Genomic DNA, 55,280 nt, shown 5'->3' with positions numbered 1-55,280 from the left:
CTGGCTCTTCCACCGCAAGGGCCTCAAGTTCAAGGGCCTCTCCGGCCTCAAGGGGCGCAGGATCGCCGTGGGGGCCGACGGCAGCGGCACCGCCCACCTGGTGCGTACCCTGCTCGAGGAAAACGGCGTCACCGATGAAACCGCCACGCTCTTGCCCGAAGGGGCCGGGAGCGCGTCCGAAAAACTGCTCAAGGGCGAAATCGACGTCCTGTTCACCATTGCGGGCATCAACTCCGCCGTGGTCCAGAAGCTCGCTGCGGAGACCGGAAAAGTCACCCTCCATTCCTTTGACCGGGCCGAGACATACGCCCGCACCCACCACTACCTGACCAAGCTCACCCTGCCGCCCGGCGGCCTCGACCTGATCAACGACCTGCCCGCCGAGGAGGTCACCCTCATCGCGCCCGCCGCCAACCTCGTCGTGCGCGAGGACCTGCACGCGGCCATCAAGTATCTCTTCCTGCTCGCCGCAGACGAGGCGCACGGCAAGGGGGACATGTTCGCCCGGCCCGGACAGTTCCCCAACTCCGACGCCGCGCTCTTCCCCCTGGGCGACGAGGCCAAGAGCTTCCACAAGAACGGCCCGCCGTTCCTCATGCGCTACCTGCCCTTCCAGATCGCCATCACGGTCGAGCGGCTGAAGATTCTGCTCATCCCCCTGCTGACCCTGCTCTTCCCCCTGTTCAAGATCACGCCGCCCGCCTATCGCTGGCAGATCCGGCGGCGCATCTTCAAGTGGTACAAGCAGCTCAAGCGCCTCGACACCAAGGCCTACGAACTGACCGACAAGAAAGAGGCGCGCAAGATGCTCCGCCAGCTCGTCGCCATGGACAAGATGGTCCTGGAGACCTCGGTGCCCCTGTCCTACACCGACTACATCTACTCCCTCAGGCTGCACATCCGCATGATCCAGCAACGCATGGAAAGGATGGTCGGCAATGACGCGGACGGGGACGACAACCCGGTCGCATAGGGGCGTCTCCGACGGGCAGGGCGCTGCCCTGCACCCGCCTACGGGCGAGCCCCTTTGGAACCCCATGTCGCCTGCGGCGAGGGACGTGCGGGCTTCGCACGCCGTGCCGTTGAGCGATTTGCGCAAGGAAAACGAGAAACGCCGCACCATGATTGATTCATGGTGCGGCGTTTTCCTTGCGCAAATCGCAGGTTGATTTTTTGGGATTCAGTTGAAAGCGGCCAGCCCGGCATTCCGGGCTGGCAGTTTTGTTTCGTTAACGCTTATTCCACCCTGGTGAGGCTTGGGAGAGTGGGTCAGCTGTGCATTTATAGTGAATTGTAGGCGAGTCCCTCGAGCCGTACAAGATCTAATGCCCTTGGGTATCTCGGGCCGATTTGACCGCAGGCGTAGCAGCGCTACGTTGAGGATCAAATCGAGCCCGAAAAATGTGCAGATGGCCCGCTATCGCAAGCCGCCCGGCTGCTAAATCAATCGCTCAGCGATTGTTTTAGCAGCCCGCCTCCCCGCGCCCATGGCCGAAATGACCGTGGCCGCACCGGTGACGATGTCACCGCCGGCAAAGACGTTGGGGATGGAGGTCTCGCCTGTTTCCGGGTCGGCCTCGATGTAGCCCCACTTGTTGAGGGTCAGGTCCGGGGTGGCTTCCAGGAGCACGGGGTTGGGCCGGGTGCCCACGGCGATGATGGCCATGTCGCACTGGAGCTGTTCGGTCTCGCCCTCGATGCAGACCGGGGAGCAGCGGCCTGACTCGTCTGGGTCGCCCAGGGCCATCTTCTGCACGGTCATGGCCTTGAGGCGGCCCTGGTTGTCGCCGTGGAAGGAGGCGGGGCCGCACAGGCAGCGCAGCCTGACGCCCTCCTCGACGGCGTGTTCGATCTCTTCCCAGCGGGCGGGCATTTCTTCCTCGGACCGGCGGTAGACGATGGACACCTCGTCCGCGCCCATGCGCAGGGCGGTGCGGGCGGCGTCCATGGCCACGTTGCCCGCGCCGAGCACGGCCACGCGGCGGGCCTTGTAGGCCGGGGTGTCGTAGTTGGGGAATTCATAGGCCCGGCCCAGGTTGACGCGGGTCAGGTACTCGTTGGCCGAGAACACGCCGACCAGGTTTTCGCCGGGCACGCCCAGGAAACGGGGCAGTCCCGCGCCCACGCCGATGAACACGGCGTTGTAGCCCTGGTCCAGCAGGTCCTGGATGGTGATGGTCTTGCCGCCCACCCAGTTGGTGTGGAAGGTCACGCCCAACGCCTTGAGACCGTCCAGCTCGCGGGCGACCACGGCCTTGGGCAGACGGAATTCCGGGATGCCGTAGACGAGTACGCCGCCCGGCTCGTGCAGAGCTTCGAACACGTCCACCTTGATGCCGCGCCCGGCCAGGTACCCGGCCACGGTCAGCGACGACGGGCCCGCGCCGATGCAGGCCACCTTGAGGTCTTCGCGTTCCAGGGCGCAGGTGGACAGGTCGGTCACGTCCTCGCACGCGGACTGGGCGGCGAAGGTGTCGGCCACATAGCGTTCCAGCCGACCGATGGCCACGGGCTCGTGCTTCTTGCCGAGGATGCACTGGCCCTCGCACTGGGTCTCCTGCGGGCAGACCCGGCCGCAGACCGCAGGCAGGGAGTTGGTCTGGCGGATGGTGTCGTAGGCGCCCTTGAGGTCGTCGTCCACGAGGCAGGCGATGAACCCCTTGATGTCGATGTTGACCGGGCAGCCCTGCTGGCACAGCGGCTTCTTGCACTGCAGGCAACGCTCGGCCTCTATGAGGGCCTGTTCCCTGGAATAGCCCAGGGCGACCTCGTTGAAATTGGTGCCGCGCTCGATGGGGTCCTGATGGGGCATGGGCGTCCGGGCACGGACTTTCCTTTTCTTATCAGCCATTGCACCGACACTCCTTGCTGAACAATTCCATGGACTCTTCTTCCTGCTTCTTGAACTGCCAGAGACGGGACTTCAGCTCGCCGAAGTCCACCTGATGACCGTCGAACTCCGGGCCGTCCACGCAGGCGAACAGGGTCTTGCCGCCCACGGTGCAGCGGCAGGCGCCGCACATGCCGATGCCGTCGACCATGATGGAGTTGAGCGACACGGTGGTCTTGGTGCCGAAGGGCAGGGTCACGCGGCACACGGCCTCCATCATGGGCACCGGGCCGATGGCGACCACTTCGGCCACTTCGTCCTCGGTCTCCAGGATATCCTTTAAAATCTCGGTGACGAACCCCTTGTGGCCCTCGCTCCCGTCGTCGGTGGCGATGCGCACCTCGGGGCAGAAGGAGGACAGTTCGGTACAGAACAGGAGGAGGTTCTTGCTCCGCGCGCCGATGATGGCGATGACGCGGTTGCCCGCTTCCACGTGGCCCTTGGCGATGTGGTGCATGGCCGCGATGCCGGTGCCGCCGCCCACGCAGACCACGGTGCCGGATTTCTCGATATGGGTGGCCTTGCCCAGCGGGCCGCACACGTCCATGAACTGATCGCCCTGCTTGAGGGTGTTCATCTCGGCCGTGGTCTTGCCCACCACCAGGTAGACGATGGTGACGGTGCCCTGTTCGGCATCGCAGTCGGCGATGGTCAGGGGGATGCGCTCGCCGTGCTCGCTGACGCGGAGCATGACGAAGTTGCCGGGCTTGGCCTTCTTGGCGATCTGGGGCGCTTCAATGACCATCATGGTGGTCTGGCCCGGGATCAACTCCTCTTTGACTCGAATCGTGTAACCCATCTCGGAACCTCCGGTTGCCGACAGCCGTGCCCGTGCGCAGCCGCATGCCGGGCGTTTCCCGGCGCACGTCGCCGCGCGCAAGGAAAAGACCCGGTATGCGCCCTGTGCGCGAACCGTTCTCGTCAACCCTGATTGATATGAAACAACTCTCTCTCCTCTCACGGAACCTGAAAGAAAATTCTGCGAAAGGTGTTAGTCAGTAGCTCCAAACGCCGGGACTTGTCAAAAAAAGGGTGAGTGGCTATAGTATAGTCCGAGTTGACTGATTCGGATTTGCCAATTCCCACGGACGGGAAGCGGAAAACCACGGGTCCCTCTGGATAGAGCGAAGCGAAAGCTTCAGGGACGGCCGGGCTGCAATGTGATGCGCCACGGCCCTTTTTTATGGAAAGGGTCGTACACCATGTTTGCAGGAGTCTGCCGTGAAGATTTCTTCCCAGGCATCGGAACAATACCGCAGGACTTCGGAGCTTGTCGAAAGGACGGGCGAGAAGGCGTCGGTACAGCCGCAGGCCAGGACGACCACCACGTCGTTCGGTTTCCGCCTGGGCAAGTTCGGCCTGGACTACCGGCAGGAACGAACGGTCCTCGACCCCTCCCTCTCAAAAGACGTCCGCGAGAAAAAGGAAAAGGCCCGGGCCTTCAGGACCGAGGCCGAGGTGGAATCCCTGCGCGCCCGGGTGGGCCGCGAAGGCGCGAGCTACCGCGACCTGCGCGCCGAGGCCTTTGACGGCAACAAGCCCTCCCTGCACCGCATGCGCTCAGCCCTTACCGCCTATGCCAAGTCCTCCGAGGATGCCCTCCCCCTGCCCGGCAACATGCTGGCCGGGGTGGTGTAGCACGTCTGCACTGAATATTTCGGGCAGTACCGATTTATAACCTCTCTCCGGTGATCCACCGTTTACCCCCTCAAGGTCTTGGTGCTATGCTCCCAATCGCTCCTTTTCCCTTTAACGATGGAGAAACCATGCGTACATGCCGCTTTCTTGCCTTGATTCTTGTCATCGCCCTGCCCACACTCGGTCAGGCAGGTTGGCTCGACACCCTCAAAAAGGCCGGGGAAGAACACCTGCAGAACGACACGGCGGAGACCTCCGGGACACGCTCCATCACGACCGACGAGGCAATCAGCGGGCTCAAGGCCGCTCTGGACAAGGCCGTGGGAATATCCATCGATGCTCTGGGTCAAACCGACGGGTTCCTGGGCAACGACAAGGTCAAAATCCCCATGCCCGATTCCCTAAGCAAGGTGGAGACCACGCTGCGGCTTGTGGGCCAGGACCAATTGGCCGACGACTTCGTGACCAGCATGAACCGCGCGGCTGAACAGGCGGTGCCCTTCACAAGGGACGCCTTCATGACGGCCATCCGGCAGATGACCTTCCAGGACGCCATGGACATCCTCAAGGGGAGCGACACGGCGGCCACCGAATATTTTCAGCGCGTCATGTCCCCGGACCTCAAGGTCAAGGTCGAACCCATCGTCAGCGAGGCCATGGACAGCGTCGATGTCACCCAATACTACAAGACAATGACCAACGCCGCCCGGCTCGCAGGCATAAAGAGCGCTGCCACCGACCTGGACGGCTATGTGACGGACATGGCGCTTGAGGGCCTCTTTTACATCATGGGGCAGGAAGAAAAGAACATCCGCGAGAATCCCGTGGCCCGCACCTCGGACATCCTGCAAAAGGTTTTCGGGAGTATCTAGGAGGTCTGGCCGGGGTGGCGCAGGGCTGTCAGTCACGCAATTTGTACTTGTCCTTGATGGCGATCCATTTGGGATTCGCCGGAAGCTCCCTGACAAATTGCACGATGAATTCGGAAAGCGCGGGCGACGCATCTGAGATGAGAATGTGTCTGGTGTATTGGAAAAGCGGGGTTGGGGAAAAATAGATTTGGCCATCAATACAGAGACTTGCCACCAGCGGCCGCAGCATGGTCTCCGGGCCTGTCGTGAAATCAATGCGTTTCTCGCAGAGCTTCAGCAGGTTTGACTTTTCACTGGTTGTGTCGTCTCTCTTGATCAAACCTGCGTCGACCAGTTCATCCAGGGCCTCGTATTTACGCCCGATAATCCCTCCCAACGTCAGTCCGACAAGAGACTCCGGCCCGGTGAAATCAACCTTCCTGGATACATTCGAGACGATAACGTTCCTGTCCGAGAAGAGCGAAGGGGTCCATTCGTATTTTTGCAGATTCCTGAGCCCCATCCATGACGGATTAACAAAGAGAACGAGGCCCGTAATGCCGTCCGAGAGGAGCAAATCGATTCGCTTTCTGGGCAGCAGCCGCAGCTCGAACCTGAACCGGCCCTGACCTCTTGCGTTCAGCAATTCAATCAACTCATGAGACAAGCCCTGGTTCTTTGATGTGACGAAAGGAGGGAAGCAGTAGTAGGACCAGACGGAAACGAATTGTTCTTCGGCGCGAGAGGGAAGAGGGCAGGCCATCATCAAAAAGGCGCAACCAAGAGCGCACACCGACAAGGCCAGTCGCGCTTTGAATTTCAGGCAAGGTCCCATGCCAAAAAGCATACCCGCGCCGGAAAACTTTACAAGATATATTTGTGGGACGGGCCGACAGGTACAGGCGCCGAGTGCGATCCCTGCAAGCCATTTTCGTGGGCCGGTGCATGCAAACCAATCAAACCACAATCCAGTAAACGGGATGCGGTTGAGTAATCTCGTGATCGGATTGCGTGGTGAAATTAAGGCCACACTTCCTACTGAAGTTGGCTCCGAGTTGCCCCGGAGCCATTGAGGGTTACTCGTTGTTTACGCTGTTGCTTTCAGTATAGTCGGGGTTTGCTCTAACGTAGGTCTCGCCATTGCGAGTGTATGTCCCAAAGTCTGGGTGTTTGCCTGCCTCAACTTCACGAACAAGCGTGTCTCGGTCGATGGAAGAACTTCTGCCGGGGATTCGGTAGGATTCGTTTCGTCCATTTTCGCCGTCGCGATTGCCTTTGATGTGATTAGCCATGATAAAGTCCTTTCTTTGAGGTTCAAGAGAGGGAAGGGCAGGCCTTATGCCCTTCCCATTTGTCACGAAGAAGTTATTTCGACTTCTTCACTTTGATCGGGAAAACCTTCCCTTTCCGGGGATAAATTTTTTCCCCCGTCTTGGGATGGCGAATCCAAGGTCTGAAGATAATGGTATAATCTTCGGTCACTTAGACCTCCATGCTAGGCGCTATTTTCTCTTGTATCGACTTTTCTGGCGTGGTAGTGTGAGGATGTACATACACATTCAAGGCCTACGCCAGTAGGGGTTGATCGTGTAGGTGGACCCACCTAGCATAGAAAGTCCACCCAGAGGGCCATGGAGTTGCAGCTTCATGGCCTTTTTCTTTTACCAAGCGAAATTTCTTTTGTACAGGGGGATGTCAGAAAAAAAATGCCTACGATGTTCATATTTATGGATTTTTCAGGATTATAAGCAAATATTCGAATTGTGGAAAATTTATCCACATGTATAAAAATACTATCATCGTGTTTTCTTTAAAATTTTGCTAGATAAAGTTGAGAAAAAAATATGGGGCTGTACCAGATAACTAGCCCATATGCTTCTTAACCCACTGTTTCAACTGTTTAAGTTGCCTTCGCGGATTGCTGTTGTTAAAGCGCCACTCGCATTCCTTCAAAAAGAGATGGAAATGCTTGGTAGGAATGCCGTTGAATTTTCTCATGTGGCGTTTGGCTTGGTTCCAAAAGTTCTCAATCCCATTGATGTGATTCTGGCTGTCGGCGAACAACTTGGAGTGGTTGATCCTGAAGTGCTTGAATTCGGACACATCGAGGACATTGTAGCCGTACCAGCAATCTGAGTAAACAACGCTGTCGGGCTGGATCTTCTCCTGGATAATCGGCATCAGCGTTTTGCCTTTGGCGTCGGGAATCACCTGTGTGTGTACCTTCCCGCCCCTTTTAAGGATCCCGAACACGGGCACTTTCCCTGCGGCCCCACGACCTCGTTTGCCCTTTCGCCTGCCGCCGAAATAGCTTTCATCGACTTCAAATTCGCCGAAAGCCATTCCTTCGTTGGCCTCTTCTTCGGCTATAATTTCACGAATCCGGTGAAAGTAATACGCAGCCGTTTTGAAGTTCACGCCGACCAGATCAGCGGCACATCGTGCTGTTGTCCCGGCTACAAAATGCTCAATCAAACGGAGCTGCTTCTCGCGACCTAAACGGCTCTTTCGCATTGCCATACCGATACCCCAACGGAGTTATCTGGTACAGCCCCAAAAATATTATGTATATCAGTTGGGTTAGTTTTCGACATAAAAGTCGTGTGGAGGCTTTCAATAAAATCAATGAGTTCTGAAAATCGCCAGTTTAAACAGCGAGTTCCATAATGAAACAAACTATCGCACGTATTCCACAGATAAATACCCATTAAAATTGTGATTTTTCCCCGGCCTCCTACAACCCCTTTACTGTGTTAGGTTAACTGGTTGTCAAGCCCAATAGTCGCATTTTCGTTGGTATGTCTGATGCATACTCAGTTTTTCGATTTAGAAATCCTCTGATTGTAGCTCTGGCCTTTTTAGAGCCTGAGTCGAGTTTGTTTCTATCACACGTAAGGTCCACCTAGAGTACACCCCAAATACACACCACTCCTTTGCACAAAAGCGTCCATCTGAGATACGAAAGGGAGTTGATCGACAAACTGTCAATGCCGCGCACCCCAAAGCGACACTCACCATTGCCTTCCCCGGTCCTTTGCCATACCCTCGCTCTCCATGTCCTCAGCCACACCCTCGCCTCGCGAAATCCTTTCTTCCGTGTTCGGGTTCACCGACTTTATCGGGCTGCAGGAGCCGATCATCGATCAGGTCATGTCCGGGGGCGACGCCCTTGTGCTCATGCCCACGGGCGGGGGCAAGTCCCTGTGCTACCAGATTCCCTCCATGCTGCGCCGTGGGGTGGGCGTGTGCGTGTCGCCGCTCATCGCGCTGATGCAGGACCAGGTGCAGGGGCTGACCCAGATGGGCGTGCGCGCGGCCTGCCTGAACTCCGCGCTCGACCCGAACACGGCCTACGACATCGAGCGCATGCTGGAAAACGGGCAGCTCGACCTGCTGTACGTGGCCCCGGAGCGGCTGTGCAAACCCGGCTTCCTCGACTTCCTGGCCAAGTGCAACCCGGCCCTGTTCGCCATTGACGAGGCGCACTGCGTGTCCCAGTGGGGGCACGATTTCCGGCCTGAATACACGCAGCTTTCCATCCTCAAGGAGCGGTTCCCCGACGTGCCGCGCCTGGCGCTCACGGCCACGGCGGACAAGCCCACCCAGGCGGACATCGTGCGCAACCTGCAACTGGAGAACGCGCAGACGTTCGCCACCGGGTTCGACCGGCCCAACATCACCTACTCCGTGGTGCCCAAGAAGAACGCCAACTCCATGTTGAAGCGGTTCATCCGGGACAACCATCCCCAGGACGCGGGCATCGTCTACCGGCTCTCGCGCAAGAAGGTGGAGCAGACAGCGGAATTTCTGTGCAGGGAAGGATACAACGCCCTGCCCTATCACGCGGGCATGTCAGCCGCAGACCGCGCCCGGAACCAGGACCGGTTCATGCGCGAGGAGGGCGTGATCATGGTGGCCACCATCGCCTTCGGCATGGGCGTGGACAAGCCCAACGTGCGCTTTGTCTGCCACCTGGAGCCGCCCAAGTCCCTTGAGGCCTACCACCAGGAGACCGGGCGCGGGGGCCGCGACGGACTGCCCGCCTCGGCCTGGATGTGTTTCGGCATGCAGGACATCGCGGTCATGCGGGCCATGATCGACGCGGGCGAGGCCAATGAGACGCGAAAGCGGGTGGAGCACTCCAAGCTCGCCTCCCTGTTCGCCTTCCTGGAAACCGCGTCCTGCCGCCGCCAGGCCCTGCTCGGCTATTTCGGCGAACACATCGAGCCGTGCGGCAACTGCGACAACTGTTTGAGCCCGGTGGAGACCTGGGACGGTACCGAGGCCGCGCAAAAGGCGCTGTCCAACATCTTCCGCACCGAGCAGCGGTTCGGCGTCAACTACCTGGCACAGGTGCTGGCGGGCGCGGACAACGACCGCATCCGGCGGTTCGGCCACGACCAGGTGTCCACCTTCGGCATCGGCACGGAGATGAGTCAGGATCAATGGAAGTCGGTCTACCGGCAGCTTCTGGCCGCAGGGCTGTGCTCCGTGGACCTCGACCGGTTCAACGCCCTGACCCTGAACGAGCGGTCCTGGCCCGTGCTCAAGGGCGAGCAGACCGTCCGGCTGCGCACGGACCCGGTCCTGCCCAAGGCGTCCAAAAAGAAAAAACGGCGCGTCCCGGCCATGGCCGAGGACGTGCTCACGAGTTGGGAGGCCGAAGCCCTGTTCGAAGCCCTGCGCGACCTGCGGCTCAATGTGGCCGAGGAGCAGGGGGTGCCGCCCTATGCCATCTTCGCGGACAAGACCCTGCTGGAGCTGGTCCGATACAGGCCGGCCAACCTCGAAGACTTCGGCTGCATTCCCGGCGTGGGCCTGAACAAGCTCAACCACTACGGCGAGACCTTTCTGGACTGCATGAAGACCCATGAGGCGGAACACGGCAGGCCCGCCGGGGTCCCGGAAATACCCGAGGAACTGCGGGAAAAGCTGGAAAAGAAAAAGACGAAAAAATTCGAGCTGTCCGCCACGGAAGAAAAGACCCTGGAACTCTTCAACAGGCACGGCGACGTGGACCGGGTGGCCGAGGTGCGGGGATTGAAGCCGCCGTCCATCTGGAAACATCTGGCTCAGGCCGCGACCCTCGGCAGGTTGGACTACCGCGCCGTGGTGGACCTGACCGACGGCGAAATCGACCTGATCCTGTCCTCCATCAAATCCTTCGAAGCTAAGGGCATCGTGTCCATGACCCCGGTCTACGAGACCCTGAACAAGCAATACTCCTACGAGATGCTGCGGTTCCTCAAGGCGTCGGCCTGAGGGACAGGACGAATTTCTGCTCCGTTATGACCGGCCCCCAGCCGTCGCCCACGGCCTCCTCGACCAGCCGGAAGCCGCCGCGCTCATACAGTGCGCGGGCCGCGTCCAGCCCGGCGAACGTCCACAGATGCACGGTGTGCAATCCCCGCTCGCGGCAGAAATCCATGGCCGCGTCGAACAGGCGTGAACCGATCCCCTTGCCCTGAAACGATTCGGGCACGATGAACCACCGCAACCGGGCACACCCATGGCCCGACCGCGACCCGTCCACGGCCACGCCCCCGGCAAACTTCCCGTCGCATTCGGCCCGCCAGAACCCGTCGCGGGCCGCGTCGAATTCTCGGATGAACTCCCCAAGCTCGCGCGACACCTGGGCCTCGAACCGGGCGTCGAAATCCCAGCGAAGACCATAGTAGGCCGCGTGGGCCCGGACCACCTCGCCAACGGTTCCCGGCGAGTAGGGATGAATGGCTGTCTCGCTCATGGCTGGGACTGTTGCCAATATAGTTGACTTTGTCAACCACATTTGCCACATTCCACCCATGAAATCCCGAACGCAGATCGACCGGTTCCGTCATTTCAACAGGTTTTACACCAACTATCTCGGCCTGCTGGCCGACTCGCTCTACGATCATCCCATCAGCCTGACCGAGGCGCGCATCCTCTACGAGCTGGACGCGCACCCCGGCTCACCGGCCCGCGAGCTGCGGGAGCGGCTGGGGTTGGACAAGGGGTATGTCAGCCGGATCGTGAAGCGGTTCCACAAGCAGGGGTGGGTCGGGACAACCCCGTCCGGGACCGACGCCCGGATCAAGGAACTCTCCCTGACGCCGGAAGGGCAGGCCCTCATGGCCGACCTCCACGCAAAGGCCGCGGATCAGGCGCGCGCAGTGCTGTCCGGGCTCGACCCTGACCGGCGCAAGCGGCTGCTGGCCGCCATGGCCGACATCGAATCCATCCTTTCCCGTTGAGCCCGCGCCGTACCCTGACTGCGCCGCTTTTCCTATTGATCACAGGCGCATGCCCGGCCCCGAAGCATCGATAAAAAATCCCCCCTTGCCAACGGCCCAAATCATGCGCACTATGGGCCCATACCAATTGAGAAGGATTTTCAATGAGCAAGACCATACAGGCACAGATAAAAGGCATGCATTGCGCGGCCTGCTCCGGGCGCATCGAGCGCGTGGTCGGGGGGATGGACGGCGTGGACGAAATCTCCGTGAACCTGGCCGCCGAGACCATATCCATGACGTACGACCCCGAGACCGTCACCCCGGACCAGGTGGGCGACCGCATCAAGGACCTCGGCTTCGAAGCCGCCTTCATCAATGAAGACGGACCGGAGAAGCTCGACCTGGCCATCGGCGGCATGCATTGCGCCTCCTGCTCCTCGCGCATCGAGCGCGTGGTGGGCAACCTGCCGGGCGTGGATGCGGCCTCGGTCAACCTGGCCGCCAACACCGGCTCCTTCTCCTTTGACCCGTCCCAAGTCTCGCGCCGGGCCATCCGCCAGGCCATCGCCGACGCCGGGTTCACCTCCGAGGTCCAGTCCGAGACCGCCAACCTGTTCGAGGACCGCCGCCGCGAGGCCGAGGAGCGGCTGGCCGCACAGAAACGGGAACTCGTCCCGGCCTTCCTGTTCGCCCTGCCCCTGCTCATCCTGTCCATGGGCCACATGTGGGGCATGCCCCTGCCCGTCTTTCTCGACCCGGCCCATTCCCCCGTGGCCTTCGGGCTGGCCCAGCTCCTGCTGACCCTGCCCGTGGTCTGGTCCGGACGGAACTTCTATCTCCAGGGCATCCCGGCGCTTTTGCGCGGCGGACCGAACATGGACTCCCTGGTGGCCATGGGCACGGGCGCGGCCTTCCTCTATTCCCTGTGGAACACGCTCCTCATGGGGTTGGGCGGGGACGCGCACATGCTGGCCATGGACCTTTATTATGAATCCGCCGCCGTGCTCATCGCCATGATCTCCCTAGGCAAGTATTTCGAGGCCCGCAGCAAGCTCAAGACCTCGGACGCCATCCGCTCGCTCATGCAGCTCGCCCCGGACACGGCCACCCTCCTGAAGGACGGCGAGCAGGTGACCATCCCCATCGACGAGGTGGAACCCGGCGACCTTCTCCTGGTCAAGCCCGGCGAGCGCATCCCGGTGGACGGCTCCGTTGTGGACGGACGCTCGTCGGTGGACGAGTCCATGCTCACCGGCGAGCCCATGCCCGTGGGCAAGAGCGTGGGCGACCCCGTGGCGGGCGGCACGCTCAACACCCACGGCGCATTGACCGTCAAGGCCGAGCGCGTGGGCGCGGACACCATGCTCTCGCGCATCGTCCGGCTGGTCCAGGAAGCACAGGGGTCCAAGGCCCCCATCGCCAACCTGGCCGACCGCATCAGCTACTATTTCGTGCCCTCGGTCATGGCCCTCGCCCTCATGGCCGGGCTGGCCTGGTACTTCGTCGGCGGAGCGGGCTTCCCGTTCAGCCTGCGCATCTTCGTGGCCGTCATGGTCATCGCCTGCCCCTGCGCCATGGGGCTGGCAACGCCGGTCTCCATCATGGTCGGCACCGGACGCGGCGCGCAGCTCGGCGTGCTCATCAAGTCCGGCCGCACCCTGCAGGAGGCGGGCGAGATCGACACCGTGGTCTTCGACAAGACCGGCACCCTGACCCACGGACGCCCCGAGGTGGCCGAGGTGGTCATGCTCCGGGGCACCATGGCCCAGACCGAGGCAATCTATCTGGCCGCCGCCGCAGAGAGCCAGTCCGAGCACCCCCTGGCCCAGGCCATGGTCCGGTTGGCAAAGGACAAGAACCTGGATATCCCCGCGGCGGAGTCCTTCGAGGCCATTCCGGGCAAGGGCATCAAGGCCAAGGTCGGCTACCGCGAGGTGGTCATCGGCAACTGGGCGCTCATGGAGGAACACGGCTTCGACTTCGGCGAGGACACCCTGGGCCGACAGGCCGTGCCCCACTTCGAGAGCCAGGGAGCCACGGTGGTCTATTTCGCTTCGGACAACAAACTCAACGCCCTGTTCGCCATCGCCGACGAGATGCGCGACGAGACCCCCGCGGTCGTGGCCCGGCTCAGGAAGGCGGGGTTGACCCCGATCATGCTCACCGGCGACGTGGAGGCCAACGCCCGCGTGGTGGCGGACAAGGCGGGCATCGACACGGTCATCGCCGGGGTCCTGCCCGACCGCAAGGCCGAGGAAGTGGAGAAGCTCCAGGCGGAGGGGCGCAAGGTGGCCATGGTGGGCGACGGCATCAACGACGCCCCGGCCCTGGCCCGCGCCGACATCGGCATCGCCATGGGTTCGGGCATCGACGTGGCCGTGGAATCCGGCGACATGGTGCTCATGCAGTCGGACCTGCACGCCCTGCTCACGGGGCTGAACCTGTCCAAGGCCGTCATGCGCAACATCAAGGAGAACCTGTTCTGGGCGTTCGCCTTCAACGTCATCGGCATCCCTGTGGCCGCAGGCCTGCTGCACGTGTTCGGCGGGCCGACCCTGAACCCGATGATCGCGGGCACGGCCATGGCCATGAGCTCGGTGACCGTGGTCTCCAACGCGCTCAGGCTGCGTTTCTTCAAGCCTGCGGGCGCGTAATTCGCAGTTGCGGTTTAAGCGGTATTCTGATTCAACATGGTTTCGCTTCCACACACCGCTTACTCACACAGGAGTTGATATGAAGAAAACCGTACTCGCCCTCACGCTGCTCTGCACCCTCGGCCTCGCGGCCACGGCCCTCGCCGGTTCATTCAACCTGGCCGCACTGGAAGCCCAGGCCGCCAAGGGCGTGCCCCAAGGGCAGAAGATCGCATCCGGCGCGGACGATCTCAGCGCCTTCGTCAGCCTGCAGACCGAGGAATGGAATTACCAGTTCACCCTGTCCACGGACAAGGAGCCGGGAATGACCGGCGCGCAGCCCGTGTTCTACAAAAGGCTAAACGGCTTCTTTTTCGAACCCGGCATCCCCGGTTCCGGCGGACTCATGATCCTGCTCGACTGCGGCAAGACCCTGACCATCCTCTGTATGCCCGCCCGGATCAGCGATGCGGAAATCTCCCTTGAGGACATGACCGCCATCGCCGACAGAATGGACCTCGGCGCGCTCAAGTAGGCCCGCCGGGAGGCGATATCCGCCCTGTCCCCCGGGCCCGGAATTTGGTACCCTGAACCCAAGAACGAAAGGAGTATCCACAATGCCCACCATCAAAGTCAAAGGCATGAGCTGCCGGCACTGCGTCAAATCCGTCACCGAAGCCATGGAGAAACTGGGCGCCAGGGACGTGTCCATCGACCTCCTGTCCGGCGACGTGACCTTCACGGAAGACGCCCCTATCGACACGGACGCCATCAAGGAGGCCATCACCAGGATCGGCTTCGAATACGTGGGCTAGCGCCCGCCAACGCACAAGAAAAGCCCCGACCGCAAGGCCGGGGCTTTTTCATTTCAGACAAACGGGCCGGTCACTCGTAGGCCAGGGCCACTTCGGCCTGGATGGCCTCGGACAGGCTGTGCCCGTTCCGCTCCATCTCCCGTGCCGAATGCATGCCGGTGACGCTGCCGTTGCGGTAGACCACCACTGATTCGGCAAAGGCCTGGGCCTCGTCCGAGTCGTGGGTGACCATGACCATGGGGATGTCGAAGGTGCGCAGGATGCGGGACAACTCCTCGCGCATGCGGATGCGCAGGGGCTGGTCCAGGGCGGACAGCGGCTCGTCCAGGAGCAGGGCCTGGGGCGAGGTGGCCAGGGCGCGGGCCAGGGCCGTGCGCTGCTGCTGGCCGCCGGACAGGGTGGACGGCTTCTGCCCGGCCACGCCGGTCAGGCCGAAGACGTCCATCAGCTCCGCCACCCGCGCGTGGTCGGCCCCGGTCAGCCGCCCCAGGAGGGGTTTCAGGCCGAAGCCGATGTTGTCGCGCACGGAGAGATGCGGGAACAGGGCGTAGTCCTGGAACACATAGCCCACGTTGCGCTTCCTGGCCGGGACGTTGATCCCCTTTGCGGAATCAAAGACCGCCCTGCCGTCGAGCCTGATGCACCCCGAATCCGGGGTGAGGATGCCCGCGACGGCCTGCAGGGTCAGGGTCTTGCCCGAGCCGGAAGGCCCGAACAGCACCAGGGCGCTGTCCGAGGTCTCGAAGGCGGCGCAAAGGAGGAACTCCTCCTTCCCGCACCGCATCCGCTTTTGTATGTCGACTTCAAATCGCACTATTACGGCCTCTTGAAACCCCTGCCTTCCAGCAGTTTGATTCCCTCTTCACTGCGCACGAACTGCACAAAGGCCCGGGCCATGGCAGGATCGGTGGCTTCCTTGAGCACGGAGACGGGGTAGGTCACGGGCTTCTCCAGGGGGATTTCCTCGACGATCAGAATCCTGTCGCCGCCCTTGACCGCATCCGTGCGGTACACGAACCCGCAGTCTATCTCGCCGCGCTTCAGGTAGTCCAGCACCTGGCGCACGGATTCGCCGAAGATCATCTTGGGCTTGAGCGCATTGTACAGGTCCTTGGCCTCCAGCGCGCCCTTGGCGTACTGGCCGGCGGGCACGGTCTCGGGGGTGCCGATGCCGATGGAGCCGACCTTGGAGGCGGAGAGGTCGCCCAGGGACCTGACGCCGGCCGGGTTGTCTGCCGGGACCGCCAGGACCAGTGAATTATGGGCGAACACCTGGACGTCGGCGAGATCGACGAACCCCTTGTCCACGGCCTTGTTCATCCATTTCGGGTTGGCCGAGGCGTACACGTCGGCCGGAGCGCCCTGCTCGATCTGGCGATACAGGGCACCGGAGGAGGCGAAGTTCATGACCACGTCCACGCCGGGATGGGCCTTTTCAAATGCGGGCTCGATATCGCTGAAGGCGTCGGTCAGGCTGGCTGCGGCCGAGACGATCAGCTCCTGCGCACAGGCGGCGGAAACGGTCCCGACGACCAGGACCAGGGACAGAAGGGCGACGACAAAGGGGTTGCGGCGTTGCATGGGTATCTCCTTGTGAAATGGTTAGTAACGGGGTTGCAGCAATTTGCCGGTGGCCATGAGGATGATCACGCAGACGATGCTGATGACCAGCACCAGAGTGTTGGCCAGGCCGTCGTTCCCGGCCTGGACGGCGGAATAGACTGCCAGGGACAGGGTCTGGGTCCTGCCGGGCAGGTTGCCCGCCACCATGAGCGTGGCCCCGAACTCGCCCATGGCCCGGGCAAAGGCGAGCATGGTCCCGGAGAGGATGCCCCGGAAGGCCAGCGGGAACGATACCCGCAGGAACACGGCCAACTCCCCCTGGCCCATGGTGCGGGCGGCGTCCTCATACTGCCCGCCCACCCCTTCCAGGGCGGCCCGGGCCGACTTGAACACCAGGGGGAAGGCCACCACGGCGGCGGCGATGACCGCGCCCTGCCAGGTGAACATCAGCCGGATGCCGAAGTTCTCCAGCAACCACTCGCCCAGGACGCCCTTCCTGCCGATGAACACCAGCAGGTAGTACCCGAGCACCGTGGGCGGCATGACCATGGGCAGGGTGCAGATCGCGTCCACGAAATCCCGGCAGGGAAAGGACCGCCGGGACAGGAAATATGCGGCGGCCACGCCGAAGACGAGGGCCGCCGCGGTTGCCAGGGAGGCCACCTTGAGGGTCAGCAGCAAGGGGCCGGTAAAGGCCGTATCGGTAAAATCGAGCCAGATCAGATTCATTGTCTCTTCCAATGGGTAGCTACTCTCGCGGTCGCGCCGCCACAAAGACGCCCCGACCAAAGGCAACGGGCATCCTTCAGAATGCAGTCAATACGACAACCTTAGAGAATTGTTTATATTGTCACGCTTGTACCCAAAGGCGTGACTGTCGGGGGGCCGCCTGCGGCGGCAAGGGGAAAACCACGGCCGACCGGGACGGGCGCCGTGTGGAAGGGGTCGCGGCTATTCCAGAGGCAGCTTCCCCTGGATCGCGCCTTCCAGGCGGAGGAGGTATTCCTTCATGTCCACGCCGCCGGAGCCGGAAAAGCCGGTCATGGCCCCGTTTGCGCCGACCACGCGGTGGCAGGGATAGAGGAGCGGGAAGGGATTGGTGGCCATGGCGCGGCCCACGGCCTGAGCCCCGCCGGGCCGGTCCAGGCGTTCGGCCATCTCGCCGTAGGTGCGGACGGTGCCGGACGGGATGCGCCGCAGCTCGTCGAGGGCCGCCTGCTGGAACGTCGTGAGTCGGGTCAGGTCGAACGGCAGGTCCGGCCAGTGCGGGTCCTTGCCTGCCTCGTACCGGGCAAGGGCCTCCTTCAGGCCGAGGGCCTGGGGCGTGGGGGCGGGCGACTCCTCCACCTCGTCGGCCCAATAAATCTGCACCGCCACGATCTCACCGGCCTTCCAGCACAGGGACAGGGCGAGCTTGCCGCCCCTGACGATTTCCATCCGGTCGCATTCCGTCTTCTTCATGACTCTCCTCCCTCGTGATTCGGATCAAACCAAGGGGCCGGGCCGTCCTCGGCCCCGTTTCCCCTGCCCTGCCACACGTCGTACCTGTTGAAATGCTCGCGCACCAGGTTGTGCAGCCGCCGCATGTTGGCCGCCCAGTCGGGGGCCAACAGCTCTCCCTGGGCCGGGTTGCCGTTGAGGCGGTGGACAACGATGCGCGGATCAAGGCGCATGAGGGCCGCCGACAGCCAGGCGAGGTACTCGTCCAGGGTGGGCGGCGCGTACCGCCCCTCCTCGAGCCAGCGGGCCAGCCTCGTTCCCCGGCACACGTACACGTTGTGGAACTTGATGCCGTGCACGGGCAGCCGGTTGAGGAACTCCACGGTGGCCAGCAGTTCGGCCTCCCCCTCCCGTCCGTCCGGCGAGGGCAGCCCGGCCATGACGTGGGCCACGACCAGCAGGCCGCGTTCGGCGGCGGCTTCGGCAGCCTCGGCAAAACTGGCGACGTCGTGACCCCGGTTGATATGCCTGAGCGTGGCGTCGTCAGCGGATTGCAGCCCCAGCTCCAGGAAAACCGCGTCCAGGCCAAGGGCTTCCTTCTGGTCGGCCAGCAGATCGAGCTTGGCCGCATCCAGGCAGTCGGGGCGGGTGCCCAGCGCCAGGCTGGCCATGCCGGGCAGTCCGCGCATTTCCTTGAGAATCGCAGCCAGCTTTTCGATGGGACCGTGTGTGTTGGAATAGGACTGGAGGTAACCTGTGAATTGATCGATCCCCTGTTTTTTCACGTGAATGTCACGCCAGAAATCCCACTGTTCGGGTATTGACAGGCCCCTCGTGCCCAACCCTGATCCCGACCCCGCCGGGTTGCAGAAAACGCACCCCTCGGAGGACAGGGAGCCGTCCCGGTTGGGACAGGAAAAACCCGCGTCCAGGGGGATTTTCCTGACCCGTTTGCCGAAATGGTGGCGCATGAAGGCGGACAGACCGTAAAATCGAAACATTTTTATTTAGAAAATGTTGAGAAAAAGTTCATAAACCGGGCTGAACGTGTTGCTAGAGCGGGTTTCATTTGGTACGAATCGTCAATTGAAATTGTACGCTAGCGCACTTGTCCTCTCTTGGAAAGCGCGCAATACGAATAGGGATGTGAATCTGTTTCGACGTGAACGGGGGATGCATGGGTAGCCTGCTCAACAAAATTATCGGCTCTTTTTCCAACGATCTTGCCATTGACCTGGGCACAGCCAACACGCTGGTCTACGTCAAGGGCAAGGGCGTGATGCTCTCGGAGCCGTCAGTGGTGGCCGTGAAAAAGGACTCGCGCGGCGGCAAAACCGTCCTGGCCGTGGGTGCCGAGGCCAAGAAGATGCTCGGGCGCACGCCCGGGAACATCGTGGCCATCCGGCCCATGAAGGACGGCGTCATCGCCGACTTCGAAGTCACGGAGGCCATGCTCAGGCACTTCATCTCCAAGGTCCACAACTCCCGCAGGCTGGTCCGGCCCCGGATCATGATCTGCGTGCCCACGGGCATCACCCAGGTGGAAAAGCGCGCGGTCAAGGAATCGGCGCAATCCGCCGGTGCCCGCGAGGTCTATCTCATCGAGGAGCCCATGGCCGCCGCCATCGGCGCCAACCTGCCCATTACCGAACCGACCTCCAACATGATCGTGGACATCGGCGGCGGCACCACCGAGATCGCGGTCATCTCCCTGTCCGGCATCGTCTACGCCCGCAGTGTCCGCATCGGCGGCGACAAGATGGACGAGGCGATCATGCAGCACGTCAAGCGCAAGTACAACATGCTCATCGGCGAATCCACGGCGGAACAGATCAAGATCCACATCGGCTCGGCCTATCCCCTGGGCGACGAGGAGCCGGTCATGGAAGTCAAGGGCCGCGACCTGGTCACCGGCATCCCGCAGAACCGGCCCATCACCGCCGAGGAGGTCCGCGAGGCCATCTCCGAGCAGGTGGAGGGCATTGTCCAGGGCGTGCGCATCGCACTGGAGCAGACCCCGCCCGAACTGGCGGCGGACATCGTGGACCGGGGCATCGTCCTGACCGGCGGCGGCGCGCTGCTCAAGGGCCTGGACCAGTTGCTCCAGCACGAGACCCAGCTGCCCATCACCGTGGTGGAGGACCCGCTGACCGCGGTCGTGCTCGGCTCGGGCAAGGCGCTGGACAACATCGACCTGTACAAGGACATCACCACAGACTAGCCCGTGAGAAGCGCGGCACCCAGGTAACCGGGACATGACGAAGCCCAAACGCATAGCCATACTCATCGTGGCGGGGCTTTTCGTGTACCTGAGCCTGTACACCTGGAACCTCCGCACCGGGCATCTCGACGCCCTGTCCTCGTACACGGGCCTGGATATCTCCGGCACGGTCCTGCGCCCGGGCATCTGGGTCTCGGACAAGGTGGCCGAGTTCTGGAACCGGTACATCTACCTGGTGGGCCTGAAGCAGGAGAACGACGCCCTCAAGGAAGAGGCGGCCGCACTGCGCGGGGCCAACATGCTCCTGCGCTCCAGGGCCGAATCCGCTGCCCGGTTCGAAAAACTGCTCGCCTTTGTTCCCCCCGGCCAATGGACCTTCTCGGGCATGCGCGTCATCGGACACCGCATGGGGCCCGCCGGGTCCCTGTCCACCCTGACCGTGGACAGGGGGACCACCTCGGGCGTGGCGGAAGACATGCCCGTGGCCGGACTGGACGGGATTGTCGGCCGCATCCTGCGCACCGGGGCCGCGACCTCAACGGTCCTGCTCCTGACCGACCCCAACAGCTCCATCGCGGTCATGGGCGCGCACAACCGCTCGCCGGGCATGCTCGCAGGCCAGGGATACGGCAAGCCGCTCATGCTCCGCTACATCAACCAGAACGCCATCATCGATCCGAACGAACTGCTCCTCTCCTCGGGACTGTCCGGCATCTACCCCAAGGGGCTGCCCGTGGCCCGGGTGACCAAGATTCAGCGTTCCGACATCTCCCTTTTCCTGACCGTCCAGGCCGAACCGCTGGTGGACATGGCCGGTCTGGAGGAGGTCCTGCTGCTCAAGCGCGAGGCGGCCCCGGAGAGCGGATCGCCCACCCGGCCCGCCAGCACGGAGGACGCCGGTGCTGACGACCAATAATCTTTTCGCCGTCCTCTGGTGGGCGACCTATACCGCCATCGGGGTCTGGGCCCACCGCACCATCCCGGGCATCGACTTTTTCGCCCCCGGCCTCATCCTCTCCCTGGAGGAGCAGGGGGGCCAACGCTCGGCCCTGCTCGCCCTGATCTGGATACTGCTCATCGAGGGCATGGGCTCCCTGCCCTTCGGCTACGGCCTGGCCTGGTACGGGCTGCTCACGACCATGTTCTTCATGGGCCGCTGGCTGTTCGAGGGGCGGTCCATCCTGTTCATGGGCATCCTCGGATTGGGGCTCGGCGTGCTCCACCCCGTCCTGACCTGGGGGCTTTCCTCCCTGGCCAACCTCCGGGTGGTCATGGAGCCCGTGATCCTGGAGGGCGCCGTGCAGGCCGTGGCCTTCCCCGCCATCTGGCTTCTGGCCGACAACCTCTTCCCCAAAAGGCTGAGGCAGGATGCCAGACCTCTATAACGAAACAGACCAGCAGCCCCCGCGCTCGGGCCTGCTCCTGCTCCAGGCGCTCATCCTGGGACTCTTCTGCCTGTTCTCCATCCGCCTCTGGTACCTGCAGATTCACCGGGGCGAGGACTACGCCCGCAAGGCCAAGGAGAACCAGCTCAGGCAGGAATCGATCTTTTCCCCGCGCGGCCTGATCCGCGACCGCAACGGCGACCTGCTGGCCGTGAACGAGCCCGCCTACGCCCTGGGCATCGTGCGCGAGGACTGCCCGGACATCGACAAGGCCATGCACCAGATCGCGGCCTGGACCGGACGCGACTTCTTCGAGCTCAAGGCGTTCTACGACAAGAACAAGAAACGGGTGAAACCGTTCGAGCCGCTGATCCTCATCCCGGACCTGACCTTCGGCCAGCTCGCCCTGCTCGAGACCAACAAGCTCCGCTGGCCCGGCCTGGAAATCCAGTTCCGGCCCCGCCGACTCTACAGGTACGGCACGCTGCTGGCCCACGTTCTCGGCTACGTGGCCGAGGCCAACGAGGAGGAGCTGGAGAAGAACCCGGGCCTGGCCCTGGGCGACTACGTGGGCAAGCAGGGCATCGAGTTCATGCTTGAAGACCGCATGCGCGGGGCCAAGGGGCTGGCCCAGTACGAGGTGGACGTCAACGGCCGTCGGCTCCAGGAGCGCATCCTCAAGCACCCGCGCGCCGGGCACGAGATATCCCTGTCCCTGGACCTGGGGTTGCAGCAGCTGGCCATGGACTGGCTCGACGAGGAAGCGGGCGGCGTGGCCGTCATGGACGCCGACACCGGCCAGCTCTGGGCCCTGGCAACGGCTCCTTCCTACGACTCCAACGACTTTTCCTCCGGGCTGACGCCCGACCAGTGGGCCAAGCTCAGGGACGACCCGCTCCACCCCATGCAGAACCGCGTCATCCAGTCCGTGTACCCGCCCGGATCGGTGTTCAAACACGTGGTGGCCTCGGCCGGGCTGCACTACGGCATGATCGACCCCCAGGAGACCGTGCTCTGCACCGGGTCCACCCGGCTCGGGCGGCGGGTCTTCCGCTGCTGGCGCAAGGGCGGCCACGGCAACGTCAACCTCGAGCGCGCCCTGATCGAATCCTGCGACGTCTATTTCTATAAGATGGGCAAGAAGCTGACCGTGGACCGCATGGCCGAATTCGCCAACGCCGTGGGCTTCGGCCACAAGACCGGCATCCGGCTGCCCCACGAGAAGGCGGGCAACATCCCGACCCGTGAATGGAAGCGCAAGCGGTTCGGCGAATCCTGGCAGGGCGGCGACAACCTGAACATGGCCATCGGCCAGGGCTACACCCTGGTCACGCCGCTCCAGGTGGCCCGCTTCTTCGCCGGGATACTGAACGGCGGCAAGCTGCTCAAGCCCCTCCTGCTCAAGGACGCCAAAACCGAGGTCCAGGCCGAAGTCCCCCTGACGCCGGACCAGCTCGAACGCATAAAGCGCGCCCTGGTCCAGACCGTGGTCGACGACCACGGCACCTGCCGCAGGCTGCGCACCAAAGACGTGACCGTGGGCGGCAAGACCGGCACGGCCCAAGTGGTCCGGCTCACGGACGAGCTCAAGGAGCTCAAGGACCACGAAATCCCGTACCGCTTCCGCGACCACGCCTGGATGGCCGCCATCGCCGAAAAGGACGGCAAACGGTTCGCCATCGCCGCCCTGGTGGAACACGGCCTGCACGGCGGCTCAGGTGCGGGCCCCGTGGTCAAGGCGGTCATCGACTACCTGTTCAAGGGTGAAATCCGGCTCAAGCCCGAGGAACGAAAGGCCGAGGCCCGGCGCGTGCGCGCCCTTTCCCTGAAATCCCAGAAGGCCGCCGCCCAAAAAAAGGAGAAGCCCGATGCCGATTGACAGACGGCTCCTGCTCTATATCAACTGGCCGCTGCTCGGCATGGCCGTCATCCTCTTCCTGGTGGGCGTGCTCAACCTCTATTCCGCCTCGGGCTTCCGGCTCGAGGGGGGCATGAACCTGGCTCCCTACTACCACCGGCAACTGCTCTGGGGCCTCATGGGGCTGTGCGGCATGACCGTCTTCATGTTCTTCGACTACCGCCACCTGAAGACCCTGGCCTGGCCCCTGTTCTGGATCACCGTGGCCCTGCTGATAGCCGTCTTCTTCATGGGCAAGACCATCTACGGGGCGCGCCGCTGGCTCGACCTCGGGTTCATGAACTTCCAGCCCTCGGAGCTGGCCAAGATCGCCATCCTCATCGTGGGCGCGCGCATTTTGTCCAAGGAGCGCGAACCGCTCGACTTCATCCGGCTGGTATACGTTCTCGGCGTGGGGCTGGTCCTGGCCGGGCTGATCATCAAGCAGCCCGACCTCGGAAGCGGCCTGTCCATCCTGATGATCCTCGGCGGCATGATCCTGTTCCGGGGCGTCACGGCGCGGGTGTTCAAGACCTGCCTGGTGGCCATCCCCGCGCTCATGCCGCTGTCCTGGTTCTTCCTGCACGACTACCAGAAGCAGCGCATCATGACCTTCCTGGACCCGACCACAGACCCCCTGGGCGCGGGCTACCACATCATCCAGTCCGAGATCGCCATCGGCTCCGGCGGGTTCTGGGGCAAAGGGTTCCTCGAAGGCACACAATCCCAGCTGCGCTTCCTGCCGGAGCGGCACACGGACTTCGCCGTGGCCGTGTTCGGCGAGGAGTGGGGATTCGTCGGAACCATGGTCCTGCTCTCCCTTTTCTGCTTCTTTCTCTACCAGATAGTGGTCATCGCACGGGACGCCAGAGGCCTTTTCGGATCGTACCTTGCGGCGGGCGTGTTCTTCTATTTCTTCTGGCAAATCCTGATAAATACGGGTATGGTCCTCGGGCTGATGCCGGTGGTCGGCATCCCCCTTCCATTCATCAGTTACGGGGGCAGCGCGACACTGGTGAATTTTTGCCTTATCGGACTTGTGCTCAATGTTTCCATGCGCCGATTCCTGTTCAAACAGGCGTAAGCGCAAGAATTCACAAACCCGTCTCACACGGCGGGTATTGCAGGAGCGGTTTTCATGGCTAGAGACGAGATAAACGCGTTTTTGGGGGCCGGAACCAACTATCACGGCAAGTTGCATTTCCAGGGTGCGGTGCGCATCGACGGCAACTTCCAGGGTGAGGTGGTGTCCGAAGGAACGCTGGTCATCGGCCAGGAAGCCGTAGTCGACGGGCAGGTCAAGGTGGGCCAGCTCGTCCTTTCCGGCAAGATCAAGGGCGAAGTCGAGGCGAAAACCAAGGTCGTCCTCCATAAGACGGCCAATTTACAGGGGAACATCAGGACGCCTGTCCTGGTTGTCGAGGAAGGTGCAGTGCTGGAAGGCGCGCTCGTCATGGGCGGGGCCAGCATCGCTACGGACGCAAAAACGGAAAAAGACTCCCCTCAGTCGTAACCCGGTCGCGGGACCGCTGTTTTTCCAGCCGGTGCAAAGGCAAAAAGCCTTTGACACAGTGCTGGAAATTGGGTACTTCCCTATGACTTTGCGCCAAAATTCACAACCTCATCGGGGGCATATGGTATGGTAATACCTGATTCAACAATCGTAATCCAAGGGGCCAGCTTCCTTGCGATGATTTTTCTGCTGAATAAGATCCTCATTGATCCTATTCGCACAATCATCAGCAAACGCAAGAAGTTGATGGATGACCAGCTGGAGAAGATCGAAGGCTTCAACACGGGTGCCGCAGACAAGGTGGCGGACTACGAGGCGCAGCTCGCCGAGGCCCGCAAGGAAGCCAACGGCATCCGTAACGCCGCCAAGGACGAAGGTGTGGCCGAAGAGCACGCCCTGATGTCCGTCGCGGGCAAGGAAGCCTCCGGCACCATCCAGGCCGCTCGCACCGAGATTCAGTCTCAGGTCAAGAGCGCCATGGATCAGTTGACCAAGGACGTGGACAAATACGCTGAGCAGGCAACAGGCAAAATCCTGGGCCAGGCTTAGACGAGAGGAGGATTTGATCTTGAAAAGGACAGTGTTTTTTGCGGTCCTGCTGACCGCCCTGGCTATCTCCTCTGTCGCTTTTGCCAGTGCTGAAGGGGGCCATGCAGTTTTCACGGCCGACAACGTGAAGAACTACGGCCTTCGCATCCTGAACTTCGTTATCTTCGCCTTCCTGCTCTACAAGTTTGCCGGAGCCAAGGTGAAGGACTTCTTCGTCGGTCGCCGCGACGGCATCAAGCAGGATCTCGACGATCTGCAGGCACGCCAGGCAGAAGCCGAGAAGAAGCTCAAGGACGTGGAAGCCAGCATCGCCAACATGGCGCAGGAAAAGCAGCAGATCCTGGAAGACGCCAAGGCGCAAGGGGAAAGCATCAAGGCCGCCATCATCGAGAAGGCCAAGAGGGATGCCGAGGCTCTGACCGAACAGGCCCAGCGCACCGCTTCCAACGAAGCCCAGGCCGCCATCGACACCATCCGCGGCGAAATGGCCGAAATGGTGATCGAGGCCGCTCAGAAGATCGTTGCCGAGAAGCTGAGCGCCGAGGACCACGACAAGCTCGTGGATGACTATTTAACAAAGGTGGTGCTCAATTGATCGGTAACGTAGTTTCCCGCCGCTACGCCAAGGCTCTTTTCGCGGTTGGCGCCGCAAAGGGCGAAGCCGAGCAGGCGAAGTACGGCGAGCAGCTTGTCGCCATTGGTGCTTCCATCGAGAGCGCACCTGAGGCAACCGCCTTCTTCCACAACCCGGCGTTCACCGCCGAGGAGAAGAAGGCTGTTTTGAGCAAGCTGGTCCAGAAGGTTTCCGTGGACCAGATGGTCGAGAACTTCTGTAATCTCCTGGCCGACAATGGCCGGGTCGAGATGCTTCCCGCCATCGCTTCGGATTACAAGGCTATGATCGACGCCGTGTCCGGCGTCATCGCTGGTGAACTGATCACCGTAAGCGAACTCTCCGAGGATAGAAAATCTGCAATCCAGGCCAACCTCGAAAAGCAGGCCGGCAAGAAGCTGGAACTGTCTTTCGCCACCGACAAGGACATCCTTGGCGGGATCGTCCTCAAGGTGGGCGACAAGGTTATGGACGCCAGCCTCAAGGCTCAGCTGCAGATTTTGAAAGAAAATATTAAAAGGGGTGAGTAGGGCAATGCAGATCAAAGCAGAAGAAATCAGCAAAATCATTCAGGACCAGATTCAGAATTATGAGTCTCGTGTTGAAATGAGCGAGACCGGTACCGTCCTCTACGTTGGTGACGGTATTGCTCGCGTGCACGGCGTTGAGAACGTCATGGCCATGGAGCTGCTGGAATTCCCCGGCGGCATCAAGGGCATGGTGCTCAACCTGGAAGAGGACAACGTCGGCGTGGCCCTGCTGGGCTCCTGTGCCGGTGTTAAGGAAGGCGACCCGGTCAAGCGTACCGGCCAGATTTACTCCGTGCCCGTCGGCGACGGCGTCATGGGCCGCGTTGTCAACCCCCTGGGCGAGCCCCTGGACGGCTTGGGACCCATCGAGGCCACCGAAGTCCGCCCCGTCGAGCTGAAGGCTCCCGGCATCATCGCCCGTAAGTCCGTTCACGAACCGTGCTACACCGGTCTCAAGGCCATCGACGCCATGACCCCGGTCGGCCGCGGTCAGCGCGAACTGGTCATCGGTGACCGCCAGACCGGCAAGACCGCCGTCTGCGTGGACGCCATCCTGGCCCAGAAGACCACCGACGTGCACTGCTTCTACGTGGCCATCGGCCAGAAGAAGGCATCCGTCGCCCTGGTTGCCGACGTTCTCCGTCAGCACGGCGCAATGGAATACACCACCATCGTCTCCGCCACCGCTTCCGAGCCCGCTCCGCTGCAGTTCATCGCTGCCTACACCGGCGCGACCATGGCAGAGTTCTACCGCGACAACGGCAAGCACGCCCTGATCTGCTACGATGACCTTTCCAAGCAGGCCACCGCTTACCGCGAAATGTCCCTCCTGCTTCGTCGTCCTCCGGGCCGTGAAGCATTCCCCGGCGACGTCTTCTACCTGCACTCCAGGCTCCTGGAACGTTCCTGCAAGGTCAACGACTCCCTCGGCGCCGGTTCCCTGACCGCTCTCCCGGTCATCGAAACCCAGGCCGGTGACGTCTCCGCGTTCATTCCGACCAACGTTATCTCCATTACCGACGGTCAGATCTACCTGGAGCCCAACCTGTTCCTGTCCGGCGTCCGCCCGGCCATCAACGTCGGTCTCTCCGTCTCCCGAGTCGGCGGTTCCGCACAGATCAAGGCCATGAAGCAGGTCGCAGGTACCCTGCGTCTCGACCTCGCCCAGTATCGTGAACTGGCGGCGTTCGCTTCCTTCGGTTCCGATCTGGACAAGGCCACCCAGGCAAAGCTCAACCGCGGCGCCCGCATGGTCGAACTCCTGAAGCAGCCCCAGTACAAGCCGCAGACCGTCCAGGAACAGGTTTCCGTTCTGTATGCCGGCACCCGCGGCTTCCTGGATGACGTTCCGGTCGAAGCCGTCATCAAGTTCGAAGCCGAATTCCTCGACTTCATGAACAACACCAAGTCTGCCGTTCTCGACGCCATCGCCGAGAAGGAAAAGATCGACGACGCCGTCGAAGCTGACCTCAAGGCCGCGATCGAAGAGTTCAAGAAAGGCTTCAGCGCTTAACTAAGGGGTAACTGAATGGCTTCGTTAAGAGACGTCCAAAATCAGATAGTTGGCGTCAAGAAAACCAAGCAGATCACCAAGGCCATGAATATGGTGGCCTCGGCAAAACTGCGCAACGCACAGGAGCGTATCGAACGCTTCCGTCCGTATGCGGACAAGTTTTATGAGATGCTCGGGGACTTGGCGGCCGGCGCTGACGAATCGGTACACCCGCTGCTGGAAGTCCGGGACGAAGTAAAGACCGTGGGCATCATGGTCACCACTTCCGACCGCGGCCTCTGTGGCGCATTCAATGTCAATATCATCAATAAGGCCATGAAACTGGCCAACGAGAAGGCGGCCGAGGGCAAGGCCATCAAGATGTACTGCATCGGCAAGAAAGCCCGTGACGCCTTCAGGAAGACCGACTACGAAATCGTTCGCGCAGAAGCGGACGCCATGACCAACTTCGACTTCACCCTGGCAGCCAGCGTCGGCAACGAGCTGATCGCCGGCTACATCGAGGGCGAACTCGACGAAGTTCATGTCGTGTTCGGTGAATTCGTGAGCATGGCCAAACAGCCGCCCGTCGATCTGACCGTCCTGCCCATGGCAGCCGACGAGGAAGAAGGCGCGGGAGGCAGCTCTGGCGACTACTTGTATGAACCGTCGGTTGAGGGACTGCTCGCAGAGTTGCTTCCTCGTTTCATAAAAGTCCAGGTCTACCGAGGCCTGCTCGACACTTCGTGCTCCGAGCATGCAGCCCGTATGGCTGCCATGGACAACGCCACCAAGGCGTGTGACGAACTGTCGGATAGCCTGACCTTGCTCTACAACAAGACAAGGCAGGCCGCCATTACTGGCGATCTCATGGACATTGTCGGCGGCGTGGAAGCGCTGAAAGGATAAAAGGGGGCTATGAAAATGGCTAATACTGGTAAAATCGTTCAGGTAATCGGCGCCGTCGTCGACGTCGAATTTGCCGAAGGGAATCTTCCCAACATTCTGTCTGCGTTGGAGATTAAAAACCCCAACAACACTGACGCTCCCGTGCTGATCTGCGAATGCGCACAGCACCTGGGTAACAACGTCGTTCGCACCATCGCCATGGACGCCACCGAAGGTCTCGTCCGCGGCATGGCATGCGTCGACCTGGAATCTCCCATCACCGTTCCCGTCGGTTCCGGTTCTCTGGGCCGCATCATGAACGTCGTCGGCGAACCCGTTGACGAACTGGGCGAAGTACCCTGCGAAAAGCGTCTCCCCATTCACCGTGACGCTCCCGCCTTCACCGAACAGTCCACCAAGGTGGAACTGCTCGAAACCGGCATCAAGGTCGTTGACCTGCTCATCCCGTTCCCCAAGGGCGGCAAGATGGGCCTGTTCGGCGGCGCCGGTGTCGGCAAGACCGTTATCCTGATGGAAATGATCAACAACATCGCCAAGCAGCACGGTGGTATCTCCGTGTTCGCCGGTGTTGGTGAGCGTACCCGTGAGGGCAACGACCTTTACCACGAAATGAAGGACGCCGGCGTTCTGGAGAAAGCGGCATTGGTCTACGGCCAGATGAACGAACCTCCGGGAGCCCGTGCTCGTGTTGCTCTGACCGCACTGACCTGCGCAGAGTACTTCCGTGACGAAGAAGGCCAGGACGTGTTGCTCTTCATCGACAACATCTTCCGCTTCACCCAGGCAGGCGCAGAGGTGTCCGCACTTCTCGGCCGCATGCCTTCCGCAGTTGGTTACCAGCCGACCCTGGGCACCGACCTCGGTGGCCTTCAGGAGCGCATCACCTCCACCAACAAGGGTTCGATCACCTCGGTCCAGGCCGTTTACGTCCCCGCCGATGACTTGACCGACCCCGCACCGGCCACCACCTTCGCGCACCTTGACGGTACGCTGGTTCTGTCCCGTCAGATCGCCGAGCTCGGCATCTACCCTGCGGTTGACCCGCTGGACTCCACCTCCCGCATCCTGTCTCCGGATGTCTTGGGCGACGTGCACTACTCCACCGCCCGTGAAGTTCAGTCCGTGCTCCAGAAGTACAAGGACCTGCAGGACATCATCGCCATCCTCGGTATGGACGAACTGTCCGACGACGACAAGCTGACCGTTGCCCGTGCACGCCGCATCCAGCGCTTCCTGTCGCAGCCCTTCCACGTTGCCGAAGTCTTCACCGGCGTCTCCGGCGTCTACGTCAAGACCGAAGACACCGTGCAGGCCTTCCGCGACATCCTGGACGGCAAGTACGACGACCTGCCCGAGCAGGCCTTCTACATGTGCGGTGGTATCGAGGAAGCCATAGAGAAAGCCAAGCAGTAAGCGAGGTAAACAATGGCCAATACTCTGAAGCTCGAGATCGTCACTCCCGACCGGAAAGTCCTTTCCGAGGACGTGGAATACGTGGGCGCACCCGGTATCATGGGTGAATTCGGCGTCCTGCCGAAGCACGTCCCGTTCCTGTCCGCCCTGGGAGTCGGCAATCTCCATTACAAACAGAACGGCAAGGCGCATTACGTCTTCGTCGCCGGTGGATTCGCCGAAGTCAGCAACGACCAGGTCACCATCCTGGCCGAGGTTGCCGAGATGGCCACCGAGATCGACACTGACCGCGCCCAGAAGGCCAAGGAGCGTGCCGAACAGCGCGCTGCCGCCGCCAAGGAAAAGGTCGACGCCGCTCGCAACCAGGCTGCATTGAAGCGGGCTATCTCCCGCATCAACTGCAAGTCCTCCGGCCAAAACGCCGGCACCTGCTAGCCAGACCTGATCCTCACCCTACAAATAAAAGGGCGGTCCCAAACGGGACCGCCCTTTTTACTTTTCCGGCTCCCAAACCGTTGTAGGGCAGCCCCATGAACCATACGGCCATGACCATGGTGCAGAGGCGTACGGAGCCTTTCCAGTTGAAACCAGGAGAGGAGACCCCATGTGTCGGTTTCGGAATCGTGAGAAGCCCAGCCGGGCCATATGCAGGGCAATCAGGGCGGCAACGGATTGCAATGCGGGATAAATAAAGGGCACAGCGCCTCCTCAGGGTATATGCATACCTCAATCCAGCGCAAACGTGTGGTCGGGAAAAGACGGATGGAAGCTACAGTCCGAGCTTGGCCTTGAGAGCTTCCCACACCCGATCCGGCGTGAGTTCCTTCATGCAGCGGAAATGGCCCTCGGGACACTTCCTGGGGCCGTGCAGGCCGCAGGGACGGCAGGAGACATCGGCTTCCAGGACCGTGGAGTGCACGCCGCGCGGGAAAAACCCGAGCTTCTCCACAGTGGGGCCGAACAGGGCCACTAGGGGCACGTCCTGTGTCCAGGCCAGATGCATGGGGCCGGAGTCGTTGGTCAGGTATCCGTCGAGCCGGCCGAGATAGGCGGCCAGTTCCGGCAGGGAGAGCCTGCCCGCAAGATTGATGACCCGCGACGGGTCGGCCAAAGCGCCGTCGACAACCTGCTGCGCCACGCCCTCCTCGCCCGGTCCGGCAAAGACCAGAACGTGCGCGCCGGACTCCACCGCCCTGCGCACGATGTCGCTGAAATACTCCACAGGCCAGCACTTGGTGGGCCATGTGGAACCCGGGTGGATGCCGAGCACCGGGCCGGAAAAGCCCGCCTCCGCCCAAAACGCATCCGCCGCCTCGGTGGCCTGGTCTGCCAGAACCAGCTTCGCCCGGGGGGCCGGGCCTTCAATGCCCAGCGGACGGACCAGCTCCATGAGCCGCTCGATCTCGGCAAGCTCGTCGAACCGCCGGTCCACCGTCTCGGTGTAGGCGAACCGGTTGTACCACGGATGGGAATACCCGATGCGCCGGGTGATGCCGGTGGCTCCGGAAACAAAGGCCGACCGCAGGCTGGCGTGCGCGGATATCCACAGGTCGAACCCCTCGCGACCGATCTCCCAGCCGAGGCGCACCGCCGCGTTCAGGGATTTCTGCTTGCCGCGCTTGGCAAAGGGACGCACCCGCGTGATCTCCGGCTGCCCTTCGAACACCGGCTCCACGCCGCTGCGCACGAAAAAGTCGATTTCGGCACCGGGGAACCGATCCTTGAGCGCCCGCAAAAGGGGCAGGGTCAACACGGCGTCGCCAAGGAAGGCGGTCTGCCAGACACCTATTTTTGTGTATTCCTGCATCGGAATCAGATGTATCCTGTCTGGGATGTTCAGGCAACGGTTGATCTCATCGCCGCATGCCGGTAACCTGTCCGCACCAAAGGAGACACCATGAAATACATCATGTTCGAAGACTTTTCCGGCGCGCCGGTTCCCGTCATATTCCCCAATCGCATCAACTTCGACGAGATGCGCGAGCAGATGCCCTACACCACGGCCCTGTCCGCAGGCTACGTCTCCCTCGGGCCCGAAGGCTTCCGCTGCCACGGCAAGTCCAAGGAACTCGAACTCGAAGCCAACCCCGCCGACGCCGCCGTCATCGCCGACAAGTTCGAAGACGTCACCAGCTAGCCGGGACGAAGCGGTCTACCGCCTCCGGCGGCCGGGGGAAGGGGAGAGGGAAACCTTTTGGCAAAAGGCTTCCCTCTCCCCTTCCCCCGGACCCCCATCCCCTCTTCCTTCCCAAACTTTTTGTAGGCGCATCCGCGCGGTTTTCGGTTAAGGGCAGATGTGCCTCTTTCCTCACGCCGTTTCGACACGCCACTACACGTTATTTCCAATGACGAAAGACGGGGATTGTGGCGTAGGCACCGTCCCGAAGGATTTACGCAAAGTTGCCAGCGGCGCACCGCTGGCAACTTTGCGTGAAGACTTCGGGACTTTCCGTGCGGCCCAAACCAAGGCGCTCTCTCGCCCCGCACGCCCCTCGCCGACAGGCGACCCAAAAAGTTTGGAAGGGGGGTCCAGGGGGGAAACTTTTCCAAAAGTTTCCCCCCTGGCCGCCGGAGGCATCCCCGGCTAGGCGAGTTTTTTCATCAGCCAGGCCATGTTCTTGCCGAGGACGGACATGGTCTCCATGCCTTCCGCGTCGTTCAGGACCTCGCCCTTTTCGCGGCCGAATCCCATGTTCCAGTAGCGGGAGCCGGGCACGACCATCTGATTGATGAAGAAGAATGCGTTCAGGGTGTTGAAGACCTGGATGGCGCCGCCCCGGCGGGCTGCGACCACGCCCGCGCCGACCTTGCGCGCGTACATGGAGTCGTTGACCAGGCCGACCATGCCGACGCGGTCGATGAGCGCGGACATCTCGGTGGAGATGGTGGCGAAATAGGTGGGCGAGCCGAGAATGATGCCGTCCGCCTCGTCCATCTTGGCGATACACTCGTTGACGAAATCATTGTCCACGGCGCAGCGGCGGTCCTTGTTCTCCGCGCACTTGTAGCAGGCGATGCAGCCGTGCATCTTCTTGCCGCCCAGTTCCACCAGTTCGGTCTCGATCCCCTCGGCCTCCAATTCGGCCAGGACCTTGTTGATCATCTCGGCGGTGTTGCCGCCCTTGCGGGCGGAACCGTTGAATGCGACTACTTTCATGGAATTCTCCTAATAGGTGTTGTGGTGAATGCGTTCTTCCAGATACCGGCTCTCGGACCTGGGGGCCTGCGCGGGCCAGCCCAGGGGCGCAAAACCGAGCGGGACGACGTGTTCGGGCAGCTTGAGCAGCTTCCTGAAGGCGGCTACCCGATCCTCCATGGGATAGATGCCGGTCCAGACCCCGCCCAGGCCGAGGCCGTGGGCGGCCAGGAGCAGATTCTCCATGGCTGCGGCGCAGTCCTGCACCCAATACCCCGGGTACTTCTCCTTGGACAGGTCGCCGCAGACCAGGATTCCCAGCGGGGCCTGGAGAACCATCTTGACGTACGGGTGGATGTTCGCCACGCGGTCCAGCACGGCGCGGTCGTCCACCACCACGAACTGCCAGGGCTGGGCATTGCCCGCGCTGGGGGCCATCATGGCCGCGTCCAGGATGTCGCGGATCATCTCCCCGGGCACGGGCCGGTCCTCGAATTTGCGGATGCTGCGCCGGGTGCGCAGGGCTTCCATGATTTCCATATGCATCTCTCCTTGCTTTCCGGTTCCCCGGGGAGTTGTTTACCTCGATCCTCTTTTCTGCTAATGGTTGCAAAAGATCAAGTACGCACTTTCAAGTTCTATAGTTACCAAAAAGATACTGTCATTTCCGGGCCGCCCAAGCGGACGACGAACCGGCGAGGAGTGAGGAATGGGCGGAGACTGCAGCCTGAAGTTCTGTGGAAACAAGAAGTATTATTGCAGCGTGGAACTGACGCTGCAGGTCATCGGCGGCAAGTGGAAGCCGATCATCATCCACCGGCTGGGCAACGACGGGACCCTGCGGTTCAGCGCGGTGAAGCGGTCCATCCCCAACATCACCCAGAAGATGCTGACCCAGCAGCTCAGGGAGCTGGAAGCGGACGGCATCGTGCATCGTGAAGTATACCCCCAAGTGCCGCCCAAGGTCGAGTATTCCCTGACCGGGCTGGGGCAAAGCATCATGCCGGTCATCGAAAACCTCTGCGACTGGGGCCGCAAGTACGAGGACTGGCACGCCGAAAACGTGCCAGCCGCCGCCGTGTGACGACATGCACGAAAAATGTGCAAAATTCTTCCATCAAACGGGCGAGTGATGTATTGTCGGCATCCATACGGAGGTTTGCCATGTCCCGCGACCATACCGCCCCGACCGGGAGCCTGCCCGTGCTCGACCTGGACGGGGCCTGCGAATTCCTTGAACTGACCCGCTCGGAGATCATGGTCCTGGTGCCCCAGGCCATGATCGAGATTCGCGAGAAATTCGAATTGATGCGCCAGGACATCAAGTCCGACACCCTCGGCGACGTCCACCGCCACGCCCATACCATCAAGAGCGTGGCCGCCTCCATCGGCGCCCAATCCGTCCGCCAAACCGCCGAAGCCCTTGAACATCACGCTACCACCCGTACCCCCACCGACTGCCCCCGACTGGCCCAAGCCCTCAACCAGGAAATCGCCTCCTTGTCCCAGGCCATAGCCGCCCTCCCCAAATAATTCCCCCTCCCGCCTTTCTACCTCTCCCCGCGAGGGAAGCGTAGCGCCCCCTCGCCTCTTCTTTCCCTGAAGCGACTTGGGTGCGGCACGCACCCAACAGCGGCTCCCCGCCTCTCCTGGCGAAGAAGCGAAGCGGCCCTTCGCCCTCTTCCCCCCGGTGACCAGAGGCTTTCGAGAGTGGGTCAGATGTGCATTTTCTCGGGCGCAGCCGTACCACAGCCGTACACCCGTACGGCGAGGACAGCGGCAAGCCCGGGAAAATGTGCGGATGGCCCGCTATCGGAAGCCGGCACTCCCCCGGACAAACGAAAGAAAAGCCCCGCCCGGCAACGCCGGACGGGGCTTGATTTCGTTTGTCCGGGGACTACCCCTTGCATTTGTGCTTCAGGGATGTGCCCTCCACCACAAAAACGACCGACTCGGACACGTTGGTGGCCAGGTCGCCGATACGTTCCAGGTGGCGGGCCCCGATGATGGTGTGCACGCCCCGTTCCACGATGCGCGACTCGGTAACCATCTCGCTGACCATCTGGCGCAGGATGGCGATATTCAGGTCGTCGGCCTTGTCGTCCATGCGGCAGACCTGCCCGGCAAGGGAAACGTCGTCGTCCACGTAGGCCTTGAGGGCGTCGGACAGCATGGTCTTGACGGTGACTGCCAGGCTCTCCATCTTGGGGTTGTGCGGCATGGGCGGCCGGGTGGACAGGAAGAGCGCCCGGTGCGCCAGGTTGACGGCCTCGTCGCCGAGGCGCTCCAGGTTCACGACGATGCGCTGGGCGCCGACGATGGTGCGCAGGTCCACGGCCATGGGTTGGTCGAGGGCGAGCAGCTCCAGGCTGAAGTTGTCGATCTCGTCCTCCATCTCGTTGATGACGTCGTCGCCCACGATGACGGACTCGGCCAGATCGGAGTCGTTCTCCAGGTACGCCTTGATGGCCTTGTGCACGGCGGACTCGCTCAGCGCGGCCATGCGCAGGACCATGACCTTGAGGTCCTCGAGTTTCTTGGAAAAATGTGCTCTCTGTTCCATATGGTTGTCCTCTGTCCCGGCCTAGCCGAACCGACCGGTGATGTAGTCCTCGGTCTGCTTGTTGGCCGGGTTGGTGAACATGGTCTTGGTGTCGTCGACCTCAACGAGCTTGCCCATGTAGAAGAACGCGGTGCGATCGGACACGCGGGCGGCCTGCTGCATGGAGTGGGTGACGATGATAATGGTAAATTCCTTCTTCAACTCGTGAATCAGATCCTCGATCTTCTGGGTGGCGATGGGGTCCAGGGCGGACGCGGGCTCGTCCATGAGCAGGACCTCGGGCTCCACGGCAAGGGCGCGGGCGATGCACAGCCGCTGCTGCTGGCCGCCGGACAACCCCAGGGCGGAGGTATGCAGCCGGTCCTTGACCTCGTCCCACAGGGCGGCGCCGAGCAGGGACTCCTCCACCTTCTGCTCCATGAACTGCTTGTCCTTCACGCCGTTCACGCGCAACCCGTAGGCCACGTTCTCGAAAATGGTCTTGGGGAAGGGGTTGGGCTTCTGGAAGACCATGCCGATGCGGCGACGCAGGCTGACCACGTCGATACCCGAGGCATAGATGTCCTCACCGTCCAGGACCATCTTTCCCTGCACCTTGGTGCCCGGGATGAGGTCGTTCATGCGGTTGATGCACCGCAGATACGTGGACTTGCCGCAACCGGACGGCCCGATGAGGGCAGTCACGCGGTTCAGCTCGAATTCGAGGCTGATGTCTTCCAGGGCCTTGAAATCACCGTAGTAAAAATCAAGGTTGGTGGAAGCCACCTTGATGGCGGTCGTCATTGTGTTTCTCCATGACAAAAAAATATGCCGCGCGGCACGCGACCAAACACGACTACCTCCGGGCGGTTACGTTCGAATGACCCGTTTGTTACATTTGCGTGACAGTGGCTGCGGCGTCAAGGGGATTCGACCCTGATCTTCAGAGCCGTCCCGGTTCGGGAGAAGGAAGGGGTCAACCGGCCTTTCGGGGCTGTATTGAAATGAACCACCATCCTCAGCCGGTCCGGATGCTCGCCGATGACGATGTGTTTGACCACGCCCTTGGAGCGGACCACGTTCCCGGTGGCCAGCTTCCACCCCGCGCGCAGGTCGATGACCAGCCGCCGGGGGTTGTCCAGGTTCATGTATGACGTGTCGCCCACCTCCCTGTCCGCCCGGACCGTTATGGTGAAGCCGTCGGCGCTTTCGTCCAGGCTGACGCTCCTGATGGTGCCGGGGCCGGTCTTGGCCACGGGCGCGGGAGCGGGAGCAGGTGCAGGTGCAGGTGCAGGTTCGGGCGCGGGAGCAGTTGCAGGGGCCGGTGCGGGGGTAGGAGAAGGTTCGGCCACGGGAGCCGGTTTCGGGGGTTCCGCCACAGCCTGTTGGGGAACGGTCGATTCGGGCGGCAGGGTCGATTCGCCGTCAATGGCGTCCGGGTCCATGGGCGGGACCGTCTCGCTGCCGTCGGGCAGGACTACGGGCAGGACCGTGAAGTCCACCTCCATGCGCACCTCGTTGCGTACGTCATCCCCGGCCTCGCCCCCCCTGGTCGCGCCCAGGGACGCGTACATGGTGGAAACCAGGAATCCTACGGCCACGCACGCACCAAGGAAGCGGAACCATTGCCCGAATGTTCGCGACATTGCTCACCCTCGTTGAATTTCAGTGTGAGAGATATACTGGAAACGGCCCAAAATGGCAAAGGCCCGGACCGGAGCATCAGATGGATGCATAAAACTCCGTCAGGTGAGCGGCCACGCGGCCGTCGGACCAGTGGTCTTCCATGAACCGGCGGCCCCTTTCGCCCGCGGCCCGGCACTGTTCGCGGTCATTGACCAGGTCACGCAGCAGGGACGTCAGCCCGGCCCGGTCCCGGGCCGCCAGCCACGGCAGGTCGCCCGTGCCCGCGAACTCGGACACCCTGTCCCGGTTCCACTCGTCGAGTCCCGCGATGACGGCCACGCCCTGCGAGAGCCCCTCCAGGCTGGACACGCCGTAGTAGCCCTGCATGTGGTCGAACAGCACGTGACACCGCCGCTTGCGGGCCAGGCACTCGCTGTTGGGCACGTCGTCGATGAGGTCCACGGAAATATGGACCTTGCGCTTGTTGATCTCTTTGACGGCGGCCAGAAAGTCGTCGGTGTTCTTGAGGTCCTTGCGGGTGGGCGAATGGCAGACCTTGAGCTGGCCGGGGTCGTCGAACCGGCCCCACAGCGGCATGAACAGCGGCTCGTCTATGGGCACCAGGTTCGGCTGCCAGCGCGCCTCGGGCAGCAGGTGCATGAGGTCCGGGGTGGACACCAGCAGGTTCCTGCGGTCGAGCTGTTCATACTTGCGGCGGAAGGACTCCGGGTCGGAGCGAAAATCGTGGTGGCCGTGGTGGTGGTGGACTATGCCCTTGCCCTTGATGAAGTCGGCGGGGATCAGGCCGCCGAAGGACTGACGCTCGTCGCAGGTCATGTGGAAGTGGAAAATATCCGCCTCCTGCATGAGCATGCGCAGCTCCTCCAGGCCGTCCGGACCGATGTCCGGCACGTGGATGTCCTTTTCCCAGCCGTGGGTGTAGCGCGTCTCCAGGGTGACCAGGCGTGCGGAATGGGGGGAGTGGTTCCGAATGGCCTTGCAGAACTGGATGGCCGTCCCGGCGGGATCATTGATGGCGAACATGAGGATGCGCATAACCTCTCCCTATTGCCCGTACACGATGTCCACGTTGTCGATGAAGCGGCGGACCTCGGCGGCCACCTCTGCGGCCCGGTCCAGGTCGCCGTCCCTGCCCGCCATCTCGATGGCCGCACCCCATTCGGTCAGGACATCGAAGCCGAAGGACGCGCCGGTCCCCTTGAGCTTGTGCCCGAGCTGCCGGACGGACTCCGGGTCCCGGGCGGCCAGGGCGGCTTCGAGCTGATCCTGTTCCTCGCGGCGGATCTCCATGTACCGGCCCATGATGGGCTGGAGCTCGGGATCGATGACGACCTTGATCCTGGACATGCCGCTACTCGCCTTTTGCCGGGCCCTTTTCCACGGCGTGCAGTTCCCCGGTCTTGTCGCCGGACAGGTCCAGCCCGTCGAATTCGGCGGAAGCGGGCAACCGGACCGTCAGGGTCCGCAGCTCGTCCAGCAGGGCCGTTGTCGGATTGAGGGAGCAGTCCAGGACGTGGCCGCCCCTGGCCCGGTCGGCGGTCAGGAAATGCCAGTGGAAGCCGGGCACGTTCACGCCCTTGACGAACGGCGGCGAATAATAGCCCACCAGGGTCCCCTCGCCGGAGAGGGTGACGACGACCTGCTGCTTGGCCACCTCGGCCAGGGGGTCATAGGGGGGGCTCTGCTTTGGGATGGCCCGCGCCTTGACCGACGGGAACACGCCGTCGATGCGGATGGCCCAGAACACGTTCTTGGACGGCAGCCCCGCGACCACGGCCTCGTTCAACGCCGCCAGGGAGTCGATGGTCCCCAGGTCCAGGGTCCGGTCGCCGCCGAAAAAGGAGACCGTGGCAAAGGGAATGGCCGCCGCGCCCGGGGCGACAACGGCCGCGCCCCCGGCTGACACGTGGTAGCCCACGCCGTCGAGCACCACCAGCTCTCCGTCGATGCCGTTGAGCGTGCCGAGGCCGAAATCGCCCTTGCGCGCCAACTCGGCCATGGTCATGTCCCCTTCGTACAACCCGGCCAGGAGGGCGTCGATGGTCGAATACTGGAAAACCGCGTCCCCGGCCAGCGAGGGCGCGGCCAGGAACAGGGCCAACCCGAGGGCGGGGAGAAGGAGCCGGAGTCGTCTGGAAAATGAGATCATGATCTGTTCCCCGTTCTGTTGAAAATTACCTACAGGGGCTCGCGCAGCTTCTTGACCCACACCTCGCCGGTCTGGGTGTTGAACAACAGCTTGCGTCCCCGTTGTCCGCCCACATCCTCCACCTGGATGTCCAGGCGGGCGAACTTGAGCAGCTTCCTGGCCATGGCGATGTTCCGCCTGCCGATGTCATAGGTGGTGTTCTCCACGTTGCGCACGGCCATGCCGGACGACCCGCCGAACATCTTGATGACCAGTTCCCGCCGGGGAACGCCTATCTTGTCCATGGTTTCCAGCATGTTTTGCAGGGCCGTGTCAACAAACCGGCAAATCTGGGGCTCCGGGACGAGGGAGGCCCTGCAGTCGGAACTGTCCGGAAGGAAGGCGTGGCAGATGGTGCCGATGCCCATTTTCGGGACGTGCATGGTCACCCCCAGGCACGACCCGAGCACGGTGGTGACCATGGTCGGCTGAACGCCTATGAAACAGTCGCCCGTCTGCAGAAATATCTTGGGGAGGTCCTGGTACAATCCTTTCATCGGTCCGATCCGGGTTGGCGGTTCCAGATGGGAACTATCACTAGTATTCAGGCTATCAGTATCGAGGGGCAAGTCAACCTTGTTGTTGCCTTTTTTCCAGTTGTCCGGGGATCATCTGAGCCAGGGCCAGGGAAACCAGACTCATGCCCGCGGCCGCCAGGAAGACCGCCTGGTAGTTGCTGATCCAGACCAGCCCCCCCATCACCGGGACCACCACCGCCGCGATGTGGTTGATGGTGGACCCCATGGTCATGCCAGAGGCGATGTCGCGCGGATCCGCTATCTTCTGGTAGAACGTCCTGATACCCATGGAGAAATTGAAAAAGATGTTGTCCGCCACGTAGAGCAGGGCCGCCACCATGCCGCTTTCCGTGTAGGCGTATCCCAGGAAGACGAAAGCCAGGGTGGCGTACTCCAGGCTCAGGACCCAGCGCTCGCCGTACCGGTTGATGGACCTGCCGATATACGGGCTGATGAAATAGTTGAGCACGTTGTTGACCACGAACAGGATGGTGACGTGCTGGATGGTGAAGCCGAACTTCTTGACCAGCAGGAAGACCGCGAAGGCCACGAATATCTGCCTCCTGGCACCGCCCAGGAAGGTCAATCCGTAAAAGAGCCAGTACTTCCCCTTCAGGCTCATGGCCTTGCGCTGGGGCGGCAGGTCCTGTCGAGAGGGGTCCCGGGTCAGGGCCCACAGCCCGGCGGCCACGGCCACGCCGCCCAGGACGGCCAGCATCTCCGCGTATCCCATGAACTTGGCCATGACATAGATGGCCCCGCCCACCATGACGTTGGCCAGGGCGTTGACGGAACGCATCCTGCCGAAGACCAGCGGCGCTTCGGCGTGGTCGAAATACTGGAGGGTCAGGGACTGGTTCATGGCCTCGAAGTAGTGGAACCCGAAGCTCATGACCAGGGTGGTGAAGACCAGGCCGGAGAGCGTGGGCAACAGCCCTGCCAGGGCCACGCCCATGCCCATGATGACCACGCTCAGGGCGGCCAGCCTGTGCTCGCGGAGGATCAGGATGACGTAGATGGCCAGCAGGGTCAGGAAGCCCGGCACCTCGCGCACGGACTGGACGATGCCCATGCCCAACCCGTCCAGGCCGACCTCTTCCACGGCAAAGTTGTTGAGCAGGGTGCGCCACCCCTGGAAGCCGACGCACGAGCCCACCACCAGCACCAGCAGGAAGAGGTACATACTCCGCTTTCTGTATTCATCAGGCATGGTTGTTTCCTTGGGTCACGGCCAGCACAATAGGCCTTTCAAACAGCCGAGATCAAGTATAGAATCGCGCCCATGAAACAGCCACCCGTCATCGTATCAGCCTGCCTGGCAGGCATGTTCTGCCGCTACAACGGCGAAGTGGACGGCGACCCCCGCGTCGAGGAAATGGTCCGCCAGGGGTTGGCCGTCCCGTTCTGTCCCGAAGTCATGGGCGGACTGCCCACCCCGCGCCCCCCGTGCGAAATCCGCAACGGCCTGGTTTTCGGCGACGACGGCGTGGACCGGACCGAAGAATATGAACGCGGAGCCGCCGAAGGGTTGCGCCTGGCCCGCCTGTACGGCTGCACCACGGCCATCCTCAAGGCGCGTTCCCCGTCCTGCGGGTCCGGCACCATCTACGACGGCACCTTCACCTCCACCCGCATCCCCGGCGACGGCGTGTTCGCCGGACTGCTCAAGGCAAACGGCTTCACCGTGCGCACCGAAGAGGAACTCGACTAGGTGAAGGAGTACGCAGGGCTGCCCCTGACCGTGAAGACCCACCCGCGCGCCCGCCGGGTGCTGGTCAAAATCGTTCCCGGCAGGGGGCTGGAAGTGGTCACCCCGCGCGGCTTCGACACCGGCCTCGTCCCGGACATCCTCGACGAAAAGCGGTCCTGGATCGAGCGCACCCGCGACCGGCTGGTACAAGCGGGACGCGACCTGTCCGGCACCCTCCCGGAGCTGCCCGACGCGCTCGAATACCGGGCCGTGGACCGGACCGTCCGGCTCGACTACCTGGACCGTCCCGGCCCCGTGAAGCTCATGGAAAACGGGCCCCGGCTGCACATCTCCGGCGACATCTCCGACCGGGAATCCGTGTTCGCTGCCCTGCGCAGACACACCGCCAAAAAGGCGCGCGAGGCCCTGCTGCCCATGCTCGACGCCATGAGCCGCCGCACCGGGCTCGAATACGCCGCCCTGCGCGTCCGCTGCCAGAAGACCCGCTGGGGGAGCTGCTCGGCGCGCGGGACCATCAGCCTCAACGCCAAGCTCCTCTTTCTGCCCGTGGAACTGGTCGACCACCTGCTCATCCACGAACTCTGCCACACCCGGCACCTCAACCACTCCAGGCGATACTGGGCCTGCGTGGCCCGGTACGAGCCGGACTACATACGGCTGGAAGACGAATTGAAGCACGGCGCAAAGCACGTGCCGCTCTGGTTCGGATAGGGACGGTTTCGGAGGACGGAAGGCCGCGCTATCCCTGCTCGGGCAGGGTGATGGTCACACTGGTCTCGCCTTTCCTGGAGGTGTCCACGGTGATGTCGCCGCCGTGGGTGCGGGCGATGAGCCGGGCCGAGTAGGTGCCGAGGCCGGAGCCGGTCGTCTTGTCGGAGGTGGCGTACTTCTCGAAAAACACGTCGCGCATGCGGAGGGGCACCTCGCCCTTGTTGCAGATGGTGATGAAGGGCCCGTCCTCCCTGCCCAGGGTGACGAACACGGCCCCGGACTCCGGAGAAGCCTCCAGCGCGTTGAGCAGCATGTTGGAGAGCATGGACTGGAACAGTTCCGCGTCCGCATGGACCAGGAATGCGGTCCCGCTTTCGCCGGGCGTCTCTATGCCGATGCTGATCCCCTTTTCCCTGATCAGGGGCTGGGCCTCGCCCTTGATGCGCTCGATGACCTCCACCACGTCCACGGGAGTCTTGTGAAGCGTGAACACGCCGCACTCCATCTTGTAGAGGTCGAGGGAGCGGTTGATGAGCGAGAGCATGGCGCCGCCCGCGTTCTCGATGGTGTCGAGCAGGGCTCCCTGCTCCGGCGTCACCGGCCCGACCCTGCGGATTTCCCCCGGCAGGCCGATGACCGCGCCCAGCGGGGTCTTGAGGTCGTGCTTGGCCATGCGCTCCATGTCCTCGCGCAGGGCCTCGGCCCGCTTGCGGTCGGTGATGTCCCGGCTCACGCCCTGGATGCCGATCCGGTCGCCCTCCTCATTGAGCATCAGGCCGAGCCTGGACTCCAGCCATACCGTGGACCCGTCGAGGCAGGTGAATTCCAGGTCCTCGGTGGCGGAGGCCGGAGTGGACTCGGCCCCCATCTCCTTTTCCAGCATGGCCAGGAGACCGGTCAGCCGGACCCGGGAGGCCGGGGTCAGAAATTCCTTTATGGACAGTCCGAGCACCTCGTACCGCTTGAAGCCGCGCAGCATTTCATCGGACGGGCTGACGTAGGTGTAGCGCAGGTCCGCGTCCAGCCCCCAGATGACGTCGGACACGTTCTCGGCCAGCAACCGGTACTGCTTCTCCCGCTGCCGCAGGGCCTCCTCCATGAGCTTGCGGTCCGTGATGTCCGTGCCCACGCAGAGCAGCCCGATCATGGTCTTCTTGTCCCCGGCGAAAATGGCCTGATTGGCCCAGGCCACCCAGACGGTTTCGCCGTTCTTCCGCAGGTTCATGGTCTCGTTGAACGGATGGGCCGACGGGTTCATGAGCAACCGGCCGATGTACCGCTTCATGGACTGCCCTTCCAGGTCCTTTTCCGGAATCAGGGTGCCCACGAGCGGCTTGCCGATCAATTCGCCGTGGCCGTAGCCGTAGAACTGCTCGGCGTACTCGTTGCAGAACTCCACCTCGCCAGCCAGATCGACGCGCAGGATGATGGCCTTGGCGGTCTGGACGAGGTAGCGGTACTTTTCCCGGTCCTCGAACCGGCCCATGAACACGGACAGGGTCATCCACAGGGAGACCGGCACCAGGAAGGCCAGCAGCACGCCGCCGCCGATGATGTACTTGCTCCGGGGAGAGGTGGACCACCCCTTGGCCGGGACCGCAGCCAGCTGCCAGACTTGGGAAAAAAACCGGATGTCCGCGCGAAGCGGCTCCATATCGTAGACCGGCGGGCTGCCCGAAAGGACCATCTCGCGGCCCCGTTTCGGACCGGGGACGCGCAGGGCCACCATGACGTCCTTGAGATGCCCGGGCATCCCGGCCATGAGCATGAAGGCGTTGACGTCGACGTCGACCACGATCAGCCCCCACTTCCGCATCCCCCCGTCTCCGGTGGGCACGGAGACCGGCGCAAAGATGGTCATGCCCGTGGGGGCGGCGCCCTCGGCCCCGCTGTAGGCGATCTGCACCAGGCCGCCCTCCAGGGCCCGCAGGGTCATGCCCTTCAGGATCGCGCCCCCCGCGTCCTGCGCCTGGTCGGGATAGGAGTGCGTGACCCGGTCTTCCTGCACCAGCTGCACGGAGCGGATGTCGAAGAGCCCGTCCAGCAACCCCCGCATGAGGACCTCGAACTCGCGGTGCGACAGGTCGGGATTGATCCTGATGACGGACTCCACCGCCTTGACCAGATTGGTTTTTCGGGAAACGGCCTGGACCGCATCCGCCTTGACGTCCGAGAGTCCGTGCAGGACGTGGGCGCGCAGGTTCTGGCGGTGATTCGCCAGGTCCGCGCGAAAGACGAGAAACGCCCCGGCGGCAACCGCCAGCCCGGCCAGGGTGGAAATCAGAAAAATAAGGCGTTTCTTCATGATGGCATTAACCCGTATTCAGGACGCGGCATAAAGACCGCGTGAATACAGCATAGCAAAAGAGGTCGGGAAATGAAATGAATTCCGGCCACTCGGGCCAGACGTGCCCCGGCGCGGGCCTATTCGGGAGGACGCGGCAAAAGGCCTTTGGCGAACTTCCCCGGCGTCATGCCCATGACCTTTCGGAAGCAGCGCGACATGTGGCTCTGATCCGCGAATCCCGCCTCCACAGCGCTCTCCGCCAGCCCCAGGCCATGACGGATGCACTCCTTGACCCGGCGCACCCGCTGCAGGGTCTGATACTCATGCGGGGGCATCCCGACCACCGAAGCGAACACGCGGTTCAACCGGCAGGGGCTGCAACCGCCCAGGCGGGCCAGTTCCCCGAGGGGCAGGTCTTCGGCAAAACGGGCCTCCAGGCAACGCCTTGCAGCGGCCACCGCATCGGGCTCCGGCCTGTCCTGTTCCGCCTGCGGCTCCTCGGCACACAGCCGCGACAGCAGCCTGAGGAGCGTTGCCTGCCGCTCCAGGCATGACGCGGAAAGGGTTGCCGTGTCTGCCACCGAGCGGACGGCCCCGAAAAGGGCGGGATCATCGACAATCCGCTCGCCCCCATGCTCCAGGGCCAGCCCGAAGCGTTCGAGCAGGCAGACCGGGATGCTGACCATGATGTACTCGCACTCCCCGGCGCACGGACAGGCGTGGGCCGCGCCCGGAGGGATGACCAGGACGTCGCCGGGCCCTGCGGCGTGCCGCTCCCCGTCCAGCAGGAGCTCGCGCCGCCCGGACAGGACCGCCCCCACGCACAGGGAGGCGTGCATGTGGCGGGCCTCTGTGGGCGAGTCTCCGCAATGCCGGACAACGGACACGCCGTCCAGGCCGGAAATCTCGGTAAATTCGGTCGTGCTCCTGGTCATCCCTTTCCCCTAGGCGAGCGCCGGAACGAATTTGGCGAACAAACACAGGCCGTCCGGCCCGGCATGCACGCTGTGGCCCACGCCTTCCGGCATCACGGCCACCACGCCGCATCGGTAGTCCTTGTCCCGACCGAGCAGGCGGCAGCAGCCGCTCCCGGCCACCACCTCGTGCAGCTCCCAATTGGTTTTGTGCACATGATGACCTATCTCGGCACCCGGCTCAAGCCGCACCAGATGGACGCTGAACCGGTTGTCCGTGTCCTTTCCCGTGACCAGGTGCTTGAGGGCCACCCCCGTGAATGCGGGGTGGGGGTGCCAGTCGAGACTGTCGGACCCGGTGTCGAAGTCCGGCCCCGCGACCGTGCCGGTGTCGAAGGCGGCAAAAACAGTATCCATGATTCCTCCTGTGATTTTTCAGGAGAATAGAACGGGGTCAGCTCGGGGTCTTGTACGATCTTGCCGGACGAAGCCGCGCTTACCGCCCTGCCTTGGCCAGAATGGCGTTGACGAAGTCGGTCTTGCCCTCGGTGTAGGCGATGCGGTCGCCGGGATGCCGTTCTGCCAACCGGAGCTTCAACTCCCGATACGCCTCGGCATCGTCCGGATGCGCCCGGAGATGATCCCGGAAGGCCAGCCCCTCCCAGAGCCGCGAATCCTTCTCCGCCATGTGGATATGGTGGGTCCGCCGCCCGGCCGCGTTCCGCTTGATCAGCCAGGGATAATGGCCGTCGTCCAGAGGCCGCCGGAAATAATCGTAGGTCGGCGGCTGAAGAATGGAGGGGACGCATTCATCGGCCCATTCATGGCTGGCCACCTCGACCAGCATGTCCACCACGGGCTTGGCCGTCATGCCCGGAACGGCGGTGCTGCCGTAGTGCTCGACGCGCGTGACCAGCCTGTCCGACAGGCAGGAAAGCAGGTGTGCCTTTTCCTCCTCGAACCGGGCCAGCCAGGTCGGGTCGTAGGGGGCAAGCTCGACGCGATCCCTGAGCACCCGCTCGATCTTTTCTTCCAGGGTTTCCATTGGCTACGACAGGCCGTTGCCCCTGATTTCCACGATGAACGCTTCCACCAGTTCCGCATCGAGATAGGACCCGGCCATGGACCTGAGGGCTTCAAGCCCGTCCTCAAGGGGCACGCCCCGGTGGTAGGGCCGATCCGTGGTCATGGCGTCGAAGCAGTCGGCCACGGCGATGATGCGTGCGCCCAAAGGGATGTCCCTGCCGGACAGGCCGCGCGGGTAGCCGCTGCCGTCCACCTGTTCGTGGTGGGCATAGACGTACTCCAGGGCCGGACCGAGAAAATCGAGGTTCTTGAGTATATCCCGTCCCCATTCAGGATGGCGGCGTATCTCCGCCTTCATGGTCTCGGAAAGCGTGGTGTCCTCGCCGGAAAACAGCTCGTCGCTGAACCCGATCTTGCCGATGTCGTGCAGGGTGCCGGCGATGCGGATGCGCTCCACCTCGCCGTTGTCGAGTTCCATGCGCTGGGCCAGCCGCCGGGCGTACCGGCCCACCCGCTCACCGTGGCCTTCGCTGTAGGCGTCGCGTGCGCCAAGGGCCCGGACCACTGCGGTTATGGTGTTCACGGTGTCCTTGCGAATCTTGTCCAGGAGCTGCTCGAGCCGGTTCTCCCTGGCCTCGATCCTGACCATCATCATGCCCACGGCCTCGGCCAGCTCCTGGATGTCCGGACCGTACTCCGGCCCGGTCAGATCCAGGATCTCGTCCGTGTATTCCCCGGCGGATATCTTGCGGATGATCCGCAGCAGCTCATCGCGACCCCTGAGCGGCGTCATGGCTGCTTCCAGGCCCCGGCGTTTTCTTCGGCAAAACCGTCAAAGGACCTCGCCGGAGTGCCGGTCAGGTATTCAACGGCCTGGGTAACGTTGCCCATCATGCCGAGTTTGACCACCCTGGACAGGCTGACCAACATGTTTCGATTCCACTCCGGCACCCCATTGGTGTCCAAAGCTCTGATGAAGGCCTCTTCCTCGACGGGGGTGTAGGTCACGGTGATGCCGCCTGCCGCCGCGATCTTCCCGGCCACCTGATGCAGGGTCAGCCCCTCGGGGCCGGTCAGGGCGTAGGCGTTGCCCGTATGCCCTTCGCCATCCGTGAGCAGCCGGGCCGCGCAGGCCGCGATGTCGCGAACGTCGATGTAGCTGACCGCGTAGTCCTCTTCGGGCAGGGCGATGACGCCGGAGCGGACCATGGGAGCCAGCGGGCCGATGAAATTCTGCATGAAGGAGTTGGGCCGCAGGGTGGTGAAGGGAATCTCAGAATCCTCCACGAACTGGTCCACCATGCCCTGCTCCCGGCCCAGCCGCCAGTGGGCGTCCGAGGACGCGCCGTAGCCCGAGGAGCGGACGATGTATTCGATGCCCGCCGCCTTGGCCGCGTCAACCGCAAGACGACCGTACCGGGCCAGCTCCTCGCGGAACGGGAGCACCAGGAACAGCCGGTCGCATCCGTCCATGGCCCTGGCCATGGAGTCCGCGTCCGCGAAATCGAAGACCCGCGCCTCGACCCCCTTTCCGGCCAGGGTCTCCGCCTTTTCCGGCGAGTGCACACCGGCCACGATCCCGTCCCTGTCCAGTTCCTCCACAAGGGCGGAGCCGATGTTCCCGGCTGCGCCCGCGATGAAAATCCTGCCCATGCATATCTCCTTCCCCTGCCGCGCAGGGGCTTGGTGGTGAGTGACCGGCCCACGCTACACGAAGTGGACTCCATTAGGCAAATTGCAAACCCCTGTTTACGGAGGAATTCCGCCAACCAAACCCTTGACCACTCCCCGGACCATTTTGACCACTGGCCGATTAATGTTGCGCCATGGGCGCAAGCAGTGGTAAATCCAGTCTACGCTTGAAAAAATTTGGAGAAAGAATGCTACTCGGAATAGACGTCGGCGGCACGCACACGGACGCGGTCGCCATCGACACGAAAAGCGGAGTGCGCGTGGCCGCGTCCTGCAAGGTTCCCACACGCCATGACGACCTGCTCTCCTCGGTGACCGAGGCCCTTGAAACCATCCTCAAGGAGGTGGATCAGGCCGCCGTCACCCAGCTCAACCTGTCCACCACCCTGTCCACCAATGCCATCGTCCAGGGCAAGACCGAGGACGTGGGCGTCATCGTTTCGGCAGGACCGGGCATCGACCCGCACAACTTCATGCCCTGCAAGGACTTCCACGTCATCGACGGGTCCATCGACCACCGGGGCAACGAGGTCCGCGCCCTGGCCCCGCGCCAGCTCTCGGCAGCCATCGACGCCTGCCGCAAGAACGACATCCGCGTCTACGCCGCAGTGGGCAAGTTCTCCACCCGCAACCCGCGCCACGAAAACTACATCCGGCGCATGGTCTGCAACTGCGTGGACGAGTCGGTCTGCGAGTACGCCGACTTCGTCACCCTCGGCCACCAGCTGGGCGGAGCGCTGAACTTCCCCCGCCGGGTGGCCACCGCCTACTTCAACTGCGCGGTCTGGCGACTCTACAACCAGTTCGCCACCGCCGTGGAAAAGGCGCTCAAGGGCATGGGCCTGGCCCACGTCAAGGTCAACATCCTCAAGGCGGACGGCGGCACCATGCCCCTTTCCCAGTCGCGGAAAATGCCCGTGCAGTCCATCTTTTCCGGCCCCGCCGCCTCGGTCATGGGCATCATCGCCCTGACCGACATCTTCCACGACTCGATCATCCTGGACATCGGCGGCACCACCACGGACATCGCGGTCTTTGCCTCGGGCGCGCCGCTCATCGAGCGCGAGGGCATCGACATCGGCTCCCACCCGACCCTGGTCTCGGCCCTCAAGGTCCACTCCATCGGCATCGGCGGCGACTCGGCCATCTCGGTGGTTGGAGACGAGGTGCGCGTCGGCCCCAACCGGATCGGCCCGTCCGTGTGCCTGGGCGGCGAGCGCGTCACCCTGACCGACGCCCTGAACTGCACCGGAGACTGCGCGGTGGGCGACACCGGAAAATCCCGGGCCGCCATCGACGCCTATGCGACCGCCCATTCCATGACCGGCGACGGACTGGCCGAGGCCGCCGTGGCCCACGCCACGGACGCCATCCACGTCGCGGCCCGCGAACTGCTGGACGCCATCAACTCCAAGCCGGTCTACACCATCCACGAGCTGATCCAGGACAAGAAGATCGTGCCCAAGAAGGTCTACCTCATGGGCGGCCCGGCCCAGGCCATGAAGACCCATCTCTTCCGCCGCTTCCAGCTCTCCACCGAGGTGCCGGACAATTTCGACGTGGCCAACGCCATCGGCGCGGCCCTGACCCGAACCACCTGGGAGCTGGAGCTGTTCGCCGACACCCAGCGGCACGTGCTGTTCATCCCGTCCCTATCCTACCGCGAGAACATCCACACCCGGTACGACCTCGCGGACGCCGAAAAGGACGCCGTGAACCAGCTGGTCATGCACCTCGACTCCATGGGCGTGCAGCTCAAGACCGAGAACGCCGAGATCACCCACGCATCCAGCTTCAACATGGTCGAGGACATGGAGCAGGTGGGCAGGAACATCCGCGTCAAGGCCCAGGTGCGGCCCGGCGTGGTCAAGACCTTCGGGGCGGGGAGATAGTCATGCTCAAGGCCAACAACTCACTCGGCATCATCTTTTTCCCGGCCTTCGACTGGGCCATCTCGCCCACCCATCCCGAGCGCCAGGAGCGGCTGCTCTACACCCAGGACCAGCTGCGCGAGGAAGGCCTCTTCGACATCGAGGGCGTGGGCGAATACAAGCCCGACGTGGCCGACATCGAAGACGTCGAGCGCGTCCACTTCTGTTTCCCGGAAGTGCCCTCGGTGGCCACCCGGTCCCACCTCATCTCGGCCGGCGGGGCCATGAAGGCCGCCGACCTGGTCATGCAGGGCGAGCGCGAACGCGCCTTTGCCATGGTCCGCCCCCCCGGCCACCACGCCATGAAGGTCGTGCACGGCTCGCGCGGGTTCTGCAACATCAACATCGAAGCCGTGATGATCGAGCACATCCGCGAGAAATACGGCCACAAGCGCGTGGCCATCGTGGATACCGACTGCCACCACGGCGACGGCACGCAGGACGTGTACTGGCACGACCCGGACACCCTGTTCATCTCCCTGCACCAGGACGGGCGCACCCTGTACCCCGGCACCGGCTTCCCGCAGGAGCTGGGCGGACCCAACGCCAGGGGCCGGACCATCAACATCCCCCTGCCGCCGCACACCTCGGACGAGGGCTTCCTCATGGCCGTCGAGCGGATCGTCCTGCCCATCCTCGACGACTTCAAGCCGGACCTGGTCATCAATTCGGCGGGCCAGGACAACCATTTCACCGACCCCATCACCAACATGAACTTCTCGGCGCGCGGGTACGCGGCCATGAATGAGATGCTCAAGCCGGACATCGCCGTGCTCGAAGGGGGCTACTCCATCCAGGGGGCCCTGCCCTACATCAACCTCGGCATCTGCCTGGCCATGGCGGGCGTGGACTACTCCCAGGTCATGGAGCCCAACTACAACGCCGAACGCATCCGCCAGGACGCCAAGACCACCGCGTATATCGAGGAGCTGTGCAAGCAGCTCCCCAGACTCTATTTCGACCCGCCCGCGGTCAAGCCGTCAGACGACTCCCGCCAGGGCGTGCTGTCCGGCGACACCTTCATCCGGCACAAGCAGGTCTACTACGACACCGACGGCATCAACGAGGTGCAGCAGGAGACCGTAACCGTGTGCAAGGATTGCCGGGGTCTCTACAAGGTCGAAACCCGGGCCGACTCCGGCCCGCTCTGCCTGGGCGTGGAAATCCCCATCAACGCCTGCCCCAAATGCCGGGCCAAGGGCTACCACGTCCTGGAAGAGGCCCAGATCAAGGGCACCTACCGCTACATGCAGATGATCAACCGGCTGGACAAGGAATACCTGCGGTACGGATTCTAGGGGAGTTTCAAGGGCATTTGTGAGAGAGCCTAAATAGAGGGCACTCAGTCATCCATGTAATATGGGCCCGTACAGTAATACAGCCGACCGAAAAGAATCGCTATGAGCTTATCGACGCCATCAAGGGAGGTGCTTAGTCCTTGGGTTGTATTTGTAATCTGACTGGCGAAGGCCATCCTGGCGAGGGCCAACGGGGCGGCCTTTTTTATTGCGTAATTTAAACTGGGGCCGCTAAATGTCTGACCATCTATGTCGATAGACATGAGGTTGCTTGCATGACCTCCAGTGGATATTATGAACTCTGGGTAGCTGTCGATCATTTTTGTCGCGACAATAGACACCTGCGCCATTTCTGACTCCAGCGTACATTCAATGCCGACTTTCTGGTCGTCGTGATATATTGACCCGCAATCTAGTTTCCACGAACCAACTTCATTCGGATTAGCTCCATTTTCTGCCAGTCCAAAGTGCTCCTCATTTGCACACAGACCGGACATACCCCCAACAGGGCTTAAATCTGTATCGTTTCCGTTCCTACTAGATGTGGCCCACATTCGACCGCTTACCAAATTCCACGCGAAATTGTATCCAGTGTATGGCATGGTGCTTCCCCTAAAAAGGCCATATCTTACGGTGGTCCCGTTGAAGAGAAGCTTGATATCATGATCACTGCCGGGCTCATAAGTACTACCAACAACTCCCAAAGTGTGTCCCAGATTGATGTAGTAGCCAAGCTGCTTTTCACCATCAAGATAACGATAGATGCTTTCGTAGTTGTCGGTCTTTTGTGTGATGACACCGGAAAACTTGCCGGCTGTGACAACTCCTTCAATTCTCTTTGAATTCCCGGCATCTATATCAACTTCGCCATCCAAAACGACTGTAAACGGCCCGACTCGCAGGTTTGCGTTGGGACGTGAGGGTGTGCTTTTCGTTAAAACATTGCCATTGATCTCTATGCAGCCGAAGTATTGTTCAGAGTCACCAACAAAATCAATCCTCGGATCACGCAATGCAAGCCGACAGTATCCTGAGAACTGGCCAGGAGAAGAAAAGGACGTTTCGCAAAAGGATATTCCACAATCTATACGCTGGGTTAGCCGACCTTTTCCCGATGGATTGCCGTCCACAACCTTGCCTTCGTACACCCACAGATCAGCATCGCATCTATAATAAAGAAGCCCATTGTCATCGTTGGCTCTATCGTTTGCATCAATCCGTCCGGTGTAGAATATTTCATACTCAGCTTCTTTTCCGAGATATTTTTTGTCGGCATCTGTGGAGACAATCAGTTGAGCCGGATTTGATAAAAGCTCTCCTGACCTTGCGTACAATATGAAACGATATTTCTTGTTTGGTTCGACACTTGGAAGGCTAAATTGCACCGCGTCGGTTGGTAAAATAATCTCTTGAAATTTATGAAGATCACATCTTTTGTGCTTGAGCAATATCTCCTCGGCTTTCCCCGCGTATGCGTCCCAAGACAGGGTGATAAACTCTTTACCCTTGGATTCAAGCCTCAAATTGGTAATCGAAACAACGGTCGGTGGATCAATGCCGAGTAAATGCCTTAAACTGTCCGGCTTGCCAGTCACAAGGAAGTAGGATGACACGACAAATATAAAAAGGATACAAAGCAGTGAGCAGCCTCCAAAGACAAACCCCAGGTACCTCCAGAAAACGGTTTTTGCCGTTGTCATCTGCTGAAACGCCCAGGCTGATCCTGCAAGGCCCATCAACAGTATCACCACGAAAAATAACCGACCGAGGCTTGCTCCTTTTGCCCAGCTCAGGACGGCTACGGCTATACTAAAAAGGACATAGACCGCGTATCCGTACTTAACGACTTGGGTGTTGCTGTTTTTGACTCGCTCAAGGATATCTTCCAATGTCATGGCCCACTCCTTCATACGTGAAAACCATTCAGCGAATGGGATAATCTTGCAACGCTTCTGAAAAAACGGAATGGCTTGGCTGCACAATCACGACTGTAACTGGCGATTATCATAGAAACGATATTCATGCCACCAGCATAGGGCAGACGGTGAAAAGCGTCAGGAAATGCAGAATAGTGGAGGCAAAAGCCTATTTATAGGAGAAGGACCAGCCGTTAGGCATGGCCGAGGATATGTCGATCTTGAGCGTGCCCAGGAGTTGCTGGACAAAGGGGATGTCTTTTTCGGGGCCTTCGAGGAGCGCGGCCTTGCCCTGGATTCCGGCGAGTTCCTTGAGCTTCCTGATGGCGTCGTAGCGGGTGCCGAGCTGATCGACAAGGCCGAGGGCCAGAGCCTGCCGACCGGTGACGGCGCGCCCGTCGGCTATGGCGGCCACGCGCTCGCGGTCCATGCCGCGCGCCTCGGCCACGTGGTCCACGAACTGGTCGTGCAGGTCCTGCATGAGTCCCTGCATCTGTTCGCGCTGCTCGTCGGAAAGTTCGCGCATGGGCGTTCCGGCGGCCTTGTACTTGCCGGTGGTCAGCACTTCGGGCTTGATGCCGAGTTTTTCCAGCGCCTCGGTGACGGTGACGAACTCGGCCATGACGCCGATGGACGCGGTGACCGAGCCGGGGTTGGCGTAGATCAGTTCCGCCGGGCAGGAGCAGTAGTAGCCGCCGGACGCGGCCAGTGAGCCGTAGGAAGCGACCACGGGCTTGACCTGATTGAGATTCTTAACGGCGGCGTAGATTTCCTGGGAAGGGGCGATGGCCCCGCCGGGCGAGTTGACGCGCAGGAGCACGCCCTTGACCGAGGCGTCCTCTTCGAGGGTGCGAATCCATTCCACCACGTCGGTGGAGTCGAGGATCATGCCCTCCACATGGACGATGCCGACCTTGTCCTTGCCCAGCCCGGACAACCCCTGGGGCGTCCAGCCCATGAAACGGAAAAAGGCCATGGCCCCCGAAAAGAGGGCCACGGCCAATATGATCATCATCACCCCGAACAGAAGGGGGTGGCGTTGCGAGAAACGGGTACGTGTTCCTTCAACGCGCATGACGTGTTTCCTTTATTTCTCTTCTTCCTCGGCAGCGGCCTCATCGGCGGGAGCTTCGGCTTCTTCGGCCGGGGCTTCCACTTCTTCGGCAGGAGCTTCGACTTCAGCGGCGGCTTCTTCC

At 62.2% G+C, this 55,280-nt stretch carries 59 protein-coding genes (2 of these 59 only partly in view); 28 read left to right on the top strand and 31 right to left on the bottom strand.

All coding sequences use genetic code 11. From position 1 onward, the window contains the following. On the top strand, positions 1 to 973 hold the 3' portion of the coding sequence (locus OO730_RS10440; protein WP_264984156.1) for a TAXI family TRAP transporter solute-binding subunit. The gene continues 368 nt to the left of window position 1, outside the view; 973 of the gene's 1,341 nt are visible here — the last part of the coding sequence; its start codon lies off the left edge, out of view; it ends in the stop codon at positions 971 to 973. 465 nt (positions 974 to 1,438) lie between these two features. Here OO730_RS10440 and gltA read toward each other — a convergent pair whose 3' ends face one another. Continuing rightward, positions 1,439 to 2,851 (bottom strand): NADPH-dependent glutamate synthase, encoded by a 1,413-nt coding sequence (gene gltA / locus OO730_RS10435; RefSeq protein ID WP_264981407.1) that lies wholly within the window; start codon positions 2,849 to 2,851, stop codon positions 1,439 to 1,441. Continuing rightward, entirely contained in the window at positions 2,844 to 3,689 is an 846-nt protein-coding gene (locus tag OO730_RS10430) for a sulfide/dihydroorotate dehydrogenase-like FAD/NAD-binding protein (protein ID WP_264981406.1), read from the bottom strand. The genes gltA and OO730_RS10430 overlap by 8 nt, the downstream gene beginning before the upstream one ends. Positions 3,690 to 4,111: 422 nt before the next feature. Here OO730_RS10430 and OO730_RS10425 point away from each other — a divergent pair, with 422 nt between their 5' ends. Continuing rightward, complete coding sequence (locus OO730_RS10425; RefSeq protein ID WP_264981405.1) at positions 4,112 to 4,528, top strand: hypothetical protein; 417 nt, start codon at positions 4,112 to 4,114, stop codon at positions 4,526 to 4,528. A 128-nt stretch (positions 4,529 to 4,656) separates the two neighbouring features. Continuing rightward, positions 4,657 to 5,400 (top strand): DUF4197 domain-containing protein, encoded by a 744-nt coding sequence (locus OO730_RS10420; RefSeq protein WP_264981404.1) that lies wholly within the window; start codon positions 4,657 to 4,659, stop codon positions 5,398 to 5,400. Positions 5,401 to 5,428: 28 nt separating this feature from the next. Here the strand turns inward: OO730_RS10420 and OO730_RS10415 are convergent, their stop codons facing one another. From OO730_RS10415 to OO730_RS10405, 3 genes are all read right to left on the bottom strand, one after another. Next, the gene (locus tag OO730_RS10415; protein ID WP_264981403.1) at positions 5,429 to 6,409 is read right to left on the bottom strand and encodes a substrate-binding periplasmic protein; all 981 of its coding nucleotides are present in this window, start codon (positions 6,407 to 6,409) and stop codon (positions 5,429 to 5,431) included. 46 nt (positions 6,410 to 6,455) lie between these two features. Continuing rightward, entirely contained in the window at positions 6,456 to 6,671 is a 216-nt protein-coding gene (locus tag OO730_RS10410) for a hypothetical protein (RefSeq protein WP_264981402.1), read from the bottom strand. Positions 6,672 to 7,242: 571 nt separating this feature from the next. Beyond that, the gene (locus OO730_RS10405; RefSeq protein WP_264984145.1) at positions 7,243 to 7,893 is read right to left on the bottom strand and encodes an IS1595 family transposase; all 651 of its coding nucleotides are present in this window, start codon (positions 7,891 to 7,893) and stop codon (positions 7,243 to 7,245) included. A 540-nt stretch (positions 7,894 to 8,433) separates the two neighbouring features. Here OO730_RS10405 and recQ point away from each other — a divergent pair. Continuing rightward, the gene (gene recQ / locus OO730_RS10400; protein ID WP_264981401.1) at positions 8,434 to 10,641 is read left to right on the top strand and encodes a DNA helicase RecQ; all 2,208 of its coding nucleotides are present in this window, start codon (positions 8,434 to 8,436) and stop codon (positions 10,639 to 10,641) included. On the opposite strand, the gene OO730_RS10395 is transcribed toward recQ, so the two are convergent. After that, a complete protein-coding gene (locus OO730_RS10395) occupies positions 10,625 to 11,125 on the bottom strand; it encodes a GNAT family N-acetyltransferase (RefSeq protein ID WP_264981400.1) in 501 nt (166 codons plus the stop codon). The two genes, recQ and OO730_RS10395, sit on opposite strands and share 17 nt — an antisense overlap. A 58-nt stretch (positions 11,126 to 11,183) precedes the next feature. On the opposite strand from OO730_RS10395, the gene OO730_RS10390 reads away from it, so the two are divergent. The 4 genes from OO730_RS10390 (at position 11,184) to OO730_RS10375 (ending at position 15,042) form a co-directional block, all read left to right on the top strand. Continuing rightward, positions 11,184 to 11,612, top strand: coding sequence for a MarR family winged helix-turn-helix transcriptional regulator (locus OO730_RS10390; RefSeq protein ID WP_264981399.1), 429 nt, complete (start codon positions 11,184 to 11,186; stop codon positions 11,610 to 11,612). A 143-nt stretch (positions 11,613 to 11,755) separates the two neighbouring features. After that, a complete protein-coding gene (locus OO730_RS10385) occupies positions 11,756 to 14,248 on the top strand; it encodes a heavy metal translocating P-type ATPase (protein WP_264981398.1) in 2,493 nt (830 codons plus the stop codon). Between the two features lie 79 nt (positions 14,249 to 14,327). Continuing rightward, on the top strand, positions 14,328 to 14,762 hold the full coding sequence (locus OO730_RS10380; RefSeq protein WP_264981397.1) for a hypothetical protein: 435 nt from the start codon (positions 14,328 to 14,330) through the stop codon (positions 14,760 to 14,762). Between the two features lie 82 nt (positions 14,763 to 14,844). Next, complete coding sequence (locus tag OO730_RS10375) at positions 14,845 to 15,042, top strand: heavy-metal-associated domain-containing protein (RefSeq protein WP_264981396.1); 198 nt, start codon at positions 14,845 to 14,847, stop codon at positions 15,040 to 15,042. A 70-nt stretch (positions 15,043 to 15,112) separates the two neighbouring features. Here the strand turns inward: OO730_RS10375 and OO730_RS10370 are convergent, their stop codons facing one another. The 5 genes from OO730_RS10370 to OO730_RS10350 form a co-directional block, all read right to left on the bottom strand. Continuing rightward, positions 15,113 to 15,856: an ABC transporter ATP-binding protein gene (locus OO730_RS10370; protein WP_264981395.1), complete on the bottom strand. Its 744-nt coding sequence runs from the start codon at positions 15,854 to 15,856 to the stop codon at positions 15,113 to 15,115. Between the two features lie 2 nt (positions 15,857 to 15,858). Continuing rightward, a complete protein-coding gene (gene modA, locus OO730_RS10365) occupies positions 15,859 to 16,623 on the bottom strand; it encodes a molybdate ABC transporter substrate-binding protein (protein WP_264981394.1) in 765 nt (254 codons plus the stop codon). Positions 16,624 to 16,644: 21 nt separating this feature from the next. Further along, a complete protein-coding gene (gene modB, locus OO730_RS10360) occupies positions 16,645 to 17,334 on the bottom strand; it encodes a molybdate ABC transporter permease subunit (RefSeq protein WP_264981393.1) in 690 nt (229 codons plus the stop codon). A gap of 222 nt (positions 17,335 to 17,556) precedes the next feature. Then, complete coding sequence (locus OO730_RS10355) at positions 17,557 to 18,066, bottom strand: methylated-DNA--[protein]-cysteine S-methyltransferase (protein WP_264981392.1); 510 nt, start codon at positions 18,064 to 18,066, stop codon at positions 17,557 to 17,559. Further along, positions 18,063 to 19,046, bottom strand: a complete 984-nt coding sequence (locus OO730_RS10350) for a TIGR01212 family radical SAM protein (protein WP_264981391.1) — start codon at positions 19,044 to 19,046, stop codon at positions 18,063 to 18,065. The genes OO730_RS10355 and OO730_RS10350 overlap by 4 nt, the downstream gene beginning before the upstream one ends. Positions 19,047 to 19,222: 176 nt before the next feature. On the opposite strand from OO730_RS10350, the gene OO730_RS10345 reads away from it, so the two are divergent. From OO730_RS10345 to OO730_RS10285, 13 genes are all read left to right on the top strand, one after another. Then, positions 19,223 to 20,266, top strand: a complete 1,044-nt coding sequence (locus OO730_RS10345) for a rod shape-determining protein (RefSeq protein ID WP_323373353.1) — start codon at positions 19,223 to 19,225, stop codon at positions 20,264 to 20,266. 34 nt (positions 20,267 to 20,300) lie between these two features. Continuing rightward, entirely contained in the window at positions 20,301 to 21,182 is an 882-nt protein-coding gene (gene mreC, locus OO730_RS10340; RefSeq protein WP_264981390.1) for a rod shape-determining protein MreC, read from the top strand. Continuing rightward, positions 21,166 to 21,651, top strand: a complete 486-nt coding sequence (locus tag OO730_RS10335) for a hypothetical protein (RefSeq protein ID WP_264981389.1) — start codon at positions 21,166 to 21,168, stop codon at positions 21,649 to 21,651. Before mreC ends, OO730_RS10335 begins: the two co-directional genes overlap by 17 nt. Then, entirely contained in the window at positions 21,635 to 23,530 is a 1,896-nt protein-coding gene (mrdA, locus tag OO730_RS10330; protein WP_264981388.1) for a penicillin-binding protein 2, read from the top strand. The genes OO730_RS10335 and mrdA overlap by 17 nt, the downstream gene beginning before the upstream one ends. Then, a complete protein-coding gene (gene rodA, locus OO730_RS10325) occupies positions 23,520 to 24,632 on the top strand; it encodes a rod shape-determining protein RodA (RefSeq protein ID WP_264981387.1) in 1,113 nt (370 codons plus the stop codon). The genes mrdA and rodA overlap by 11 nt, the downstream gene beginning before the upstream one ends. A 54-nt stretch (positions 24,633 to 24,686) precedes the next feature. Further along, on the top strand, positions 24,687 to 25,061 hold the full coding sequence (locus OO730_RS10320) for a bactofilin family protein (protein WP_264981386.1): 375 nt from the start codon (positions 24,687 to 24,689) through the stop codon (positions 25,059 to 25,061). Positions 25,062 to 25,187: 126 nt separating this feature from the next. After that, positions 25,188 to 25,610 carry an ATP synthase F0 subunit B gene (locus tag OO730_RS10315; protein WP_264981385.1) on the top strand — a complete coding sequence of 141 codons (423 nt, stop codon included), beginning with the start codon at positions 25,188 to 25,190 and terminating at the stop codon, positions 25,608 to 25,610. Positions 25,611 to 25,629: 19 nt separating this feature from the next. Next, positions 25,630 to 26,205, top strand: coding sequence for a F0F1 ATP synthase subunit B (atpF, locus tag OO730_RS10310; protein WP_264981384.1), 576 nt, complete (start codon positions 25,630 to 25,632; stop codon positions 26,203 to 26,205). Beyond that, a complete protein-coding gene (gene atpH, locus OO730_RS10305; RefSeq protein WP_264981383.1) occupies positions 26,202 to 26,753 on the top strand; it encodes an ATP synthase F1 subunit delta in 552 nt (183 codons plus the stop codon). Before atpF ends, atpH begins: the two co-directional genes overlap by 4 nt. A 4-nt stretch (positions 26,754 to 26,757) precedes the next feature. Then, positions 26,758 to 28,266, top strand: a complete 1,509-nt coding sequence (gene atpA, locus OO730_RS10300; protein WP_264981382.1) for a F0F1 ATP synthase subunit alpha — start codon at positions 26,758 to 26,760, stop codon at positions 28,264 to 28,266. Positions 28,267 to 28,281: 15 nt separating this feature from the next. Beyond that, positions 28,282 to 29,154, top strand: coding sequence for a F0F1 ATP synthase subunit gamma (locus tag OO730_RS10295; protein ID WP_264981381.1), 873 nt, complete (start codon positions 28,282 to 28,284; stop codon positions 29,152 to 29,154). A gap of 15 nt (positions 29,155 to 29,169) precedes the next feature. Then, positions 29,170 to 30,567: a F0F1 ATP synthase subunit beta gene (gene atpD, locus OO730_RS10290; protein ID WP_264981380.1), complete on the top strand. Its 1,398-nt coding sequence runs from the start codon at positions 29,170 to 29,172 to the stop codon at positions 30,565 to 30,567. Positions 30,568 to 30,579: 12 nt separating this feature from the next. Beyond that, positions 30,580 to 31,002 (top strand): F0F1 ATP synthase subunit epsilon, encoded by a 423-nt coding sequence (locus OO730_RS10285; RefSeq protein ID WP_264981379.1) that lies wholly within the window; start codon positions 30,580 to 30,582, stop codon positions 31,000 to 31,002. Between the two features lie 334 nt (positions 31,003 to 31,336). Here the strand turns inward: OO730_RS10285 and waaF are convergent, their stop codons facing one another. After that, a complete protein-coding gene (gene waaF, locus OO730_RS10280; RefSeq protein ID WP_264981378.1) occupies positions 31,337 to 32,374 on the bottom strand; it encodes a lipopolysaccharide heptosyltransferase II in 1,038 nt (345 codons plus the stop codon). A gap of 90 nt (positions 32,375 to 32,464) precedes the next feature. On the opposite strand from waaF, the gene OO730_RS10275 reads away from it, so the two are divergent. Next, positions 32,465 to 32,704: a hypothetical protein gene (locus OO730_RS10275; RefSeq protein ID WP_264981377.1), complete on the top strand. Its 240-nt coding sequence runs from the start codon at positions 32,465 to 32,467 to the stop codon at positions 32,702 to 32,704. A gap of 447 nt (positions 32,705 to 33,151) precedes the next feature. On the opposite strand, the gene OO730_RS10270 is transcribed toward OO730_RS10275, so the two are convergent. Together OO730_RS10270 and OO730_RS10265 are read right to left on the bottom strand one after the other, a co-directional pair. Then, positions 33,152 to 33,724 (bottom strand): flavodoxin family protein, encoded by a 573-nt coding sequence (locus tag OO730_RS10270; protein WP_264981376.1) that lies wholly within the window; start codon positions 33,722 to 33,724, stop codon positions 33,152 to 33,154. A gap of 9 nt (positions 33,725 to 33,733) precedes the next feature. Beyond that, complete coding sequence (locus OO730_RS10265; RefSeq protein WP_264981375.1) at positions 33,734 to 34,243, bottom strand: nitroreductase family protein; 510 nt, start codon at positions 34,241 to 34,243, stop codon at positions 33,734 to 33,736. A 169-nt stretch (positions 34,244 to 34,412) separates the two neighbouring features. On the opposite strand from OO730_RS10265, the gene OO730_RS10260 reads away from it, so the two are divergent. Both OO730_RS10260 and OO730_RS10255 read left to right on the top strand, forming a co-directional pair. Next, positions 34,413 to 34,787 carry a winged helix-turn-helix transcriptional regulator gene (locus OO730_RS10260; RefSeq protein WP_264981374.1) on the top strand — a complete coding sequence of 125 codons (375 nt, stop codon included), beginning with the start codon at positions 34,413 to 34,415 and terminating at the stop codon, positions 34,785 to 34,787. 80 nt (positions 34,788 to 34,867) lie between these two features. After that, positions 34,868 to 35,236 (top strand): Hpt domain-containing protein, encoded by a 369-nt coding sequence (locus OO730_RS10255; RefSeq protein ID WP_264981373.1) that lies wholly within the window; start codon positions 34,868 to 34,870, stop codon positions 35,234 to 35,236. Between the two features lie 364 nt (positions 35,237 to 35,600). Here the strand turns inward: OO730_RS10255 and phoU are convergent, their stop codons facing one another. From phoU to OO730_RS10215, 8 genes are all read right to left on the bottom strand, one after another. Continuing rightward, positions 35,601 to 36,266 carry a phosphate signaling complex protein PhoU gene (gene phoU / locus OO730_RS10250; protein ID WP_264981372.1) on the bottom strand — a complete coding sequence of 222 codons (666 nt, stop codon included), beginning with the start codon at positions 36,264 to 36,266 and terminating at the stop codon, positions 35,601 to 35,603. Between the two features lie 21 nt (positions 36,267 to 36,287). Further along, positions 36,288 to 37,049 (bottom strand): phosphate ABC transporter ATP-binding protein PstB, encoded by a 762-nt coding sequence (pstB, locus tag OO730_RS10245; RefSeq protein WP_264981371.1) that lies wholly within the window; start codon positions 37,047 to 37,049, stop codon positions 36,288 to 36,290. A gap of 116 nt (positions 37,050 to 37,165) precedes the next feature. Next, positions 37,166 to 37,891 carry an AMIN domain-containing protein gene (locus tag OO730_RS10240; protein WP_264981370.1) on the bottom strand — a complete coding sequence of 242 codons (726 nt, stop codon included), beginning with the start codon at positions 37,889 to 37,891 and terminating at the stop codon, positions 37,166 to 37,168. 76 nt (positions 37,892 to 37,967) lie between these two features. After that, positions 37,968 to 38,927, bottom strand: coding sequence for a glycosyltransferase (locus OO730_RS10235; protein WP_264981369.1), 960 nt, complete (start codon positions 38,925 to 38,927; stop codon positions 37,968 to 37,970). A gap of 9 nt (positions 38,928 to 38,936) precedes the next feature. Continuing rightward, positions 38,937 to 39,239: an Hpt domain-containing protein gene (locus tag OO730_RS10230; RefSeq protein ID WP_264981368.1), complete on the bottom strand. Its 303-nt coding sequence runs from the start codon at positions 39,237 to 39,239 to the stop codon at positions 38,937 to 38,939. Positions 39,240 to 39,243: 4 nt separating this feature from the next. Next, positions 39,244 to 40,041, bottom strand: coding sequence for an acetolactate decarboxylase (gene budA / locus OO730_RS10225; protein ID WP_264981367.1), 798 nt, complete (start codon positions 40,039 to 40,041; stop codon positions 39,244 to 39,246). Positions 40,042 to 40,070: 29 nt separating this feature from the next. Continuing rightward, complete coding sequence (locus tag OO730_RS10220) at positions 40,071 to 40,577, bottom strand: chemotaxis protein CheD (protein WP_264981366.1); 507 nt, start codon at positions 40,575 to 40,577, stop codon at positions 40,071 to 40,073. Positions 40,578 to 40,650: 73 nt separating this feature from the next. Next, positions 40,651 to 41,808 carry an MFS transporter gene (locus tag OO730_RS10215; protein WP_264981365.1) on the bottom strand — a complete coding sequence of 386 codons (1,158 nt, stop codon included), beginning with the start codon at positions 41,806 to 41,808 and terminating at the stop codon, positions 40,651 to 40,653. Between the two features lie 72 nt (positions 41,809 to 41,880). On the opposite strand from OO730_RS10215, the gene OO730_RS10210 reads away from it, so the two are divergent. Both OO730_RS10210 and OO730_RS10205 read left to right on the top strand, forming a co-directional pair. Continuing rightward, positions 41,881 to 42,309, top strand: coding sequence for a DUF523 domain-containing protein (locus OO730_RS10210; protein WP_264981364.1), 429 nt, complete (start codon positions 41,881 to 41,883; stop codon positions 42,307 to 42,309). Then, entirely contained in the window at positions 42,310 to 43,020 is a 711-nt protein-coding gene (locus OO730_RS10205; protein ID WP_264981363.1) for a M48 family metallopeptidase, read from the top strand. 28 nt (positions 43,021 to 43,048) lie between these two features. Here OO730_RS10205 and OO730_RS10200 read toward each other — a convergent pair whose 3' ends face one another. The 6 genes from OO730_RS10200 to OO730_RS10175 all read right to left on the bottom strand — a co-directional run bounded on the left by OO730_RS10200 (position 43,049) and on the right by OO730_RS10175 (position 48,900). Then, positions 43,049 to 45,325, bottom strand: coding sequence for a PAS domain S-box protein (locus OO730_RS10200; RefSeq protein ID WP_264981362.1), 2,277 nt, complete (start codon positions 45,323 to 45,325; stop codon positions 43,049 to 43,051). Between the two features lie 119 nt (positions 45,326 to 45,444). After that, positions 45,445 to 46,242: a helix-turn-helix domain-containing protein gene (locus OO730_RS10195; protein ID WP_264981361.1), complete on the bottom strand. Its 798-nt coding sequence runs from the start codon at positions 46,240 to 46,242 to the stop codon at positions 45,445 to 45,447. A gap of 9 nt (positions 46,243 to 46,251) precedes the next feature. Next, positions 46,252 to 46,638, bottom strand: coding sequence for a cupin domain-containing protein (locus OO730_RS10190; RefSeq protein ID WP_264981360.1), 387 nt, complete (start codon positions 46,636 to 46,638; stop codon positions 46,252 to 46,254). Positions 46,639 to 46,717: 79 nt separating this feature from the next. Next, positions 46,718 to 47,266, bottom strand: a complete 549-nt coding sequence (locus OO730_RS10185) for a GrpB family protein (RefSeq protein ID WP_264981359.1) — start codon at positions 47,264 to 47,266, stop codon at positions 46,718 to 46,720. A gap of 3 nt (positions 47,267 to 47,269) precedes the next feature. Next, complete coding sequence (locus OO730_RS10180) at positions 47,270 to 48,040, bottom strand: HD-GYP domain-containing protein (RefSeq protein WP_264981358.1); 771 nt, start codon at positions 48,038 to 48,040, stop codon at positions 47,270 to 47,272. Next, on the bottom strand, positions 48,037 to 48,900 hold the full coding sequence (locus OO730_RS10175; RefSeq protein ID WP_264981357.1) for an SDR family oxidoreductase: 864 nt from the start codon (positions 48,898 to 48,900) through the stop codon (positions 48,037 to 48,039). The genes OO730_RS10180 and OO730_RS10175 overlap by 4 nt, the downstream gene beginning before the upstream one ends. A 227-nt stretch (positions 48,901 to 49,127) precedes the next feature. Between OO730_RS10175 and OO730_RS10170 the strand changes: the two genes are divergently transcribed. Continuing rightward, positions 49,128 to 50,831, top strand: a complete 1,704-nt coding sequence (locus tag OO730_RS10170; RefSeq protein WP_264981356.1) for a hydantoinase/oxoprolinase family protein — start codon at positions 49,128 to 49,130, stop codon at positions 50,829 to 50,831. Positions 50,832 to 50,833: 2 nt separating this feature from the next. Then, positions 50,834 to 52,168 carry a histone deacetylase family protein gene (locus OO730_RS10165; protein ID WP_264981355.1) on the top strand — a complete coding sequence of 445 codons (1,335 nt, stop codon included), beginning with the start codon at positions 50,834 to 50,836 and terminating at the stop codon, positions 52,166 to 52,168. Positions 52,169 to 52,212: 44 nt separating this feature from the next. Here the strand turns inward: OO730_RS10165 and OO730_RS10160 are convergent, their stop codons facing one another. The 3 genes from OO730_RS10160 to OO730_RS10150 all read right to left on the bottom strand — a co-directional run. After that, positions 52,213 to 54,063 (bottom strand): fibronectin type III domain-containing protein, encoded by a 1,851-nt coding sequence (locus OO730_RS10160; RefSeq protein WP_264981354.1) that lies wholly within the window; start codon positions 54,061 to 54,063, stop codon positions 52,213 to 52,215. Positions 54,064 to 54,253: 190 nt separating this feature from the next. Further along, entirely contained in the window at positions 54,254 to 55,159 is a 906-nt protein-coding gene (sppA, locus tag OO730_RS10155) for a signal peptide peptidase SppA (RefSeq protein WP_264981353.1), read from the bottom strand. Positions 55,160 to 55,171: 12 nt separating this feature from the next. Continuing rightward, positions 55,172 to 55,280: the 3' end of a 30S ribosomal protein S1 gene (locus tag OO730_RS10150; protein WP_264981352.1), read on the bottom strand. 1,793 nt of this gene lie beyond the right edge of the window; only the last 109 of its 1,902 coding nucleotides appear in the window; its start codon lies beyond the right edge, outside the window; the stop codon is at positions 55,172 to 55,174.

The sequence above is a fragment of the Pseudodesulfovibrio portus genome (genome assembly GCF_026000375.1).
Classification (GTDB): domain Bacteria; phylum Desulfobacterota; class Desulfovibrionia; order Desulfovibrionales; family Desulfovibrionaceae; genus Pseudodesulfovibrio; species Pseudodesulfovibrio portus.
Note: the sequence above shows the minus strand (reverse complement) of the source record. Positions and strands in the feature narration are given on the sequence as shown.

Excerpts from the sequence above, each read along its gene's own strand:
- gltA (WP_264981407.1), bottom strand. The coding sequence starts at position 2,851 with ATGGCTGATAAGAAAAGGAAAGTCCGTGCCCGGACGCCCATGCCCCAT.
- OO730_RS10430 (WP_264981406.1), bottom strand. The coding sequence starts at position 3,689 with ATGGGTTACACGATTCGAGTCAAAGAGGAGTTGATCCCGGGCCAGACC.
- OO730_RS10420 (WP_264981404.1), top strand. The coding sequence starts at position 4,657 with ATGCGTACATGCCGCTTTCTTGCCTTGATTCTTGTCATCGCCCTGCCC.
- OO730_RS10410 (WP_264981402.1), bottom strand. The coding sequence starts at position 6,671 with ATGGCTAATCACATCAAAGGCAATCGCGACGGCGAAAATGGACGAAAC.
- OO730_RS10405 (WP_264984145.1), bottom strand. The coding sequence starts at position 7,893 with ATGCGAAAGAGCCGTTTAGGTCGCGAGAAGCAGCTCCGTTTGATTGAG.
- recQ (WP_264981401.1), top strand. The coding sequence starts at position 8,434 with ATGTCCTCAGCCACACCCTCGCCTCGCGAAATCCTTTCTTCCGTGTTC.
- OO730_RS10395 (WP_264981400.1), bottom strand. The coding sequence starts at position 11,125 with ATGAGCGAGACAGCCATTCATCCCTACTCGCCGGGAACCGTTGGCGAG.
- OO730_RS10390 (WP_264981399.1), top strand. The coding sequence starts at position 11,184 with ATGAAATCCCGAACGCAGATCGACCGGTTCCGTCATTTCAACAGGTTT.
- OO730_RS10385 (WP_264981398.1), top strand. The coding sequence starts at position 11,756 with ATGAGCAAGACCATACAGGCACAGATAAAAGGCATGCATTGCGCGGCC.
- OO730_RS10380 (WP_264981397.1), top strand. The coding sequence starts at position 14,328 with ATGAAGAAAACCGTACTCGCCCTCACGCTGCTCTGCACCCTCGGCCTC.
- OO730_RS10375 (WP_264981396.1), top strand. The coding sequence starts at position 14,845 with ATGCCCACCATCAAAGTCAAAGGCATGAGCTGCCGGCACTGCGTCAAA.
- modA (WP_264981394.1), bottom strand. The coding sequence starts at position 16,623 with ATGCAACGCCGCAACCCCTTTGTCGTCGCCCTTCTGTCCCTGGTCCTG.
- modB (WP_264981393.1), bottom strand. The coding sequence starts at position 17,334 with ATGAATCTGATCTGGCTCGATTTTACCGATACGGCCTTTACCGGCCCC.
- OO730_RS10355 (WP_264981392.1), bottom strand. The coding sequence starts at position 18,066 with ATGAAGAAGACGGAATGCGACCGGATGGAAATCGTCAGGGGCGGCAAG.
- OO730_RS10350 (WP_264981391.1), bottom strand. The coding sequence starts at position 19,046 with ATGTTTCGATTTTACGGTCTGTCCGCCTTCATGCGCCACCATTTCGGC.
- OO730_RS10345 (WP_323373353.1), top strand. The coding sequence starts at position 19,223 with ATGGGTAGCCTGCTCAACAAAATTATCGGCTCTTTTTCCAACGATCTT.
- mreC (WP_264981390.1), top strand. The coding sequence starts at position 20,301 with ATGACGAAGCCCAAACGCATAGCCATACTCATCGTGGCGGGGCTTTTC.
- mrdA (WP_264981388.1), top strand. The coding sequence starts at position 21,635 with ATGCCAGACCTCTATAACGAAACAGACCAGCAGCCCCCGCGCTCGGGC.
- rodA (WP_264981387.1), top strand. The coding sequence starts at position 23,520 with ATGCCGATTGACAGACGGCTCCTGCTCTATATCAACTGGCCGCTGCTC.
- OO730_RS10320 (WP_264981386.1), top strand. The coding sequence starts at position 24,687 with ATGGCTAGAGACGAGATAAACGCGTTTTTGGGGGCCGGAACCAACTAT.
- OO730_RS10315 (WP_264981385.1), top strand. The coding sequence starts at position 25,188 with ATGGTAATACCTGATTCAACAATCGTAATCCAAGGGGCCAGCTTCCTT.
- atpA (WP_264981382.1), top strand. The coding sequence starts at position 26,758 with ATGCAGATCAAAGCAGAAGAAATCAGCAAAATCATTCAGGACCAGATT.
- OO730_RS10295 (WP_264981381.1), top strand. The coding sequence starts at position 28,282 with ATGGCTTCGTTAAGAGACGTCCAAAATCAGATAGTTGGCGTCAAGAAA.
- atpD (WP_264981380.1), top strand. The coding sequence starts at position 29,170 with ATGGCTAATACTGGTAAAATCGTTCAGGTAATCGGCGCCGTCGTCGAC.
- OO730_RS10285 (WP_264981379.1), top strand. The coding sequence starts at position 30,580 with ATGGCCAATACTCTGAAGCTCGAGATCGTCACTCCCGACCGGAAAGTC.
- waaF (WP_264981378.1), bottom strand. The coding sequence starts at position 32,374 with ATGCAGGAATACACAAAAATAGGTGTCTGGCAGACCGCCTTCCTTGGC.
- OO730_RS10275 (WP_264981377.1), top strand. The coding sequence starts at position 32,465 with ATGAAATACATCATGTTCGAAGACTTTTCCGGCGCGCCGGTTCCCGTC.
- OO730_RS10270 (WP_264981376.1), bottom strand. The coding sequence starts at position 33,724 with ATGAAAGTAGTCGCATTCAACGGTTCCGCCCGCAAGGGCGGCAACACC.
- OO730_RS10265 (WP_264981375.1), bottom strand. The coding sequence starts at position 34,243 with ATGGAAATCATGGAAGCCCTGCGCACCCGGCGCAGCATCCGCAAATTC.
- OO730_RS10260 (WP_264981374.1), top strand. The coding sequence starts at position 34,413 with ATGGGCGGAGACTGCAGCCTGAAGTTCTGTGGAAACAAGAAGTATTAT.
- OO730_RS10255 (WP_264981373.1), top strand. The coding sequence starts at position 34,868 with ATGTCCCGCGACCATACCGCCCCGACCGGGAGCCTGCCCGTGCTCGAC.
- phoU (WP_264981372.1), bottom strand. The coding sequence starts at position 36,266 with ATGGAACAGAGAGCACATTTTTCCAAGAAACTCGAGGACCTCAAGGTC.
- pstB (WP_264981371.1), bottom strand. The coding sequence starts at position 37,049 with ATGACGACCGCCATCAAGGTGGCTTCCACCAACCTTGATTTTTACTAC.
- OO730_RS10240 (WP_264981370.1), bottom strand. The coding sequence starts at position 37,891 with ATGTCGCGAACATTCGGGCAATGGTTCCGCTTCCTTGGTGCGTGCGTG.
- OO730_RS10235 (WP_264981369.1), bottom strand. The coding sequence starts at position 38,927 with ATGCGCATCCTCATGTTCGCCATCAATGATCCCGCCGGGACGGCCATC.
- OO730_RS10230 (WP_264981368.1), bottom strand. The coding sequence starts at position 39,239 with ATGTCCAGGATCAAGGTCGTCATCGATCCCGAGCTCCAGCCCATCATG.
- budA (WP_264981367.1), bottom strand. The coding sequence starts at position 40,041 with ATGATCTCATTTTCCAGACGACTCCGGCTCCTTCTCCCCGCCCTCGGG.
- OO730_RS10220 (WP_264981366.1), bottom strand. The coding sequence starts at position 40,577 with ATGAAAGGATTGTACCAGGACCTCCCCAAGATATTTCTGCAGACGGGC.
- OO730_RS10215 (WP_264981365.1), bottom strand. The coding sequence starts at position 41,808 with ATGCCTGATGAATACAGAAAGCGGAGTATGTACCTCTTCCTGCTGGTG.
- OO730_RS10210 (WP_264981364.1), top strand. The coding sequence starts at position 41,881 with ATGAAACAGCCACCCGTCATCGTATCAGCCTGCCTGGCAGGCATGTTC.
- OO730_RS10200 (WP_264981362.1), bottom strand. The coding sequence starts at position 45,325 with ATGAAGAAACGCCTTATTTTTCTGATTTCCACCCTGGCCGGGCTGGCG.
- OO730_RS10195 (WP_264981361.1), bottom strand. The coding sequence starts at position 46,242 with ATGACCAGGAGCACGACCGAATTTACCGAGATTTCCGGCCTGGACGGC.
- OO730_RS10190 (WP_264981360.1), bottom strand. The coding sequence starts at position 46,638 with ATGGATACTGTTTTTGCCGCCTTCGACACCGGCACGGTCGCGGGGCCG.
- OO730_RS10185 (WP_264981359.1), bottom strand. The coding sequence starts at position 47,266 with ATGGAAACCCTGGAAGAAAAGATCGAGCGGGTGCTCAGGGATCGCGTC.
- OO730_RS10180 (WP_264981358.1), bottom strand. The coding sequence starts at position 48,040 with ATGACGCCGCTCAGGGGTCGCGATGAGCTGCTGCGGATCATCCGCAAG.
- OO730_RS10175 (WP_264981357.1), bottom strand. The coding sequence starts at position 48,900 with ATGGGCAGGATTTTCATCGCGGGCGCAGCCGGGAACATCGGCTCCGCC.
- OO730_RS10170 (WP_264981356.1), top strand. The coding sequence starts at position 49,128 with ATGCTACTCGGAATAGACGTCGGCGGCACGCACACGGACGCGGTCGCC.
- OO730_RS10165 (WP_264981355.1), top strand. The coding sequence starts at position 50,834 with ATGCTCAAGGCCAACAACTCACTCGGCATCATCTTTTTCCCGGCCTTC.
- OO730_RS10160 (WP_264981354.1), bottom strand. The coding sequence starts at position 54,063 with ATGACATTGGAAGATATCCTTGAGCGAGTCAAAAACAGCAACACCCAA.
- sppA (WP_264981353.1), bottom strand. The coding sequence starts at position 55,159 with ATGCGCGTTGAAGGAACACGTACCCGTTTCTCGCAACGCCACCCCCTT.